The following is a 57,671-nucleotide window of genomic DNA, read 5'->3' as shown; positions in this document are numbered from 1 at the left end:
TGGTATTTTCTGTTATGATCGGGCTTGCGGCTGCGTGGACGAAAGCAAAAGTGATTACACAAGTACTGGATGAATTCCAGAAAATCGTGCTGGAGATCGTGACCAAAGTCGTGATCCCGGTGCTTCCAATTTTTATCGCCTTTACATTCTGTGCATTGTCCTATGAAGGTACAATCACAAAACAGCTGCCGGTATTTATTAAAGTCGTACTGATCGTAATGGCAGGGCACTATATCTGGCTGGCTGTGCTCTATGCGGCAGGCGGCGCTTATTCGAAGAGCAACCCGCTGGATGTCATCAAGAATTATGGCCCGGCATATATTACCGCGGTCGGAACGATGTCTTCTGCAGCAACGCTGGCGGTTGCCCTGCGGTGCGCGAAAAAATCAGAGCCGCCTCTCAGAGAGGATATGGTTGATTTTGGGATTCCGCTGTTTGCAAATATCCATCTCTGCGGTTCGGTACTGACAGAAGTATTTTTTGTCATGACCGTATCCAAAATTCTCTATGGCAGCATTCCTTCCCCGGGAACAATGGTACTGTTCTGTGTGCTGCTGGGAATCTTTGCAATCGGAGCGCCGGGGGTTCCGGGAGGAACCGTAATGGCTTCACTGGGGCTGATTACCGGGGTGCTTGGATTTGATGAGACCGGAACCGCGCTGATGCTTACTATATTTGCCCTGCAGGACAGTTTTGGAACCGCATGCAATGTGACCGGGGACGGAGCGCTGACCATGATCCTGACCGGCTATGCCAAGAAGCATAATATAGAAAAGCAGGAAATCAGCATAGATTTATAAAATATCTGGCTGTACAAACGTGTCTGGCAGCAAGGCAGCACGAGGGTACAGCCGTATTTTATCTTAGAGCGTGTCTGAAAATTCATTGCCGCAATATGCCGCCCCACTTCACGGTCTATTTACTGCCAAATCCAGAGGGCGTAGCCCGCTACGCCTCCTGTATTTGGCAGTAAATACCCCGCAAACTGGGAGAACATCTTGCAACAAGCAATTTTCAGACACACTCTAGCAGGAAAATCCGGTTATAGATAGAAAAGACCGATACAAAAAAAGAGGAAGGCAGCGATGCTGCAGAAGAGATAAATGGGAAAGAATAAGACAAATGATATGACCACAGGAAACCCGGTAAAGCTGATGATTTGGTTTATGATCCCGATGTGCCTGGGAAATATATTTCAGCAGTTCTATAATATAGCGGATTCGATTATAGCGGGGCAGTTCCTAGGGGTGAATGCCCTTGCTGCCATAGGGAGCACAGGTTCACTCATGTTCATGGTGACCGGCTGGATCACCGGGATCAGCAGTGGTTTCTCTATTTTAGTGGCACAGTGGTTTGGCGCCCGCAAATACGACCGGATGCGGCATTATACAGCAATGTCGGTCTATCTGACATTCGCCATTATCGTAGCCATGACGGTGGGGCTTCTGGCAGCAAATGAGCCGATTCTGAGGCTCATGAATACACCGGAGGAACTGATGCCGGATGTGAAAGGGTATATGACAGTTATCTATGCAGGCCTGATCGTGACGGCCGCTTATAATTCTTTGGCTGCCGTGCTCAGAGCACTGGGGGATTCAAAATCGCCGCTGTATTTTTTGATCATTTCCGCAGTGATAAATATCTTTCTGGATATTGTATTTATCACCTGGTTTCATATGGGGGTAACAGGGTGCGGTTACGCAACAGTGATTGCGCAGGGAATCTCAGCGCTGCTGTGCTTCCTGTATATCAAAAAGAAATTTTTAATTCTGCATCTGAAAAAAGAAGATTTCCATATTTCCTGGAACAGTATAAAAAAACTTCTGGCGCTCGGAACACCGATGGGCCTTCAGTTTTCCATCACCGGGATTGGAACCATCATTGTACAGGGAGCGGTTAATATCTACGGAGCAGTCTATATTGCAGGCTTTTCCGCCGGAGCCAAGATCCAGAACCTGATCGCATGCGTCTTTATAGCATTTGGAGCGACCATTGCAACCTATGTAGGGCAGAACTGGGGTGCAGGCAGGTTAGACAGGGTGAAAAAAGGCGTCTGGTATACACAGGCAATGATATTAATCTGCAGCGCGGTATTGATGGTTTTGATATTTTTCTTTGGAAAATACATGGTGCTTATGTTTGTTTCTCCTGCGGAGAAAGGCGTAATCGATGCTGCTGTGGTCTATTTCCTGGCGGTATTCTGGTGCTATCCGTTCCTTGGAAGCATCTTTTTGTACCGCAACGCACTGCAGGGAATGGAATACGGCCTGGTGCCCATGCTGGGCGGAGTATTTGAACTGGCGGCGCGCGCCCTGGTTGTGGCAGCGGTTGCCGGAAAGACAAGTTTTTTCGGGGTCTGCCTTTCAGATCCGGCGGCCTGGCTTGCGGCTTTAATCCCTTTGGTTCCGTATTATTTTTATAAAATAAATAAGGTGGGGAAACAGTAAAGATTGTTATTATTCACGACCATAGTGTGCGCAAAGTAACGAAAGATTCTCCACTTTTTTGTTGAAATTTTATCTTTGGTTATATATAATAAAAATATTGACAGAATAGAAAAAATAGTAGTTCTGCAGGCAGGAGGGAATTATGGCCGGACAGTATGAAGGTATGGCAATAGGCGTATTCGAGCTTGACAGCGAGTGCGCATGTTTTGTAGCATTAGATGCGGCAGCGAAAGCTGCGGATGTAAAGATCCAGGCAGTAGAGAGAAACCGTCTGGGAGCGGGTGCATGTGTTAAGATGAGAGGCAATGTCTCCAACGTCAATGCAGCCATGGAAGTCGCGCTCAGAGTGGCGGAACCAATCTCCAAGATTGTTTCCCATACGATAATAGCGGCACCGTTAGCTGAGACTGAACCAGCAATTACAATGACAATCAACAAGTAAGGAAGAGGTATATTTTTATGGCATATGGAGCATTCGGACTTGTAGAAGTCCTTGGGGAAGCAAACGCCGTACTGGTCACGGATCAGATGCTGAAAGCGGCAGAAGTAACCTATGAGACACAGGACACAAAATGCGGAGGACATGCCCTCATATTTATCAGTGGCAGCGTTTCTGCAGTAACTGCGGCAGTTGAGAGCGCAGCTGTAAATTCACCTTGTAAGATACTTAACTCAGCAGTTATATCCAATCCATCAGAGGAAATGATACATATTGTGGAGGAATTTAAGTCCCGTTAGGATGTGGAGATTCTGTTTTTATAGCATCAATGTAACAGAGGTAATAAAAACTCTGATATATTGATGCTATTTTTTGTTGAAAAATTTATTTTTAGTTTAATAAGAGCAACTGGTATTAACTTCAAATTCGCTCTTGAGCAATTTTCAAATATATTCCAATGTATTTTATAAATATCCAAGTCTTGAATTCTTATAAATACTGTCTTTAAAATCAGCATAGCATAAAAGTAAAATTAAAAATCGAAAAAATAAAAGAAGAAAACTTATTAACCGATAGATTGGAGAATTATCCAATTTTATATTTATAAGTCCTGTTTTATCAGAAAATATGTTGACAATATTTTCACTGTATGATACTATACAATTAATTAATAAAGATTACTAAGTAATGTGAATGGAAAGTTTAGTAAATGAGAAGGTTCATTTAAAAATGTAAAGAAGGAGGTGAGAGTCAAAATGATAAATCAAAAAGGAAAGATACTATATTCTAAATCAAAAAAAATGTTACCGTGGAAATTGCTGTTCCCTTGTGTGTTAATTGTTTTAGTTGTTTTCCTTTTCCCTGTTTTATATTCATTAGCAATGAGTTTTAATCAAGTGGATATATCAAACCAGGAGTGGACCTTTGTTGGATTACAGAATTTCGCTAATCTTTTAAAAGACTCATATTTTCTGAAATCCGTAGTAATCACAGGGAAATTCACTTTATTAACTGTTTTCTTTGAGATGGTTATGGGAACTTTAATAGCCGTCTTTTTGAACAAATCATTTAGAGGCAGAGGATTTGTCAGAGGGATTATGATTTTACCGTGGGCACTTCCAACAGTTGTTAATGCTTTGATGTGGAAATGGATATTTAATGCAAATTACGGAGTGTTAAATGCATTACTTTCACAGATCGGAATTATAGACTCCTATAAAGCATGGCTTGCCGATCCGACCAGTGCATTGTATTGTATGCTTTTTGCTAATATCTGGAAAGAAACACCGTATGTAGTGCTACTGGTTCTTGCTGGTTTGCAGAGCATTCCGGCAGATATGTATGAATCCGCCAGAGTAGATGGCTGCAGCGGCGTAAAAGCATTTTTTAAAATCACGATACCAATGATCAAACATATTCTGCTTATTTTGATCATTACAAAAACAATTTGGTCTATTCAGACCTATGACCTTGTGGCGATTATGACGTGGGGTGGACCTGCAAATGCTACGCAGCTTATCTCTTACTATGTACAAAAAATGACATTCAAATTCTTTGATTTTGGAACCGGTGCAGCAATGTCATATGTCATCATGCTGATAACATTTATTTTGTCGATATTGTACATAAAGACAATGTCAAAGGATGGGGAAGTTATTTGACAGGAGGGAATAAAATGTTGCAAAAAAGAAAAATGAAAAAAAATTGTGGGAAAATCATAATTTATATACTGGCTTTACTGCTATGCATTTATGTTTTGGCCCCATATGCCTGGCTGATCATTTCGAGTATATCAACTAAAGCGGATCTTCTGAAAAAACCTTTGAATTGGTGGCCTTCCCATCCAAGCTTGCAGAGCTATGCTGATATTCTGTTTGGTACTTCAGGAGGCACAACCGCTGTAGTAAATCAGTTTAAATACGCTTTGCGAAACAGTCTGATTGTTTCCGTAATTGTTACGATGATTGCTCTCGCGGCTGGTGTTCTTGCGGCTTATGCATTTGCAAGATTTCGATTCAGGATGAAAAAGTCTCTTTTTTATTCTGTGATCATTACGCAGATGATTCCCCCGGTAGCGCTGTTAATACCTATGTATGTGATTTATCTGAAATTAGGTCTGGTTGATTCAAAGGCCGGTTTGATCCTGATTCATTTGTCATTGGCTTTACCTTTTGTCATATGGATTATGAAGGGATATTTGACAAATTTGCCAATGGATTTAGAAGATGCGGCAAGAGTAGATGGATGTTCCCAGATGCAGGCATTTCTGCGCATTATACTTCCGTTATCAGCACCTGGATTGGCCTCAACAGCAATTTTTATTTTTATTATTTCGTGGAACGAATTTTTTTATGCGGTAAATCTGACATCATCTACAGCAGCAAAAACAGTGCCTGTTATGATCACTGAGTTTTCCAGCAAGGCAGGCTATGATTTTGTTATGGCTTCCACGGCCGGAGTCATTGCAAGCCTTCCGCCGTTATTGCTGTCCCTGATCTTTCAAAAGTTTATAATTTCAGGTTTAACCGCTGGTGCAGTGAAAGGCTAGCAGGAACTACAACAGGTGCAGTTAAAGATTAAAAGCAAAAGAAAAGGAGGAGAAGTTATGAAAAGAGAAAAAGTAAAACGGGCAGGACAGTCGATTCTGGTCATAGGCATGACTCTTGCCTTGTTAGCCGGATGTGGAAACAAGGCGGGGGATTCGGGCAAAGAGCAGGATGGGGCAGCAGAATCAATTTCTGTGATATGTCCCCGGCAGGAGCTGGATACGGATGGAGTTGTAGAAAAAAAAGTCCGGCAATTTGAGGAGGAAACAGGGATTAAAGTCGATTTGATTAATTCGGCATGGGATGTCTGCACGGACAAAATACGTACAGAATTGTCGGTTGGCGGCTCCTCATATGATGTTGTTGATTTTGATAACTCATTGGTTGCTATGTATACAGAGAATGATTGGCTGGAGCCGTTAAATGATTATGATGGCGTAGAAGAAATTAAGAAAGGAATGTTTGCCGGCCTGGTTGAAAAATTTTCTGTAGACGACACGCTGTATGGTGTGACATGGAACAATGATACACATGTATTTTTATATAACGAAGTTATGTTGGAAAAAGCCGGTATAACAGAACCGCCTAAAACGTGGGACGAGTTGATTGAACAGAGCCGGATCCTGATTGAAAAGGGATTATGCCAATATGGAATGCCAATGTGTTTTAACGGAAATGGAGCTGTCAATGAAATGACGAACGTGATTTATTCATTTGGTGGAAATGCGTTCGATGGCCAGGAGATCATCATTGGTGAAAATGAGGGAGCATTAAAAGCATTTGAGGTGATTAATAGTATGATGTCTGATGGAACGATTGATCCGGCCTCCTTATCCTATGATTACGAGACGGCAGCGAATGTATTTTTAAATGGAGACAGTGCCTTTTTCCTGCAGGCTATGCCGGGGCTGTATACGACGGCAAATGATCCGGAACAGTCTCAGGTAGCAGGACAGATTAAAGTAGCGCCATATACCGTTACGGACAGTAAAGATACAAATGTAGTCCTTACAGTTCCCGAGGCATATGCAATACCTAAGAATAGCGAACACAAGGAAGCGGCATGGGAATTTATAAAATATATGTCTTCTGTTGAATTTGATAAAGAAAAGGTTATGAAGATAGGAATGCTGCCTATTTATGAATCCGTATTTGAAGATGAAGAGGTATTATCTGCATATCCTCAGTTCGCTGAATTGGGAGAGCAGGTCAAATATGCAAGAGGATTAGATGACATTCTTTGGTATGATGAATACTCTAATGTATTCCAATCAGAACTGCAAAGTATGCTTTTGGGAGATATATCACCTGAAGAGTGTGTAAAAAGCATTCAGTCTCAATGCGAACAATATGAAAAATAAATATGGCATCAAAACCTTTTCCAGAAAATATCTGGATAAGAGATAAAAACAAAAACAGGAGGAAACTTAAAATGATTAAACCTAAGATTGGATTCATTATTTTCGGACAGCACAAAGACGGGACACATGACCACATGGGAACTCCGCATATGGATTTTCAATTGTATGACAAATGTAAAGATGCTTTAAGAAAACACGGCATCGAACTGATCTGTGAAGATGTGGTGGTTCGGGATAAAGCGGAGGCAAAAGAAGCATTAAGAAAATTCCGGATCGACGACGAGATTGATGGTATTATTCTCTTTTCAGGCACATGGGTGTGGTCTGCAAATCTGATAGCAGCGGTGAGAGAATATGCGAAAACAGATAAAGGTATTGTTCTGTGGACCATTCCGGGAGCTACTGGGTGGCGTACAGTCGGCGGCCTGGTCATGCATGGGGCAATGAATGAAATTGGCATTGAACACAAATGCGTATACGGGAATTATGATGATGAAACAGAAATCAAGAAAATTGTCAGTTACTGTCGTGCGGCAGCATTAAAAAATAAACTTAATATGAGTACAGTTGGATCCTTTGGCGGAAGAGGCATGGGCCAGACAGTTGGAGTGGCAGATCCTTCACAGGTTATGAAGATGTTTGGGATAGATATTGATTCCCGGGATACAACACAGCTTATCGAGTGTGCGAAAGCATTTTCAGATGAGGAAGTAAAAGCATTATATCCAAGACTGGAAAAGTTATTTGGAAGTTTACCAAAGGAAGATGCAGTGACAGACCGATCCCTGCGGATTTACCTGGCGCTCAAGAAAAAGATGGCAGAATGGGATTTTGATTATTATACGATCCAATCCTTCCCGGGAATCGGGGACGATTATACAGCTACGTGCTTCGCACAAAGCTTAATGCTTGATGATGGAATAGGTACTTCAACATTGGGCGATTTCAATACATTGCTGACGACAATCGCATTGACAGAATTAAGTGGACAACCAGTTTATTATGGTGACTTACAGGTTCTTGTCCGCGAAGAGAATGAGATAAGGATCATCGGTGACGGTGCTTGCCCGCCTTCACTGGCCGGTGATTTAGATCCAGCTGCATATGCACATCACGGAGTTGCGTACGAAGGGAAAATGGACGGATTATCCGTTCAGCTTACCTGCAAGCCGGGAGAAGGCGTTGTTGCAAGATTGGCACGTATGGACGGCGAGTACGCAATGACTATCGCACGCTGTACGGTATATGAGCCAGAACCGGAAGAACTGCAGAGCAAAAAGCTGGAATGTGGTTCTCCGATGTGGCCGCATGCATTTTGCCGTATTCATGGAGATCTTGATGTATTCATCGAAAACTGGAACAATGAATATGCTTGCCTGGGTTATGGCGGCGATGAACTTTACGATCAAATGACAGCTTTTTGCGATATTACGGGAATCCGAAAGATACTTATTTAAAGATAAGAAAGGCAGCATATGGTGGTCTGCCAGGAGGCTGTCATCACATGCAGGCTCAGGAGGTTATAAATGAAGGCAAAAGCAGAAGAATATGCAAAGTATTATAAAAATCATCTTATCAATGAATGCTTACCATTCTGGGACAGATGTATAGATCAAGAGTGTGGTGGTTATTTTACTTGTTTTGACAGAGAAGGGAACTTGACAGATAGTAATAAATATGTTTGGTTTCAGGGCCGACAGGTATACACATACTCTTTATTATATAACCGTATAGAAAAAAGACAAGAGTGGCTGGATAAGGCATATCACGGATATCAATTCTTAGTAGAGCATTGCTATGCCGGAAATGGAAGATGGAATCTAAGACTGGACCGGGCAGGAAACGTGCTGGTGGGAACGATAGCAATATATGCGGATTTGCATTGTATCCAGGGAATGGCAGAATTTATGACAGCGACCCAGGGGGTTTTAGAAGAAGGAATGCAGATACTTAGAGACAGCTATGATGTTCTTGAGAAAAATATGTTTGACCCATTTTTTAAAGAAATTTTTGAAAACACATGGAGTGAAAAATTTATCTGGCATGATATGTATCTGACAACTTTAAGCGTTGCGGAAGTTTGTACACCTATACTGGGGGAGAATCGGACTAAGAGATTGATTGATGAGAGCATTGAAAAGATTTTATATTGGTTTACAAGAGATGAGTATCAAGTGGTTCTTGAAGCAGTCCAAAGAGACAATACTCCTGATTTATCGGATCCGCAGGGAAGATTTGTAAATCCAGGACATATGGTTGAAAGCATGTGGTTTTGTCTCGACACAAACCGTAGATTGAAAAATTCTGAATATCAAAAGAAAATTTTAAATGTAATTGACTGGGCATACGAAATTGGGTATGATATGGAATATAATGGAATTTACGCATTTGTGGATGTAGAGGGTGGGAAACCACTACAGCCTCTTGATTGGTATGAAGAATGTAATTGTGCCTGGAATGATAAGGTTTGGTGGCCAAATTCAGAAGCATTATGTGCATTTGCGATGGCTTATGCAGATACAGGAGAAGAAAGATTTGGTGAAATGTTTGAAAAGCAGCACCGTTTCTGCCGGGATCATTTTTATGATCCGGAGTATGGGGAATGGTATAGTTTTCTGAACCGGGACGGATCCGTAAAATCACCGGAAAAGGGTTCAAAATGGAAGTGTGCGTTCCATGTTCTGCGGGCATTAGTCTTTACATATGAAGCTATGCAGCGGGCAGATCAGAGAGAGAAGGCAATAGAACATTATACAAAACAATGAAGATTACGTTTTATACGTGATAATGAATTTCAGGCAATTTACAGTACGATTCATGATTAAATATATATTAAGAAAAGAGAGCAGGAAGTTTATGGAGACAGGTAAACCAGAGGTTCTGTCGCAGATAAATAGAGCGGCAATTGTAAAACTATTAAAACAGCAGGGAAATCTTTCCCGTGCAGATCTGACAAGAATGTTAAATATGAGTTTCCCTTCTGTATCCTCTAATGTGAAACAATTATTAGAGGAAGAATATATCATAGAGATTGGGGAATCTGCAGGAAAAAACGGCCTGGGACGCCGTTCTGTTTTACTTGGCTTCAATGAAAAGCGTGGATATGTAGTAGGTGTGTGTTTTAATATAAGTACCATCATTGCTGCTAGTGCAGATTTGCTTGGGAATCCAATTGATATAGTAGAAAAGAGAATGGATTTAACAAAAGATGGAGAACATGCATATGCTCTCATCCGCGACTCTGTTAAGGAGGTACTTTTAAAAAGCCATATCCCCCTGGAACAATTAGAGTGTATCAGTATTGGAATTCCGGGAATATTTGACGAAAATAGCAGAAAAAACAGATTCGTTCCTTACCTGACTTCATGGGAAGATATACAGATTGAAGACAGACTGAAGAAAGACTTTATCGATAATGTGATCATAGATAATGTGGTAAACTTCGGGGTTATTGGGGAACGCTGGAGGGGTAACGCTCAGAACTATAGAAATATTATGTACGTAGAATATGATGTGGGAATGTCAGCAGGCCTGATCATTAACGGAGAGCTATATCAAGGCGCACGTCATCTGGCTGGAGAAATTGGTTATATGGTTTTAGAACCGAGCCAGATGGCACGTTCGTTTTCAAACGAAGGGGCTCTTGAGGAATTGATTTCGGGAATTGTTCTTAAAAAGGCAATGCAGGATACGGGCTGTCCGGGTGAAGAACTATTCGATATCGGAGTTTTGATTGCATTAGGTAAAGAGGGTAATCAAAAAGCAATGGAGGTATTGGATAAGGTAATAGACAGTTTCACGGCGATGCTGATCAATTCGATCGTAGTGATCAATCCAGAGATTGTAATTTTATCGGGAACGAATGGAATGCACATCGGAATAAACTACATGGAGCGTATCAGAAAAAACGTAGAAGCGCATGTACCTTTTCTGCCGGAAATCAATATATCCAAATTTTCAGGGAATAAGGCTGGACTTTATGGGGCATTGAACATGTCAGCAATGCATGCCATATCAAATATCGACAATGAAATAATATAAACCTCTTGCCCTTTAATTTCATATATGATCATATTGTATAATAATAGGTGCCTGAACCGCACTGGGAGTTCATTATCATGCTTTTAAAGCATCAAGCTTTAAGTTGGATGATAACCCGATTAAATCTAAATTTAATCGGCAGAGTTCTCATGTGGTAAAGGCATCTTTTATTTTTGTACATATGCTTGCCTGGGATCATTTTGTGGAGAGAGTAAATGAAATACTATTTATGTTTAGATTTAGGAGGAACTAAGACATCCGTTGCATTATTTCATCAAAATGGGATGATGGCAGATGAATTTGTGCATGTCGTTGCATCCACGACATTTAAAGGAGAAAGTGCGGTTTATGACAATACAAAAGCAGCGGTAAATTATATTCTCGATAAATACAAACTGACATTTCATGATTTGATAGGGATTGGGGTAGGATGTCCGGGACCGCTGGATGCAGAAAGCGGGATTATTATTAGCGCACCGCTCATGGGATGGCATAACTTTCCGCTTAAGAAGAAACTTACAGAGGATTTTCACGTTCCGGTTATGATTGATAATGATGGAAATTTGGGCGCTCTGGCCGAACAGAGATGCGGACTTGCAAAAGGGCTGAAGCAGGTTATCTATGTAACGGTCAGTACAGGTGTGGGCGCGGGAATCATAATTGATGGAGAGATTTATCACGGAAAATCTGATGGGGCAGGTGAATTTGGCCATTTATCAATTGATCAAAATGGGAGAGAGTGCCCATGTGGAAGCAGAGGATGTCTGGAACTTTATTGTTCAGGAACGGCGATTAAAGATACATTAAGGCAGGATGAAAAAAAAGGTGTAAAAAGTCCGGTCTTTCAGGCAGCCAGAGAAGAAGGAAAACAGCTTGATGCAAAGCTTTTGGCCAGGTTTGCAGCGCAGAATGACACTTATGCAGTAACATTATTTGAAAAAACCGGGTGGACTTTGGGATATGGATTATCATACTTATTTAATTTATTTGATCCGGAGGTCGTTGTGATTGGCGGCGGAGTGTCGAAAAGCCACCAGTTCTTTGATCAAGCGGTAATGAAGGCGTTGAAGCAATATACAATTATTGATGTTAAGGATAGTCAGGTCGTATATTCGCAGATGTGTGATACAGTGGTACTTTTTGGAGCCTATTATTTAATAAAAGAATCGATTGAAAGAGGTGAATAGATATGGCATATGTAACATTAAAAGAAATTCTGAGAGGGGCAAGAGAAAACGGATATGGTGTTGGGGCTTTTAATTTTAACAGCTATGAGGACGCGCAGGGGATAATTAATGGGGCAGCAGAAAAGAAAGCTCCCGTTATCTTAATGGCGAGTGCAGGAGCAGTAAAGTATATAGGGGTAAAACAGACGGCATATATGGTGAAAGGTATGGCAGAATCCGTAGATATACCGGTATGCCTGCATTTAGATCATGCAACTAGTATGGACTTGATCAAAGCATGTATTGATGCTGGGTTTACGTCAGTAATGATTGATGCATCTAAAAAAGCTTATGAAGAAAATATCAGAGAGTCTGCATTAGTAGCCAGGTATGCCGGCAAAACAGGATGTTCTGTAGAGGCAGAGCTTGGCAGGGTGGGCGGAAAAGAAGAAGATGTCATAGTGAAAGAGGGAAAGGATACTTATACAAACCCGAATGATGTTCCTCGATTTGTAAAGGAGACCGGAATTGATGCTCTTGCGATCGCCTTCGGGACGGCCCATGGTTTTTATAAGAAAGAACCAAACCTAGATTTTGAGCTGATAAAAACAGTAGCAGGTATCACCGACATTCCGCTTGTTATGCATGGAGGCACCGGTGTGCCACCAGAGGGTTTTAAAAAGGCAATAGCAAGTGGAATCAGCAAAGTTAATGTCGGGACGGAGTTAAAAGCGACTTATGTAAATACACTGCGTGATGTGGTTAAAAAGAATCCGAACGAGGCAGATCCCAGAAATTATCTAAAAGCCGTAAAAGAGCAGTGTGCGGAAGTGGTAAAGGGTAAAATTGATATTTTTGGCTGTGCAGATAAAATTGTATAAATGTTCGAACAATATGGAATTCAAAATAACTAAAGTGATGAGGAGATGTTTATATGACACAAAAAGAGCTGATGCTGTCAGGCCAGCTTTATCATGGGAATGATGCAGAATTAAAAAACGCTGCCGCGAGATCCCGGCAGCTGGCCAGGCTGATCAATAGTACAACAGAGGAACAAAGGGAATATAGAATTGAACTCTTTAAGAAGCTGTTCAAGAAAACGGGAGATAATTTTTGGGTCGAACCGCCTTTCCGGTGTGATTACGGCTGCAATATTCAAATTGGCAATAATTTTTATGCTAATTTTGACTGTATTATTCTGGATGATGGTGAAGTAGTGATTGGGGATAATGTTTTTTTGGGGCCGCGCGTGTGCATTTATACCGCGGGACATCCAATTGATGCAGAAGTAAGGAATACGAATTTAGAGTATGGAAAAAAGATAATCATAGGAGATCATGTTTGGGTAGGAGGATGTACCATCATTAACCCGGGAATAGTTATCGGCGATAATGTTGTGATTGGTTCCGGATCCGTAGTAACCAAAGATATTCCTTCCAATGTTGTGGCGGCGGGTAATCCATGCAAAGTGATCCGCAAGATTACTTTGGAGGATCATCTTTATTGGAAAGAGCAGGAACGGCTGTATAGGAGTAACAGAAAGAAAAACAGTGGGGAAATGGAATGAATTATTATGGAATGAATCTATCAAGAAAGGAAATTGAGGAGAAAGCGCCTGACATTCGTCAGATTGGAGGAACTAGAGCTTACGAGTTGTGTGAAGGAGCAACGCGGGGAACACGGGTGATTGATGTAAACGCTGGGGAGCTGCGTTACAGTGTAGTGGTGGATCGAGGCATGGACATCTCTCTTGCCAATTACAAGGGTATTAATTTAACACATTTAACAGAAAATGGTGAAGTACATCCATCTTTTTATGAATCAAGAGGCAGGGAGTGGGCTAGAATCTTTTTTGGCGGGCTGTTGACAACTTGTGGACTTACATATCTGGGACCGCCAGGGATGGATCAGGGCGAAGACCTGGGGCTTCATGGACGGTACTCTGCAATACCTGCAAGACGTGTTAATGATTTTTCCGGCTGGAAGGGAGATGAATATGAAATTTGCTTAGAAGGGCAAGTGGACGAAAGCGTGCAGATGGGGGCTAAGATTCGTTTAAACAGAAAGATCACCAGCCGTGTGGGAGTACCAAAGATCTGTATTCACGATAAAGTAGTAAATACGGGAACTAAGAATACTCCATTTACTATTCTTTATCATATTAACTTTGGATTTCCATTGTTGGACAATGGAGCTAGAATTCTTATCCAAAACTATAAAATAGAACCTTTTGATGAGCATTCGAAAGAACAGATGGATGAGAGGCTGTATATAGATGATCCGAGCAGCGGTTTTCAGGAGGTTAATTATTTATATTATGCAAAAGCGGATAATAATGGAGATAGCTTTGCGATGATCATGAATGATAGTCTGCTATCTGGCTTGGCAGTCTACATAAAAACATCAGCAGAAACGCTGCCGTTTTTCTGCGAATGGAAACTGCTCGAGAAAAGGGACTATGTGTTGGCAATAGAACCAAGCAACGTAGTATGTGAAAATCGAAAAGTATTACGTCAAAAAGGGATACTTCCGTTATTAAGGCCAGGCGAGATAAGAGAAATGGATATAGAAATAGGGGTAGTAGAGGGAAAAGAGGCAATCAAAATAATGGAAGAGAAGATAAAGGAGGCGTGAGATAATTGTATATTATTGTGATATCGGGTCTGCCTGGTTCAGGAAAATCTCATTTAGCAGAATATATAGCAGAAAAGTTAAATCTTCCGATGATCTGTAAAGACTCAATTAAAGAAATTCTGTTTGATACAATCGGATTTCGGAATAGGGAAGAAAAAACAAAGTTAAATGAGGCGTCTCTTCAAATTATGTTTTCTATCAGTAAAGAATTATTAAAAACAAATCAAAACCTGATATTGGAGAATAATTTTGAGAATAATGCGTATCCGTTTTTTGAGGAATTGAAAACAAAGTTTGATGTACAATTACTGACGGTTTTGATTTATGGTGATACAAAAGTTCTTTATGATCGTTATGCACTTAGAAATAAGGATCCTAATAGACATAGAGGCCATATATTATTCACAGAATATCCAGAAAGGGTAAAAACCAATTATATTCCTGAACCGATCACATATGAAACGTATTATCGGGATTTTAAAGAAAGAGGAATGTCGGATTTTTGCGTAGGTGAAAATACGATTAGAGTGGATGTTACTGATTTTTCAAGAATAAACTATGATAATATTGTAGAGGAAATTTATTGTATCGTTAATCAGAATATATGAAACTAAGGAAGGGGCTGTCGTGAGTATGATTTTTGTCATTTAACTGGTGCGACGGCCCCGCCTTAATAGTTTTGAAGTCATACAAGGTCAGCATAAGTGGCAGTAAATGATTATACGATGCACTAATATAATCTGCCCTTGATTTGTATCAGGCATTGCTTTCTTGATTTTAAATTGTTCCCTTTTAAATTTCTGACAGCGGTTTAAATGTATACCCCATTTCCTCCCATTTTGTCAGCAGTTCATCGAGTATTTCCCCGTTTGTTTTTGAAGTGCTGTGAAGCAGTACGATTGCGCCGGGGTGGATCCTGCCAAGCAGCTTTTCAAAAGCTGCCTCTTTCGTGGGCTGGTCATTTTCATACCAGTCTACATAGGCCAGGCTCCAGAAAAAGGTTTTATACCCCATTTCTTTTGCCATCTTCAGGTTTGTTTCACTGTATTTTCCTTGCGGAGGACGATAGTATTTTGTCATCTCCTGACCGGTAATTTTCTTATATTCCTCTTCAACATCCCCTAGTTCTTTTTGGAAGGCTTCCTGGGTTGATATCTGTGACATATCGGGATGGTGATATGTATGGTTGCCCACCGTATGGCCCTCTTCCACCATCCTTTTAATCAGATCCGGATTGGACGATATGAAGGTGCCTACCACAAAAAATGTCGCAGGTACATTGTGCTTTTTCAGCGCATCTAGAATCGCAGGGGTGTTGCCATTTTCGAATCCCGCGTCAAAGGTCAGGTATATAACCTTTTCATCCGTATTTCCGGAATAGTATGCGTCAAATTGTTTCAGCTCTTCGGCGGTTGCGTTAGCGACCGGCGGCTGGCCTTCATCCTGGAAGCTTAATCCCCAGTTCCCTTCTGCGGAGGTGGCAACAGCCTCGGGGGCAAAATAATCCTGAGCCCTTCCGGCGGCGCGTCCGGCCAAAAATGCAGCGGCAAAGAGCAGCACAAGTCTGGCAGTATTTTTTAGTAGAGATTTCTTTTTCGTATCGGGTTTCAGATTGATTTTCATTACATCTCCTGTATCTTATTTCCTATAGTATATGATGAAAATGCAGAAATATTTTCATCGTATGGCAAATCAGCGGAAGCTGCGGGGCGAAATCCTCTTTTTTTGTGAGGTATAGAAATGGATTTTTTGGGGAAAGAGTGATAAAGTGATAGAAGAAAATCTGAAACGTTAGGAGAACAAGATGGAAAGAGCAGCACTGTTTTTGGATATTGACGGCACCATACTGAGTGAGATTACGAAGGAGATCCCGCAGAGCGCACTGGATGCCATGCGTGCGGCAAAGCGTGCGGGACACCTGCTTTTTATAAATACAGGGAGGACATTCTGCAGTATACCGCCGAAGATCAGCCAGTTTGAATTTGATGGATTCCTGTGTGGATGCGGGACATATCTCACTTATCATGACGAGGTTTTATTTTCCAGATCAATTCCCGAAAAACGGGGAAGAGAGATTATTGATAAAATGATAGAATGCAGGCTGGATGGGATAATGGAGGGGACTCAGGACATATATCTGCCAAGTCGAATGTCGCGTTTTGACAGGCTGGAGAGCTCCAGACGATATTTTCAAAACGCCGGGCTGGGCCTGGAGGAGTATATTGAAAAGGGAAGCTTTGTGTATGACAAATTGTTTGTTTATGCGGATGAACTCAGCGACAAAGACACTTTTTTCAAGTTTGTGGAGAAAGATATCGAGCCGATCAACCGGGGCGGCGATACTTATGAGTGCATTCAGAAGGGCTATTCTAAAGCAACCGCGTGTGAGTATATTTTAAAGAAGTTTGCAATGGAGACGGAGCAGGCATATGTATTTGGGGACAGCTCGAATGATTTATCGATGTTCGAATATGCGGGGCATGCGATTGCTATGGGAGATCATGCAAAAGAACTTGACCCGTACACCGAATATGTAACTGCTAAGGTTGAGGAGGACGGGATAGCCTGTGCATTCAGCCACTATGGCCTGATGTAAAGTAAGCTCTGACAGGGAGGGTTAGTGATGAAGATATTTGTTTATAATTACCGGGAGTTCGATGAGGCTGTGTATTTTCAGAGATTTTCCAAAGAATACGGCGTGGAGCTGGGGATTTGTTATGATGACCCCTGCATGGAAAATGCCGGTCTTGCTGCGGGGTATGAATATATCAGTATTATTACCACTAAGATGGATGCACAGCTTATCGGGCGCTTCCACGAGCTGGGGGTAAAGATGATATCAACCAGGACGATAGGGTATGACCATGTGGATCTGGAGGCAGCGCAGAAACTTGGAATCAAAGTCAGCAATGTAACGTACTCGCCTGAGTGTGTGGCGGATTACACGGTGATGCTCATGCTTATGGCAATCCGTAAAATGAAACGGATCATGCAGAGAGAGGAGATCAATGACTTTTCCCTTCCGGGCATACAGGGGCGAGAGATGCACAATTTTACCGTGGGTGTGATAGGCACCGGAAAGATTGGGCAGGCCGTAATCCGCGATTTAAGTGGATTTGGATGCCGGATTTATGCTTATGATCTGTTTCCATCCCAGAAGGTCCATGCATATGCAGAATACGCGGAACTTGATACGATCTTTGCAACATGTGATATGATAACACTCCATATGCCCCTTGGGGATGATAATTACCATATGATCAACGCAGATGCCATTGCTAAAATGAAACAGGGGGTAGTCCTGATTAACACGGCCCGGGGTGGTCTGATTGATACAAAAGCGCTGCTGGACGGTCTGGAGTCAGAGAAGATTGGTGCGGCTGCAATGGATGTGATTGAAGATGAATTTGGGATGTATTATTATGACCGAAAATCCGATATTATAAGTAAGAGGGAGTTATATATACTGCGGGGATTCCCTAATGTGATCGTAACTCCTCACATGGCGTTTTATACGGATCAGGCAGTGAGTGATATGGTGAGACATTCCATAGAAAGCTGCTGTCTGAATGAGGCAGGGGAAGAAAATCCATGGGAAATTGTGTAAAAGGGTCAGACCCCTCTGCAGAGGGGTCTGACCCTTTTGAACACCATTGTCAGAATTTTCTGGCTAATTCATCGTGTATCCGATTGCCCATATTATAATCCAGCTTTTTACCCAGCCAGATTTCTTCAGATCCGATTGCCTGGTCTACCAGCATCATGAGTCCGGTTACGATCTGCAGTCCTTCTTCCTTTGCAATTCTTAGAAATTCCGTGATCAAAGGATTGTAGACGATGTCGGAAGCCGCTTTAAACTGCCGGATCACGGATGCATCTACCGGACTTTCGCCAACGTGGGGATGCATGCCCAGGGGGGTGGTGTTGACCAGAATATCACCGGCAGGAACATTTGTCAGTTTACAGGTATTTATATAAGGAAAACGCTCTTGCAGAGAATCGAGCGCTTTTTCGTTGCGCGCTGCGACTGTGATTTTAGCAGCGCCGTCCGTATGGAATCCATAGATCAGCCCCCGGGCGGCCCCGCCCGAACCGAGAATGACAATCTCTTTCCCAGCCAGTGTGATACCGGCTTTATGGAACATGCTGACGGCTCCGATATAATCTGTATTGTAACCGTAAAATTTACCGTCTTTCATTAAAACAGTATTGACAGCGCCTATTTTTTCTGCATGTGGATCAATGACATCCATGAGCTGATAAACGACTTCTTTATATGGCATAGTCACATTCATGCCAAGAATATGTTCATCCCTCATTACTTCCAGTATACGGAGGACTTCGTTTTCGTCCATTTCATATTTTTTATACGTACCGGAGATCTTCTGCTGCCGGAGCAGATCTTCGTGGATCTCGGGAGAAAGGCTGTGCCCAAGATGGTTGCCAAGTACACCAAAATGCAGTGGTTCCTTCTTTTCTGTATTCATGGCTAAATCACTCCTGCTGTTTTGAAAAAATCAAGATTGGTAGGGTAAATGAAGCTGTCACCAATAGCGTGTAAAAGAATTACATTCAGATGATTATCCAGATTCTTTTTGTCCAGCCTGACAGCATCCAGGAGTGCAGACACCGGAAGTCCGCATTCACAGGGGAGACCGTAGGTATCCAGCACCTGCTTGATTCGTTCTGCTTCGCCGGGGACAGTAAGCCCGGCCTTTTCGGAAATCTTTGTCATCTGGTACATACCAATTGCAACGGCTTCCCCATGGCTTTCGCGTTCATAGTGATAATACTGTTCGATGGTATGTGCCAGGGTATGGCCGAAATTCAGCAGCATCCGCTCACCGGTGTCAAACTGGTCGTCTTCCACAACGATTCTTTTGATATCTACACAGCGGTATATGATTGAGGACAGCCGGTCTTTTAATCCATCAAACGAAGGAGAGGAACTTAAGATTTCAAAGAGGCTGGCATCCTTGATGCAGCCATACTTGATTACTTCTCCCATGCCGTCGGTGATATACCGTTTGGGAAGTGTATCCAGCACGTCGGGGTCTATCAATACCAGCTTGGGATGGAAAAATGCACCTACCAGATTTTTTCCCTGTGGAAGATCAACCGCTACCTTCCCACCTACAGAGGAGTCCACCTGAGCCAGAAGAGAAGTTGGTATCTGAACCAGATTAACACCGCGCAGATAACTTGCCGCAGCAAAACCGGCCAGATCACCAATGACACCGCCCCCCAGTGCTATAACGAGATCACTGCGGGTAATATTATTTTCCAACAAAGCGGCATAAATCCGGGGGAGAGACTGAAAACTCTTCGTCAGCTCCCCGTGTGGAAGTATGAGGCTGCGGCATTCATAAGACGGAAGCGCCTTTACCAGTTTTTGGCCGTAAATAGGAAAAACATGATCATCTGAGATAATCATAATGCGTTTCCCATGAAAAACTTGTGCTACAAAAGTTTCTGCATTTGCCAGAATTCCGGATTTTATATAGATTGGATAACTGTTTTCACCTAAGTTTACTGTTAATTCCACGAGCTTTCTCCTTTTTAGACAAAATGGTATGCAAGGGGGTCAGACCCCTCTGCAGAGGGGTCTGACCCCCTTGCGCTCCTATACTTCTTTTCCGACTACCAGAGCTATTTCTTTAATTTGTTTTAACAAATCATTATATTTTTTCGGTTTCAGTGACTGGGCCCCGTCACACAAAGCGGATTCGGGATCGTTATGGACCTCGATCATTAGTCCGTCAGCACCCGCAGCAACCGATGCTTTTGCCATTGGCTCTACCAGCCACCATTTTCCGCCTGCGTGGCTCGGGTCTACGATGACAGGCAGATGTGTTTTTTTCTTCAGAACAGGTATGCTCTGCAGATCGAGCGTATTTCTTGTGAAGGTCTCAAAGGTTCGGATTCCACGTTCGCAGAGAATAACGTTCTCGTTACCGGATGCCATAATGTATTCGGCGGACATGATCCATTCCTCGTATGTTGCATTGAGGCCCCGCTTTAGAAGAATCGGGCGGTCCAGCTGTCCGAGCTGCTTAAGCAGATCGAAATTCTGCATATTTCTGGCGCCGATTTGGATTAAATCTACTTTCTCGTTAAAAATCTCCAGGTATTCCGGGGACATTAATTCCGTTACAATAGGGAGCCCTGTTTCTTTCTTGACCTCACAGAGGATATCCAGGCCCTCCATACCGAGTCCCTGGAAAGAATATGGACTTGTACGGGGCTTAAATGCGCCGCCGCGCAGCAGGTTGGCGCCGGAGGCCTTTGCGGATTTGGCAATGTCCAGCACCTGAGCAAAAGATTCCACGGAGCAGGGGCCGGCTATGAGGGCCAGGTGGTTCCCGCCGATCTTCACGCCGGAGACATCAATGATGGAATCCTCCGGATGGAATGCCCGGTTTGCAAGTTTGTAAGGTTCCTGGACGTGCATGACTTTATCCACGCAGTCATCGACTTCAAATAATTTGGGATCAATCGCTGTAGTATCCCCAATACAGCCAATGATTGTCATTTCCTGTCCTCTGACAATGTGGGTATCCAGTCCGCGCTTTTTGACAAGGCCTTCTACCCGGTCGATATTACCTTCCGATGTGTGTGGTTTTAATACAATAATCATTCTATTACCTCCCATTTACAATGACTTCGCACTGTAAAATTTTAACTGTTTAAAGTGTGAAAACATAAGTATCATAAAACATCCCGGGCTTAATGTCAATAAGTTTGGGGAAAATTGTAGGAGAGATTAACCAGTATGAAAAAGTCTAAAATATTGCAGCTGCTCACAGAACGCAGGAAATTAATCGTAATAAATCCCGGCCCGTTCCGTTGACAACAGAAACCAGCGGGTGTATTTTGTAAGATAGCCATAAAAATCTGCATATGAAAACATAAAAGAATTGAGGGATGAATTATGAAAATAATCAGGCAAATCGGAATCATCTTTACCGTCTGCTGGCTGAGCCAGGTGATTGCAGAGTTTCTGCCCTTTGATTTTCCTGCAAGCGTCATAGGAATGATATTCTTATTCATCTGTCTGGTGACAGGCTTGCTGAAGATAGAACATATCCAGGAAAAGTCGGACTTTCTTCTTGGGAATATGGCCTTTTTCTTTGTGCCGGCAGGGGTGAGCATCATGAATTATTTTGACATTCTCAAAAGCAGTGCGGTACAGCTGCTGATTATCTGTATCGTATCCACAGTCATCACGTTTGCGGTGACGGCATACAGTGTGAAGCTGACCATGAAATTAATGGATCGGAGGAAAAAATAATGGAAGCTTTGTATACATCTCCCTACTTTGGAGTGGCTCTCAGCGTAATCGCTTTCGGCGCAGGAGTCAGGATTCAGCAAAAAACAAAATCGGCTCTCTGTAATCCTCTTATTATTGCAATCGTTCTTATTATAGGCGTGCTCCTTGTTTTTAAAATACCATATGATTCTTATAACAACGGCGGGGAAATCATTAATATGTTCCTGGCTCCGGCAACGGCCTGCCTTGCAGTATCTATCTATACGAAGCTTTCCATCTTGAAAAAATACTGGCTTCCTATTATAGTAGGATGTATAGCAGGTTCTCTGGCGTCCATGGCCAGCGTGTACGGCATGTGCAGGCTGTTCAGACTGGATCAGAGCCTGACCATGTCCATGCTTCCCAAATCCGTTACCACACCGATCGCCGTGAGCGTTGCGCAGGCACACGGCGGCGTCGTTCCCGTAACGGTCGTGGCGGTGATTTTTACAGGGATATTGGGGAGCATCGCCGCGCCGCTGTTTATACGGATTTTTAAAGTATCGGATTCCGTAGCGGCAGGCCTTGCCATCGGCGCCTGCAGCCATGCGGTGGGGACATCCAAGGCAATTGAGATCGGGGAAGTAGAAGGGGCTATGAGTGGTCTTGCCATTGGAATTTGCGGAGTGGTAACGGTTTTGTTTTCCATGTTCATTTAGAGGTTTAGAAAGCGGGTGCTGCGGGGGCGCACCCGAATGAGAGGAAAAGAGGGAAAAACATTGAAAAAGGATACTTCACATACCATTAAACGGGCACAGCGCTTTCCGGTCATCCTGATCGGAGAGGGCCTTCTTGTAGGTGCAGTGGGAGGGCTGCTGGTGCTGTTGTACCGGGTTGCACTGACGTATGCGGGAAAATGGCTGGATATTGTGCTGAAATATATCAGGGGCAACCCCGTACGGATCGCAGGTTGGTTCGTGATTCTGCTTCTCATGGCATATGTGGTTGGCAGACTGGTAAAATGGGCTCCGATGATATCCGGGAGCGGTATCCCCCAGGTGGAGGGAGAAGTAACCGGAAAACTGACGCAGAATTGGAAAAAGGTGCTGCCTGCCAAGTTTGCCGGCGGTTTTCTCTGCCTGTTCGGCGGATTGTCGCTGGGAAGAGAAGGCCCCTCCATCCAGCTCGGGGCGATGGCAGGTCAGGGACTGTCCAGAATGCTCGACCGGGGGAAGACGGAGGAAAGGTTCCTTATGACATGCGGGGCCAGCGCAGGCCTTGCCGCGGCTTTTCATGCACCCCTCGCGGGCATGATGTTCGCACTGGAGGAGATACATAAAGGCTTTTCCATGTCCATACTGATCTCCGTCATGACAGCATCCGTGACAGCTGACTACATATCCTCCCATATACTTGGCCTGGATCCGGTTTTTAAGTTCCAGCTGGAACATTACCTTCCGCAGAATTATTACTGGATGCTGATTCTTCTGGGAGCGGTCTGCGGCGTGATGGGAGTCTTCTATAACTGGGCTATGCTGAAAGCGCAGGATTTGTATAAAAAGCCAAAGTTTTTGAATGAGACTTCCAGGCTGATGATTGCCTTTCTGGCAGCAGGAGTCCTGGGGCTTGTAATGCCCTCCGTGCTGGGCAGCGGCCACAAACTGATCATCACATTAACAAACGGGGAAATGGCGCTCAGTCTGGTCATCGTGACCTTTGCTGTAAAATTTCTTTTCTCTGCAGTCAGTTTCGGATCCGGGGCCCCGGGAGGGATATTCTTTCCGCTGCTGATACTGGGCGCCATGATCGGCGGCATTTTCGCCATGACAGGAGTTGAGTTCTTCGGGCTGGAGGAAATGTATATCAATAATTTTGTCCTGCTGGCCATGGCTGGATATTTTACGGCGATTGTGCGGGCGCCGATTACCGGAATTATCCTTCTGTTTGAAATGTCCGGTTCCGTGAGCCAGATGCTTTCCCTGGCAATTGTTTCGGTTACTGCATATATCGTCGCTACGCTGATGAAGTCGGAACCAATCTATGAAAGTATGCTGGATCGTATTCTGAAAAATTCCGGAAAAAATCAGACTCAGAATATGAAGAGCCCCGGACAAAAGGTGCTTAGCACCTTTGTGATCATGAACGGTTCCGTGCTGGAAGGCAAAAGCGTGGAGGAGATTACCTGGCCCGACAACTGCCTTCTCGTTGCTCTGGAAAGGGGCGGAAAAGAGCGGATTCCCAAGGGGAGGACCATGTTAATGGCAGGGGATACACTGACTACGATGACAGATGAAAGAGATGCCGGATATGTGCATGACAAAATGGAAAAGTTATGTTATACTTCATTTTAGAGTAATCAACAGAATTTGAAGGAGCTAAAGACGTATGAAAAGAGTATTGTTAAAGCTGAGTGGTGAAGCACTTGCAGGAGATAAGAAGACCGGGTTTGACGAGGCTACCTGCATTGGTGTGGCAGAACAGGTCAGACAGCTTGTGGACGAAGGAATTCAGGTCGCGGTAGTGACCGGAGGAGGTAATTTCTGGAGGGGCCGCACCAGCGAGACAATAGACCGGACAAAGGCAGATCAGATTGGGATGCTGGCAACGGTTATGAACTGTATTTATGTATCCGATATATTCAGACATGTGGGAATGAAGACAGAGATTTTTACCCCGTTTGTATGTGGGGCATTTACCACATTATTTTCCAAGGATGCGGCAGTCGCAGCCCTGGAAGAAGGTAAGGTTATCTTTTTTGCCGGCGGTACAGGCCATCCGTATTTTTCCACGGATACAGGGGCGGTACTTCGGGCAATCGAGATAGAAGCAGATGCCATGCTTTTAGCTAAGGCAATCGACGGGATCTATGACAGCGATCCGAAGGTGAATCCGGAGGCAAAGAAGTATGAAGAGATTTCGATTCAGGAGGTTATTGACCAGAAGCTTGCGGCGGTAGACCTTACAGCATCCATCCTGTGTATGGAGAATAAGATGCCCATGCTTGTATTCGGACTGAATGAAGAGAACAGTATCGCAGAGACGATGAGCGGGACATTTACCGGGACAAAAGTAACAGTATAAGGAGGACAATTGACATGGATGAAAAATTAAAAAAATATGAAGAAAAGATGACGAAGACCGTAGACAACCTGAACAGCGAACTGGCAACAATCAGGGCAGGACGTGCCAATCCGCATGTACTGGACAAGCTGACCGTAGACTATTATGGCTCACCTACACCAATTCAGCAGGTTGCGAATATCTCTGTACCTGAGGCGCGCCTAATCCAGATTCAGCCCTGGGAAAAGAGCCTGCTCAAAGAGGTAGAGAAAGCAATCAATATGTCAGATATCGGTATCAATCCGACGAACGACGGCAGCACCATCCGTCTGGTATTCCCGGAACTGACGGAAGAGCGCAGAAAAGAACTGGTTAAGGATGTTAAGAAAAAGGGTGAGGCGGCGAAAGTTGCAGTCCGCAATATCCGACGCGACGGAAACGAAGCTTTTAAGAAACTCAAAGGCGGAGAGATTTCTGAGGACGGTATCAAAGATCTGGAAGCAAACCTTCAGAAGATGACAGATAAATTCATTGCAAAAGTGGACAGCTGTGTGGAAGCAAAATCCAAAGAAGTGCTTACAGTTTAACGGGGATTTATCACTTGAAAACAAGAGGGGCTCGTATTATACAGCCTCTCTTTTGCTGATATAAGGCAGGCGGATTTAATGGGCTGGATGCATAAGAGTTCAGGCCTGTCTGAACTGCTACGGTATTAGGAGGATATATAGAATGAACGTACCACAGCATGTAGCAATCATACTCGACGGCAACGGCCGGTGGGCAAAGTCAAAAGGAATGCCGAGAAATTACGGACATGCGCAGGGCAGCAAAAATGTGGAAAGAATTTGCGAGGAGGCATGGCGGATGGGAATAAAATACCTGACCGTATATGCATTTTCCACGGAAAACTGGAACCGGCCGAAGAGCGAAGTAGATGCGCTGATGAAGCTGCTTCGCAATTACATGAAGACCTGTCTGAAGACGGCTGAGAAAAATGATATGAAAATCCGTGTAATCGGGGATATAAAAGCGCTGGATGAAGATATTAAGAAGAGGATAATAGAATTGGAGGAGGCCAGCAAAAACAACAACGGCCTGAACTTCACAATTGCTATTAATTATGGCAGCAGGGATGAGATGATAAGGGCAGTCAAACGCCTGGCGCAGGATTGCGTGGATGGGAAGATACGTGTGGAGGAGATTAGTGACCCGGTCTATGAGTCGTATCTGGATACACATGGTATTCCGGATCCGGATCTTTTGATCCGGACGAGCGGTGAGCAGAGGCTTTCAAATTATCTTCTCTGGCAGATGGCCTATACGGAATTTTATTTTACAGACGTTTTATGGCCGGATTTTACAAAAGAGGAATTGGTAAAAGCTGTCGAGCAGTATAATAGAAGAGACAGACGTTACGGGGGCGTAAAGGAGGAACAGGATGTTTAAGACACGGCTACTCAGTGGAATACTATTAGTACTCATTGCACTATTTACAGTGATTTCCGGCGGAAGCATTCTGTTTGCAGTGCTATTTATCATCAGCATGATCGGCCTGAGCGAACTTTACAAAGTCTTTGATATCCGTAACAAGGCTCCGGGAATCTGCGGCTATCTCTTTGCGGCTGCCTATTATGCCCTGATTTATTTGAAGCCGGTTCTGCCGTCCGGGACAGACTGGTTTATGCTTTTGTTCATGGTATTTTTAATCTGTATGATGGGAGTGCTTGTATTCTCCTTTCCAAAATACAGGACAGAGCAGATACTGGCAGCATTTTTCGGTGTATTTTATGTGGCTGTGATGCTGTCCTATATTTATCAGATCCGCATCCTTCCGGGCGGGGTATTTACCGTATGGCTGGTATTCATCTGCTCCTGGGGATGCGATACCTGTGCCTATTGCGTGGGCATGCTGATCGGAAAACATAAGATGGCTCCGAAGCTGAGCCCCAAAAAGTCAGTGGAGGGCGGTATAGGCGGGATCGCAGGAGCCGCACTTTTGGGCGTGCTGTATGCCCTTGCTATCAACAAGTGGGGGGATGCGGGCGCAGGCATTGTCAGGTTTGCAATCATCGGCGCAGCGGGAGGCGCGATCTCACAGGTGGGCGATCTGGCGGCTTCTGCAATCAAGCGTAACCACAATATCAAAGATTATGGAAAGCTGATACCGGGGCATGGCGGGATACTTGACAGATTCGACAGTGTAATATTTACGGCGCCTATCATATATTACCTGTCTGTTCTTCTTTAGGTGATAGAGTACAAAGGAAGGAACTGCATATGAAGAAAATTGCAATACTGGGCTCCACAGGTTCTATCGGAACCCAGACATTGGAAGTCGTGCGTGAGAACGGCGATATAGAAGTAACCGCACTGGCAGCGGGCAGCAACATTGCACTGCTGGAGAAGCAGATCCGGGAGTTTCATCCTAAGATGGCGGCAGTGTGGTCAGAGGAAAAGGCGAAGGAACTGAAAGCGCATATCCGGGACCTGGATGTAAAAGTAATGGCGGGAATGGATGGAATCCTGGAAACAGCCGCAGAGCCCGAATCGGAGATTCTGGTAACGGCCATTGTCGGTATGATCGGGATTCTGCCTACGATTGAGGCGATACGTGCGAAGAAGGATATTGCGCTTGCCAATAAGGAAACACTTGTCACGGCAGGTCATATCATTATGCCGCTGGCCAGGGAACATGGGGTGTCAATCCTGCCCGTGGACAGCGAGCACAGCGCCATTTTTCAGTCCCTGCAGGGCGGACAGAGGGCCGCTCTCCACAAGATACTGCTGACGGCCTCCGGAGGGCCCTTCAGGGGCCGTTCAAAAGCGGAGCTTGGGAACATTCAGGTGGAAGACGCCCTGAAGCATCCGAACTGGGAGATGGGGCGCAAGATCACGATCGATTCCTCTACAATGGTCAACAAAGGCCTGGAGGTTATCGAGGCGAAGTGGCTTTTTGACGTGACGGTAGACCAGGTTGAAGTAGTCGTGCAGCCACAGAGCATTATCCACTCTATGGTTGAGTACGAGGACGGGGCTGTTATCGCTGAACTTGGGACTCCGGATATGAAGCTTCCGATTCAGTACGCCCTGTATTATCCGGAGAGAAGATATCTTCCGGGCGGCAGGCTGGATTTTGGAGCCCTCTCACAGATTACATTTGAGAAACCAGATATGGAAACATTTTATGGCCTGAAGCTGGCATACGAGGCCGGAAGGCGGGGGGGATCCCTGCCGACAGTCCTCAACGCAGCCAATGAAAAGGCCGTAGCCCTCTTTCTGGAAAGGAAGATCCGTTACCTGCAGATTCCGGAGATGATACAGGCCTGTATGGAGAAACATAAAATAATTGAACATCCTACAGTGGAAGAGATACTAAATACGGAGCAGGCAACATATGAATTTATAAAAAACAGGTGGTAGTATATGGGGATAATTTTAGCAATACTTCTGTTCAGCGTGGTCATTATATTTCATGAGCTGGGACATTTTACCCTGGCGAAGCTTAATGGCATACGCGTGGACGAATTTTCGTTGGGACTTGGTCCTACAATCATAGGAAAAGAATTCAGAGGGACAAAGTTTTCCCTGAAGCTTCTGCCATTTGGCGGGGCATGCATGATGGGGGAAGATGATGCGGATGATCTGACGGAGGGCAGCTTTAACAGCAAGTCTGTCTGGGCAAGGATTTCTGTAATTGCGGCAGGCCCGGTGTTCAACTTCATTATGGCTTTGATATTTTCTGTCATTCTGGTGGCCTGGATCGGGTATGATGCTCCGGTAGTCCAGGGTGTGGATGCGGGATACTCAGCCATGGAGCAGGGGCTTCAGGAGGGCGATGTCATTACGGGTTTGAATGGAAAGGATATTCATCTATGGAGAGAGGTCAGTCTCTTTAATATGATGAACAGAGATGCAGATTCCGTGGAGGTCACATACGAAAGAGACGGGCAGGAGTATACGGCCACGATTGTACCCAGGCAGCTAGAGGGGGACAGCATGAAACGGATGGGAATCCGTGGCAGCACAGCAAATACAAAGGCCGGTCTGGTTGATTCTGTCAAGTACGGAGCGTACACGCTGCGGTACTGGGTAAATTATACGTTTGACTGCCTCAGGATGCTTGTTACCGGGCAGATCGGAATCAAGCAGATGTCGGGGCCTGTGGGGATTGTGAATTTTGTGGATGACACATACAAGCAGGCGGCTCCTTCGGGTGCGGCAACGGTTATCTTGAATCTGCTGAACATTGCTATTTTGCTGTCGGCCAACCTGGGAGTGATGAACCTGCTGCCGATTCCGGCTCTGGACGGCGGCAGACTGGTATTTTTGATCGTTGAGGCCGTACGGCGCAAACGTGTGCCCCCGGAGAAGGAAGGTATGGTGCACATTGCAGGCTTTGCACTGCTGATGGTTCTTATGGTCGTAGTCCTGTTCAATGATATACGGAATATTTTTTGACGAGATAAGCGTGAACGCCTCGGAAAAGATACGCGCGGTAAACAGCGGGTGTCTTTTCCGGGGCGTATTTTTATTGACGGCAATTTCCCTGTTTTGCCCGCAGGCACATTTTAAATTCCGGCGCATATATATAATAGAGATGAATTTTTTGCGAGGGAATATATGACTTCTTTAAGAGCAATGCAGAATAATGCTGTAGACAAAGGGCAGCTGCAGATTAACGTTACATCAGAGATTACGGCACTTCCTGTTACCGGGGCGACAATATCGATATCTTATACCGGAGTTCCGGAGAGTACACTGGAGCAGGTGAATACGGATGCGTCCGGGCAGACCGATGTACTGGATCTGGATGCGCCTCCCCTGGAGTACAGCCTGAATCCGACGGTTGAGTACCAGCCCTACTCCGAATACACACTGGATATCAGCGCACCGGGGTTTGAACCCATGAGCATTGCGGGGACAGAGATTCTGCCGGATGTAAGAGCAATACAGAACGTGGCGCTCAGGCCAAATGACCAGACCCGGGAGAATGAACAGGTTTTTGTAATACCCGCACATACATTATACGGCGAATATCCCCCAAAGATAGCGGAGGAGGAAATAAAACCGATTAACGAGACCGGTGAAATCGTACTGAGCAGAGTGGTAGTGCCGGAATTTATTATCGTCCATGACGGTTCTCCACGGGACACTACCGCACAGAATTATTATGTAAAATATAAAGATTACATCAAAAATGTAGCATCCAGTGAAATCTACGCCACATGGCCGGCAGATACGATCCGGGCAAATGTCCTGGCTATTATGTCCTTTACTCTGAACCGTGTGTACACAGAATGGTACCGTAATAAAGGATATGATTTCACGATCACATCCTCCACAGCATTTGACCACAAATGGATTCCGGAGAGAAATTTTTATGATACAATCTCTGTGATCGTAGATGAGTTATTTGCGGATTATCTGTCCAGACCTAATGTAAGGCAGCCGATCCTGACACAGTACTGCGACGGGCGCAGGGTAACCTGTCCAAACTGGATGACACAGTGGGGGTCAATGGCGCTCGGGGAGCAGGGCTACAGCCCGATCGAGATTCTGCGTTATTATTACGGAGACGACATGTATATCAACACCGCCCAGGAAATATCCGGAGTCCCCTCCTCCTGGCCGGGCTACACTCTGGAGATCGGCTCCAGCGGCGATAAAGTCAGGCAGATGCAGGAACAGCTTAACGTCATAGCCGGGGCATATCCCGCCATCCCTAAAATCGATGCAGACGGAATATACGGGCCGGCAACGGCTGCAACCGTAGAAAAATTCCAGTCCGTGTTCGGCCTTCCGCAGACGGGAACCGTGGACTATAGAACCTGGTACAAAATATCAGAAATCTACGTAGGAGTATCACGTATTGCGGAATTGGGGTGAATTCTTGCGGGAGGGAGAAGTGCATAGTCCGCCGCCGGAACCGGACATAGGTGTGGCTGGAGACGGGGCTGCGGCTGTAAGCTGGAGTAAAGTAAAATAGAAGGAAAACCGGAGCAGCCTGGGCACATCACCCGAACCCTTGATGGGTTCGCGCGCTGGGCCCAGGAAAAAATGTAATTTGGTGATTACATTTTTTGCCCCGGTTTTCCTTCTATTTTACTTAACTCCAGCTAACAACCGCAGCTACGCCTCCAGCCACACCTATGTCCGGTTCCGGCGGCTGCTTGCATCCGGCCGGGGGTATGAATTTACCGGCGGGGATTCCGGTCGGGGGAGGCGGATTGAATTGGTTGGGTGTGGTGTTTCCGGGCGCATAGAGTGCGCGCTAGAAGCCGTTGCAGAAGAAAAGAGGCTGCTGATGGATAGAATTTGATGTCTCATATTAAATTCTAAAGCCGTATTTGGCGCGAAATTCATCAGAATTTCGTGCCAAATACGGCTGGTTCCATCAGCAGCCTCTTTTTTTCTGCTACGGATTCTAAGTAAACGGACAGTGCCCGGAAATACCACACCCTGCCCCGGGGCAATTCTGCCTCCTGCTTTACTTAGCGTCCCCCTTACTTAATCCCCGTCGCGCCGCGGAACTTCATCGGGGATGATGTTTCCTACGCTTGCTTTTCCCGGCAGATCGATTTCGGGAATGTTATGGTCATCGTATTCATTTTCTTCAGCTGTCTTTGAGGGCATTTTGATTTCTCTCATATTACAACCTCCTTGCACTTTTTATGATAGTGTGTGCAGAATTAAGGTAAATATGCAGAAATACAGCCTTATTCTGCAAGAGAATAAAGCTGTAAGAAGCTTGCACGTTCTTCACGGTTCATTCTGACAAATTCAGTGAAATCCACGTCTACATAATACATTTGTTCTCCACAGCAGTTTGCGTGCGACTGATTGTTTGTATAATGGTATCTTTTGCATTTTATACAATAAAATACATGCATCATTTGTATCACTCCTTTCTGCTATCATACCATAAAATATGGGCTGTGAGAATTAAAATGTTGTTAAGGGTGAGAGTTATGTGTGACGGAAAGAAACACATAACTTGATCAGAATATATTTATTGGATGATTTATGATACAACAACCTTGAAGTTTAGGGGATCCTAAACTATAATTTATATAGAGGTGAAAAGCATGGATAATGGGGATAGGACGAAACAAAAGTTCGTGACAGCCATGACAGAACTGATGGGCGCGAAACCGTTGGATAAGATAACGGTGAAAGAGATTGTAGAAAAGAGCGGTATGACAAGACAGACTTTTTACCGCTGCTTTTTGGATAAATATGATCTGGTGAATTGGCATTTTGAACGTCTTGCTAAGAAGTCTTTTCTGCAGATGGGTGTCAGCATGACCTTAAGGGAGGGGCTTGAGAAAAAGTTTTGGTTTATCAAAAACGAACAGACATTCTTTGCAGCAGCTTTTCAGTCGGAGGATTACAATTCCCTGGTTGCTTATGACTATGAATGCATATTGCAGTTTTATAAGAATATCATAGAAAAGAAGACGAAAAAACCGCTGGATGAGGATATCTGCTTTCTGCTGGAGATGTACTGCAGAGGTTCCATCTATATGACTGCCCGGTGGGCCAGGAGAAATATGGATCTGGCTCCGGAGAAGATGGCAGATCTGCTCATACAGGCGCTCCCGCAGCCGTTGGAAGAACTGCTCTCTGAACTGCAGCCTGATTTGCAGGATGAATAGGATCTGGTATTGTAAGAATAAATGTTACATAGACGCCATTTTGTAACTTGTCTCTGTATGTTTCAGGTTGTTATAATTATAACAATAAATGATGCTGCAAGGCAATCTATAAAATGTAAAGGGGATATGTGCTATGTCAAACAGATTTATTTTGAATGAAACATCTTACCATGGAGCAGGGGCGGTCAATAATATTGCGGCTGAAGTTCAGGCCAGGGGATTTCAGAAGGCATTTGTGTGTTCTGATCCGGATCTGGTGAAGTTTGGGGTTACACAGAAGGTGCTGGATGTGCTGGAGTCAAATGATCTGGCGTATGAACTTTATTCAGATATTAAGCCCAATCCGACCATTGAGAATGTGCAGACGGGAGTCGCTGCGTACCGGTCCTCCGGTGCGGACTATATCATTGCAATTGGCGGCGGATCTTCTATGGATACAGCCAAAGCGGTAGGTATCATCATCAACAACCCGGAATTTGAGGATGTCAGAAGCCTGGAAGGCACCGCACCCACGAAAAATAAGTGTGTGCCGATTATTGCGGTTCCGACGACAGCCGGTACGGCAGCGGAAGTTACGATTAACTATGTGATAACAGATGTTGAAAAGAACAGAAAGTTTGTATGTGTTGACCCCCACGATATCCCGATCGTGGCAGTGATTGATCCGGACATGATGTCCAGCATGCCGAAGGGGCTGACAGCATCCACGGGCATGGATGCGCTGACACATGCAATTGAGGGGTATATTACGGCCGGAGCATGGGAATTATCAGATATGTTCCACTTAAAATCTATTGAGATTATCGCCCGCTCCCTGAGAGGCGCAGTCGACAATACGCCGGAGGGAAGAGCGGACATGGCGCTTGGACAGTATGTGGCAGGGATGGGATTCTCCAATGTAGGGCTGGGAATTGTGCATTCTATGGCACATACGCTGGGCGCACTTTATGACACACCGCATGGAGTTGCGAATGCGATTCTGCTCCCAACGGTTATGGAGTACAATGCAGACGCCACAGGAGAGAAGTACAGGGAGATCGCAAAAGCCATGGGTGTGGAAGGAACCGAAAATATGACACAGGAAGAGTACCGCAGGGCGGCAGTGGATGCAGTGAAAAAGCTATCTGCAGATGTCGGAATCCCGGCAGACCTCAAAGGCATTGCCAAAGAGGAGGACATTGCGTTTTTGTCTGAATCGGCATATGCGGATGCCTGCAGGCCGGGGAATCCGAAGGAGACTTCCGTAGAGGACATTGCAGCTCTGTTCAGGTCTCTTCTTTAAGCTGCTCTCCCGCCGCACCGGCGGAGCCAGGGCTCCCTCTGTAAGAACGGCGGGCAGCTCTGTTCAGGTCTCTTCTTTAAGCTGCTCTCCCGCCGCACCGGCGGAGCCAGGGCTCCCTCTGTAAGAACGGCGGGGATCGCACAGGTGTGGGGAAGCGGCAGAACGGGGAAGGATTATGGCAGGAAGAAGGAAAAAAAGAAGAAAATGGCCGGTCGTAGCCGGAATATTCATTCTGACAGGCATTTTTACAGGTTTGGGAGCGGTGGCTTTTCAGCAGCTCCCAGGCCTTTTTGCGTCCACAAAAGAAGTGATTGAGACGGTGAAGGTCCAGGTGGAGAAAAGCACAAGTGTTCCCTTTGAGGAAGTTAGAATACCGGAAGACGATGTGGCACAGGGCTACTATTACCGGCAGCTTCCGGATACGGAACAGAACCTGTATAAGGAGCTTTATCAGGGGATGATGGACTTTAACGAAGCCATCTATATGCATTCACCCGATGTGGAGGTGCTCAAAAAGGTGTGCCAGTTTATTTTCAGCGACAGGCCGGAGATATTTTGGTGTACCGGGGAGATGCAGGTGACCAGCTATGCGGACTATTCTGAAGTACAGCCTGTATATACCTGCACACAGGAGGAGCGGACACAGAAGCAGGCACAGATTGATGAGGCTGTCTCTGCATGCTTTGAAGGGATTGACGGGAACGCTTCGGAATATGATAAGATCAAATACATTTTCGAATATCTGGTAAATACTGTGGACTATAATATGGAGGCCCCTGACAATCAGAACATATACAGTGCCCTGGCGGGGAAGGCATCCGTATGTGCGGGATATTCCCGCGCCGCTCAGTATCTTCTGCAGAAGACAGGCATCGAGTGTATCTATGTAACCGGAACGATTCCCGGACAGGGAGCGCATGCATGGAATATCGTGAAGTGTGACGGGCAATACTATCAAATGGATGTTACTTTCGGGGATCCGGTATTCCTGGAGACCGAGAGCGGGGAAAATTTGCCGGAGCAAAGTATTAATTATGATTATCTTTGCTGCAGCGATGCGGAAATCATGAAAAACCATACCATGGATACGACAGTGGGCTATCCGCCCTGCAGTTCCATGGATTTGAACTATTATAAACTCAACGGCATGTACTACGAGGAATATCAGCCGGACCAGCTGCTGAAGGATATGAATGACACCATCTACAGCAGGGCGGATTCTTTTACCTGTAAGTTTGCAAATGATACACTCTATCAGGAGGCACATGACAGTATCCTGAACGACCTGGTTCAGAGAGCGGCCCAGAATCTGCTGGAATACTACGGACTTGAATCTGTGCAGTATACCTATATAGAGGATGAGACGATGAATAAGATCACGATTTTCTGGAACTATCAATAATTTTCCGGAAAATTGTTACAGAATGTTGTTTAAAAATTTTGTTGAAATCTGTTTTTAAATGTAGTATAATCTTTACAATTTGAGAACGAGGGCGCTCTGGATTGAAAGACTCCAAGAGTGCCTTTGTCATGTAAAATAAATGAGATTCTGTTTGTTGCTTTTACGGGCGCTGTTTACAGGGCTTACGGGGCGGCGAAATACAGGAAGGGAATAGGTGAACAGATGAAAGCGTTTCTGATATTGGAAGACGGAACCGTGTTTTCAGGAAAAAGCATTGGTTCGAAAAAAGAGATGATAAGTGAAATCGTATTTAATACCTCCATGACAGGGTATTTGGAAGTATTGACTGACCCTTCTTACGCGGGACAGGCCGTCGTTATGACATACCCGTTAATCGGGAATTACGGCATAACACCGGATATGGAATCCCAAAAGGCATGGCCGGACGGATACATCGTGAGGGAACTGTCCAGGATGCCAAGCAACTTCAGGTGTGAAGGAACGATCCAGGATTTTCTTGAAAAGCAGGATATTCCGGGGATTGCGGATGTGGATACCCGTGCCCTTACGAAGATATTAAGGGAAAAAGGCACCATGAACGGGATGATTACCACGAATGAAAATTACTGCCTGGAAGAGATTCTTCCAAAACTAAAGGCCTACAGGGTGGGAGATGTTGTTTCTAAAGTGACATGCAGTAAAAAGTATGTGCTGGAAGGAAGCGGGAAGAAAGTAGCACTCCTCGATCTGGGCGCCAAAAATAATATAGCCAATTCTTTAAATAAACGTGGTTGTGAAGTGACTGTTTATCCGTCCAGCACAACTGCAGAGGAAATCATTTCAGCAAATCCTGACGGCATCATGCTTTCTAACGGCCCTGGTGACCCTGCAGACTGCACTTCTATTATCGAAGAAATCAAAAAATTATACCATACCGATATTCCTATTTTTGCGATTTGCCTGGGGCATCAACTGATGGCTCTTGCTACTGGTGCGGCCACACATAAGCTGAAGTACGGCCACCGCGGCGGCAACCATCCTGTCAAGGACCTTCGGACGGGGCGCGTGTATATTTCTTCACAAAACCATGGCTATGTGGTGGATGATAAAAGCGTGGATCCGGAGATCGCTGCGCCCGCATTTGTCAACGTCAATGATGAAACGAATGAAGGTCTGCAATATCAGGGGAAAAATATCTTTACCGTGCAGTTTCATCCGGAAGCCTGCCCGGGACCGCAGGACTCGGGTTACCTGTTTGACAGATTTATGGAAATGATGGGAGGAGCGAAATAATGCCAAAGGATAACAGTATCAAAAAAGTATTAGTCATCGGTTCGGGGCCTATTATTATCGGACAGGCCGCAGAGTTCGATTATGCGGGGACACAGGCATGCCGCTCCTTAAAGGAAGAAGGGGTTGAAGTTGTGCTGCTGAACTCCAATCCGGCAACAATCATGACCGATAAAGATATAGCCGATAAGGTGTATATTGAACCGCTTACCGTAGAAGTTGTGGAACAGCTGATCAGGAAGGAACGGCCTGACAGTGTACTTCCGACGCTGGGAGGGCAGGCAGGCCTGAATCTGGCAATGGAGCTGGACGAGGCCGGATTCTTTAAAGAGAATAACGTGCGCCTGATCGGAACTACATCAGAGACGATTAAAAAGGCGGAGGACCGCCTGGAATTCAAGGCCACAATGGAAAAGATCGGCGAGCCCGTGGCTGCGTCCCTTGTTGTGGAGAATGTTGCGGACGGCCTTGCATTTGCCAATGAGATCGGATACCCTGTCGTACTCCGCCCCGCATACACACTGGGAGGAAGCGGCGGCGGAATTGCCCGGAATTCGGAGCAGCTGGTGGAAATCCTGGAAAACGGCCTGCGCCTCTCCCGTGTGGGACAGGTTCTGGTAGAGCGCTGCATCGCAGGCTGGAAGGAAATCGAGTACGAGGTGATGCGGGATTCCAAGGGGAATTGTATCACGGTCTGCAACATGGAGAATATTGATCCGGTGGGTGTGCATACAGGTGACAGTATCGTGGTTGCCCCATCCCAGACACTGGGGGATAAAGAGTATCAGATGCTGCGTACATCTGCCCTGAATATCATCAGCGAGCTGAATATCACGGGGGGATGCAACGTACAGTATGCACTCAATCCGGAAAGCTTTGAATACTGTGTAATCGAGGTGAATCCGCGTGTCAGCCGTTCCTCTGCTCTGGCATCCAAAGCGACCGGCTATCCGATTGCCAAAGTTGCGGCGAAGATCGCGCTGGGTTATACATTGGATGAGATTAAAAATGCTATAACCGGTAAAACTTATGCAAGCTTCGAGCCGATGCTGGATTACTGTGTGGTAAAGATTCCAAGGCTTCCCTTCGATAAATTCATCAGCGCCAAGAGGACGCTGACAACGCAGATGAAGGCGACCGGAGAAGTTATGAGCATCTGTGACAACTTTGAGGGCGCCTTGATGAAAGCGATCCGCTCTCTGGAACAGCACGTTGACAGCCTGATGTCCTATGATTTCACAGGACTTTCAGATGACAAGCTCAGGGAGCAGCTTGCGATTGTAGACGATATGCGTATCTGGCGAATTGCAGAGGCGATCCGCCGAAACATGACTTATGAGCAGATCCATGAGATCACGATGATTGATTTCTGGTTTATTGATAAACTGGCCATTCTTGTTGAGATGGAGGAGTCACTGAAGTCAGAGAAACTTACCCCGGAACTTCTCAGAGAGGCAAAAAGGATAGAATTTCCGGATCAGGTGATCGCAGCCCTGACAGGCAGGAGCGAAGAGGAAATCCACGATATGCGCCATGCAAACGGCATTGTAGCTTCCTATAAGATGGTAGATACTTGTGCCGCAGAGTTTGCTGCCGCGACGCCGTACTACTACTCTGTGTATGGAAGAGAAAATGAGGTGGAAGAGACCAGAGGCAGAAAGAAAGTCCTGGTGCTTGGATCCGGCCCGATCCGCATCGGACAGGGAATCGAATTCGACTTCTGTTCCGTGCATTGTACCTGGGCATTCTCAAAAGAAGGTTACGAGACGATTATTGTAAATAACAATCCGGAAACTGTCAGCACAGACTTTGATATTGCGGATAAGCTGTATTTTGAGCCGCTGACCCCAGAGGATGTAAAAAGCATCGTAGATATAGAAAAGCCGGACGGTGCGGTCGTGCAGTTCGGCGGCCAGACAGCCATCAAGCTGACGGAAAGCCTGATGAAGATGGGGGTGCCGATCCTGGGAACCTCCGCCGAGAATGTAGACAAGGCTGAGGACAGGGAGCTGTTCGACGAGATTCTGGAACAGTGTCAGATCCCGCGCCCAACCGGAGGTACCGTATATACGGCGCAAGAGGCAAAAGAAGTGGCAAACAGGCTGGGCTATCCGGTTCTGGTGAGACCCTCCTATGTATTGGGCGGCCAGGGAATGCAGATTGCCATCAACGATCACGACATCGACGAATTTATCGGAATCATCAACAGAATCGCACAGGACCACCCGATTCTTGTAGATAAATATCTGCAGGGCAAGGAAATAGAGGTTGATGCCGTATGTGACGGGGAAGATATTCTGATACCTGGGATCATGGAGCATATTGAGCGCGCGGGAATCCATTCCGGAGACAGCATCTCCGTATATCCTGCACAGAGCCTGAGCCAGGCGGCAAAAGACAAGATTGCCGAGTACACAAAAAGATTAGCCAAATCCCTCCATGTCATCGGCCTGATAAATATTCAGTTTATCGTATGCGGGGATGAGGACGTCTATGTAATCGAAGTCAATCCACGCTCCAGCCGGACAGTACCATATATAAGCAAGGTAACCGGAATCCCGATCGTACCCCTGGCGACAAAAGTAATCATCGGCGGGAAGATCAGAGAAATGGGATACACCCCCGGACTCCAGAAAGAGGCCGAGTACATTGCCATCAAGATGCCTGTATTTTCATTTGAAAAAATCCGGGGAGCCGACATCAGCCTGGGCCCGGAGATGAAGTCCACCGGAGAATGCCTGGGAATCGCGAAGACATTTGGAGAGGCGCTTTACAAAGCATTTATCGGAGCCGGAATCAAACTGCCGAAGTTCAAAAATATGATCATGACCGTCCGTGACGAAGACCATCAGGATGCAGTAGAGATCGGAAGAAGATTTGCCGCCATCGGATACCGCATCTTTGCCACCGCCGGAACAGCCAGGGCGCTGAATGAAGCGGGAGTCAAGGCGATACCGGTCCGCAAGATCGAGCAGGAGTCCCCAAACCTCCTGGATCTGATCCTGGGACACGAGATCGACCTGGTCATCGATATCCCCGCTCAGGGAGCTGACCACTCCCGGGATGGATTCATCATCCGGAGAAATGCAATCGAGACAGGAGTGAACGTGCTGACAGCCATGGATACGGCGCAGGCGCTTATCACAAGCCTGGAAAATACAGACATACAAAAACTTACCTTAATCGATATCGCGACAGTACAATAAGGATTAGCGAACGAGTTTTGGACTCGGGCGCGGATGGAGGGGCGGTCGCTTACCGTGAGCCGGGACGTGCTGTGAAAAGCACCTGTCCTGTTGGAAATACAGCCGCTGCGCCAAGCAGCAGTAAGAGGAAATCCGCAAAATCAGCCGGAACCGAACACATTCACCGCTTAATCTGGTGATTAAGCGGCTCAGGTGTTCTGAAAAGTTGCTTCGGGAGCAACTTTTCTCCGGCTGATTTTGCGGATTTCCTCTAACTGATGCTAGGCTCGCTAAAAGCATTTCCAACAGGACAGGTGCTTTTCACAGCACGTCCCGGCTCACGGTAAGCTAGGTGCATCCGGTCGGTAGGAAAAGATGCGTTTCCGGTGGGGATCCTGACGGGAGAGGCGGATGTGGGCTGGCTGGGCGTTGGGGTTCATCTGAATTGGTGCTTGTTTGTAAGAACAGAGTTTGTACGATTTATGAAAAAATTAATGTTTCGAATAGGCAGAAAGCCATATACAAGTCACTGCATAAATAGTTTCAATACGTCTAAGCAAGATACAAGACACGAATAGCCGAATCAATCCGTTTCCCCCGTATGGGATACTAACCGGGAAACGTGTTTTTTCCTGCCGGCCGGATGAGCCAGCCTGCCGTGGAGCGGGACGGGGGAGGGACTTCATCCTGTCTCTGTCCGGAATGCCTAGAGTGAGTTTAGCAGCAGTTAGAGGGAACACACCAAATCAGCCGGAGAAAAGTTAATTTCCAAATTAACTTTTCAGTACGCCTGAGCCGTCCAATCATCAGATTGGGCGGTGAATGCGTACGGTGCCGGCTGCTTTGGTGTGTTCCCTCTTACTGCTGCTAAACTCACTCTAGGCATTCCGGACAGAGACAGGATGAAGTCCCTCCCCCGTCCCGCTCCACGGCAGGCGTCCCCCCGTCCGCAAGCCTATAACGTGTTCCCAAATCCGCCTACCAGACACCCATAAGGTGCTGCATACCTAAGCTGACGAGTGCGATTCCAACCCAGCAGCAGAAGCCGGTAAAGATTGGCTTGCCGCCGGTTTTTACGAGATCTACGATATTCGTGTTCAGGCCGATTGCTGCCATTGCCATGATGATGAGGAATTTGCTCAGTTCTTTTAATGGCGCGGTGACTGCCGGGGGCAGCTGGAATACTGTAGTAATGACCGACGCAAGAACGAAGAACAGTACAAAATATGGAAATGTTTTTTTCAGGCTGAAGGAAGATCCTTCGGTCTTTTTTTCTTTTCTGCCTCTGTAGAGGGCCAGGAACAGGGTGATTGGGATAATCGCCAGTGTTCTTGTCATTTTGACGATGGCTGCCGCCTCCAGCGTATGGCTGGCGTGAATTCCATCCCATGCGGCTGCAGCTGCCGTTACAGAAGATGTATCATTGATGGCAGTGCCTGCAAACAGGCCGAACCCTTCATTACTCAGGTGCAGGATTCCTCCCAGTGCCGGGAAAATCAGTGCGGCGATGACGTTGAAGAGGAAGATGACTGAGATGGACTGTGCAACTTCTTCATCGTTTGCATTGATAACCGGGGCTGTAGCTGCGATCGCGGAGCCTCCGCATATGGAAGAGCCGACTCCGACCAGTATGGCGTTGTTTGGCTGCAGTTTCATTGCTTTATACAGGATAAAAGCAATGATTAGGGAAGTGCTGATTGTGGAAATAATGATAGGAAGGGACTGACGGCCCTTGGCAAGGATCTCTGTCAGGTTCATTCCAAAACCGAGAAATACAACAGCTGCCTGCAGAATCTTTTTGGATGTATAGGCTATGCCGGGTTGTACGGTATCTTTCCGCTTGATGATTAATGTTAATACCATTCCAATGAGTATTGCGAAAACAGGGCCGCCGATCACCGGGAGCGCCCGGCCCAAAAACCATGACGGAATTGCAATAATCAGGCAGAACAATAATCCAGGTCCTTTTTGTTTTATAAAATCCATGTTACAAATCCTCCGTTCTTATTCCATTAGATTTAGATAATTGATCAGACAAGACAGGCGTAACTTTTCCATATTTTGTCTGTCATATTTATCATAACATAAAAAAACTATAAAATAAAATTATATATCTTTATTTTATGATAATAATATGTTATAGTAAATGCAGGGAGTAATTAAAATATAAAGGCGGAGCTTTTGAGGAGAGGAAGCTCCGCCTGGATTCATTTAAAGAGGGATGAATATGTTGGATTTTCGGATGGAGACATTCCTGACGGTATGTCAATGCATGAATTTCACTAGGGCAGCTGAAGAACTCAATATTACACAGCCTGCGGTTTCGCAGCATGTGCGTTATCTGGAGAAGCACTACGGGATAAAACTTTTCCAGTATGAGGGGAAGAAGCTGAAACTGACAGAGGCAGGAGAGATGCTCCGCAATGCATCGCTAACCATGATGCACGACGAACTTTCTCTGCAGAGTAATATGCAGCATCTGACTGATGGATATCAGAATATCCGGTTTGGAGCGACTATGACAGTTGGGGAGATCGTTATGGCGCGGATTCTGGAGCGGTATCTTGTAAAGTACCCGGATGTGAAGTTACATATGGAAGTGGCGAATACCCAGGAGCTGCTTGCAAGGCTGGATAACGGAGAGATAGATTTTGCCCTTGTTGAGGGATTTTATAAAAAGAATGAATACGATTATCTGCATTATTCCACAGAGCGCTATGTGGCTGTTTGCAGCCCTTTTTACCCGTTTAGCAAGAAGCCGGAGAAGCTGGAAGATTTGTTTGGCGAGCGCCTTCTTCTCAGGGAACCGGGGTCGGGAACCAGGGAAGTGCTGGAGCGTTATCTGGATTCACAGAATTATGGGACCGAAGATTTCGTCAGAACTGCGGAAATAGGCAGTTTACATGCGATTAAAGAGTTGACAAAAGCCGGCTGTGGTATTACATTTTTATATGAGGTCGCAGTTAGGGAAGAACTGGAAAAGAGAGAACTCAAAGTAATTTCACTGAGGAATTTCGGTATTACCCATGATTTTACCTTTATATGGAGACGGGGGAGCATCTATGCAGATACTTACAGAGGATTATTCCGCCAGTTTTCCGGTGAATAAAGCGTGCGGCTAGCATAAGAAAAGGAAGTGACAGAGATGTTACAGGTAGAGCATTTATCATATGATGTATCTGAGGAAGGGAAGCAGTCGGAAATACTTTCCGATATCAACTTTACGGTGGAGGACGGAGAGATGCTGGTCATCACCGGACCTAACGGGGGCGGAAAGTCCACACTGGCAAAGATTCTGATGGGAATTAATAAGGAAACGGCGGGCCGGATTATTCTGAACGGTGAGGATATCACAGGCTTATCTATCAATGAAAGGGCACAGGCAGGCATCGGATTTGCATTCCAGCAGCCTCCCCGTTTTAAGGGAATGACTGTGAGACGTCTGCTGTCACTGGCAGCGGGCGAGGAACTGACCGAGGAAAAGTGCTGCGGATTGTTGAGCAGTGTTGGTCTGTGTGCCATGGAATATATAGACAGAGAGGCGGATTCGACCCTGTCAGGCGGGGAGATGAAGCGGATTGAGATTGCTACTGTGTTGGCGAAAAAGCACAATATCTGTATCTTTGATGAGCCGGAGGCCGGTATTGATCTCTGGAGCTTCTCCATGCTGATCAAGCGGTTTGAGAAGATCCATAAAGAGAAAAAAGAAAGCCTGATCCTCATCTCTCATCAGGAGAAGATTATCCAGATGGCGGACCGGATCATGGTAATATCCGACGGGAAGTTAGATTCAATCGGGCCCACAGCGGAGATCATGCCGCAGCTGCTCGGAGAAGATATCGATTCCTGTGCGTGTATGAAGGAAAAGGGAGGTGACATCTGTGAAGCTTAATGAAGTAACGGAAAATGTGCTAAAGGTAATAGATTCTCTGGGATTTAAGCAGGAGGGCGCCTATAATCTGCGCCTGAACGGTATGGCAGTCTGTCACGGTGACAGCCGCCATATCCGGATTGAAAAAAAGGAAGACAAGCCCGGCATTAATATTTATATCAGCGGAGAAGCTCAGCAGGAACAGGTCCATATTCCGGTTGTAATGTCTGAATCGGGCATGAAGGATGTAGTATACAATGATTTTTATATAGAGGACGGTGCAGATGTCGTAATCGTAGCAGGCTGCGGTATACACAATGACGGCTGCAGCGAGAGCCGCCACGACGGCATTCACGCCTTCCATGTGGGGAAAGATGCGAATGTGAAGTATGTAGAGAATCATTACGCAGAGGGCGAAGGAACCGGTGGTAAAGTATTAAATCCTGTGACAAAGATTTATGTCGGAGAGAATTCGGTATTTACACTGGAGACCACCCAGATCAAGGGTGTCGATTCCACAGAGCGTGAAACATTTGTAGAACTGTCCCGTGGGGCAAAACTTTTCGTTACAGAAAAGCTCATGACCCATGCGGAGCAGACTGCAATATCCAACATGGACGTCCAGCTGAGCGGAGAGAATAGTTCCGCCAGGATCATCTCCCGTTCCGTGGCAAAAGGAACCTCAAGGCAGGTCTTCCATCCAAGGGCAATCGGAAACAATCTGTGCCATGCACATGTTCAGTGTGATTCCATCATTATGGATCAGGCCGAGATCAGCTCCATACCGGAGATCAATGCGAAACATGTAGATGCACAGATCGTGCATGAGGCCGCGATTGGAAGGATCAATGACGAGCAGCTGGTTAAGCTGCGGACATTTGGGATGTCGGAGGAAGAGGCGGAATCAGTTATCATCGAGAACTTCCTAAACTAAATCGGGAGTTAGTGACGCGCTTTAGTCGCGGTACGGATGGGGACGCTCCATGAAGGGATAGCCGAAAACCTCCCGGAGAACATCCATGTCCTTTCAAAAACGCGGCCGCGGACCTAAGAAATTCTAGGCGGGAAACAGCCCTGAAAATGGAGCACCACTGACACATCACGAGAAATCCGATGATTTCTCGCGCTGGGTCAGCTGATTTTTGGATTCGGAATCCAAAAATCTCTCCATTTTCAGGGCTGTTTCCCACCAAGAATTTCTAAGGCCCGCTTTGAGCGTTTTTGAAAGGACATGGATGTTCTCCGGGAGGTTTTCGGCTATCCCTTCATGGAGCTGGCGCATCCAACCGGTAGGAAAAAGCTCGTTTCTAAGGAGGGGCCTCAAACGGGGGCAGCGTATGGATATAGAATTGGCGGGACTTTTATGTCCCCATTAGGTGTACATAAGCAAGGGGATACGCTTCCGGTATCAAAATAATTCAATACGCATCTTGAAGATGAAAAGACACGCATAGCCAATCCACATCCGCTGCTCTGGTCCGGGATCCCACCCGGTTGGCGAGCTTACCTGCCGATTGGATGAGCCAGCTTTATGACAGGGAGGCCGGGGAGGTGCTGGGGCTGTATATGCCGTTGCGAAATGCTGGAGTGCGCTTAGTGATTCTTGAACAGCCGATGCCGGATAGGCGGGGAACAACTTGATCTCCAAATCAAGTTGTTGCTGAACCCAGCGCGGGAAATCATCAGATTTCCCGTGATGTGTTCAGCGTACCCGCCTATCCGGCATCGGGTGTTCTAGAATCACTTAGCAGCATGGGTGCATATCGCAACGGCATATACAGCCCCAGCACCTCCCCGGCCTCCCTGTCATGAAGCGTCCCCATCCGTCGACCAGGCTAAAGCTAGCCGACTAAATCCCGATTTTGTTTGTAAAATCCTTGAACGTATGAGATAATTATTCGAATGATGTGATATGATTCTTATAGTTATACTATTTTTGACAAGATAAATGAGGATTCTGCCCCCCTATAGGCGGAGGGATGAATCAATAAAAACTAGGTTAACGGCAGTGGCGGGCGAAGAAAAATCGGTATCCCCCACTGAGGTCAGGTCGGGGGTAAAAGTATGGAACTGATTCAGGAGATTAATGAATATCTTCAATTAGGAAAGGCTAAGATGGTCAAGGCTCTGATCCGGCAGGCTCTGGCCGAGGATATAGATCCCAAAGTGATATTGGACGAAGGGCTTCTTGCGGGAATGATGGAGCTTGGGCTGAAGTTTAAGCATAATAAAGTCTTTGTTGCTGAGGTTCTGGTTGCGGCAAGCGCGATGCATGCGGGGTTGAAGGAGCTTGAACCCAGATTGGCTGCCGCGGGGGCGGAACCAGTGGGGAAGGCTGTTGTTGGCACGGTCTTTGGAGATCTGCATGATATCGGAAAGAATCTGGTCATTATGATGCTCAAAGGCGCCGGATTTGAAACTTATGATCTGGGCGTTGATGTGGAAACTTCAGTATTCATTGATAAGGCTGAGGAAATTGGCGCGGATATTATATGTATGTCAGCACTGCTTACCACGACGATGATCCGGATGGAAGAGTGTACGGCTGAACTGGAGAGAAGGGGGCTGCGGGATAAATATATACTGATGGTTGGGGGAGCTCCTGTTACGGAATCCTTTGCCGGAAAAATCGGAGCAGATTTTTATACATCGAATGCAATGAATGCAGCAGAAGTGGCAAGAGAAGCGGTTTTTCATAAAAGGAAAGGGCAGCGCTAACAACGCTGCCTTTATTAATCACGTATTGACTTTATACTGTTTTCTTTCCGGTATTTCATCTTGCTTTTATACATGTCATCGTCTGCCTGCCGGAATACCCTGTCTATTTCATTTCCTATAATTGTATCAGAAGCATTCCAGCCAATTGAAAGAGAAAAGTTATACTCACAGGAACTGTCCGCACTCTCGATTTCTTTCTCCAGCATAGAGACGTAATCGGGCAGTTCATGGAACGGGGCCTGAATGAAAGCGGCGAATTCATCGCCTCCGATCCGGAAGACTTTTCCGGAATCCTGGAAGATTTTTGACATGCAGCGGGCAGCTTCTTTTAGTATAATATCGCCTGCCTTGTGGCCGTAAGTATCATTGGTCACTTTTAGATTGTTCAGGTCACAGACATAAAATACTCCGGGAAACGGGGTTGTGCGGCTTCGGAGTTCATTCATGAATTCTTCAAATGCCAGCCTGCTGCCCACGTTTGTGAGGATATCTGTGTAAGCCAGCTTTTTCAGTATTTTATGCTCGGTATAGTCATTGACAAAACCCAGCATGGCTTTAACGCTTACGTAGATCAGGATCGAAATAAATAAAATAAAGCCATAGCGGTAGAACCGGCTGTTATCTGCCTGCGGGTTGATATAAAATTGTATCAGCGCCAGTACTGCGGAGAGGATCAGCAGAATCAGGGAAAGCAGCATAGGTTTTGCAAAATGGGAAGAACTGCCTTTGAGCCTGTGCAGTAAAAATAGAAGCAGTACAATGCCGTTCAGCACGATCAGGCTATGTGTAATCGGAAGCATCAGGACCAGGCTGACATTTCCCAAAGAGTATAAAATGCCCTGGACTGTAGCATTTAATATCAGAACACATTTCATACGTGCGAGAACTCTCCGGCTGTCCTGGCATAGTGTGCTGGTGATAGAAAGCATAGGCAGTGGCAGCACCATAAAACTGAAGAAAGAGAGGACACAGACGGCGACAGTATTCCCCCAAAACAGCTGAGGAAGCTGGGAATCGGTAAATATCCATAAAGCCGAAATTAGTGTCAGAAGCGAAAGTTCACCAAATACGGAATAATTGTAATCCAGCTTTCTGTACTTCTGCCAGAGAAAGGCAGAAAACAGGCACAGGCTGGCAAGAAGCATTATGAATAGACTGATGATTAGTTCGGCATGAGAATAAAGATATTTTGTAATATAGGAGCTTGCCGTGCCTATTGAGATATCTTTAATTCCGACACTGAGAAACGTATGGGGCTGAGTAATCTCAACAGATAAGGTTCTTCCGGAAAAGTCACGGTCAAGCGGAATCTGGCAGATGAAATGTCCCGACATATTGGCAGGCAGGTCTACGGTATCGTCAGAATAATCATAGATACAGGTGCCGTCAACAAAGACCTTTATGTAGTTAAAGTTATTCTCAATGAACAGGTAATCCTTATCGGACAGCGGGGGCAGTTCCCTGCGGATTGTTACAGGAGCATCACTTTTCATACTCCAGGTATTGAGCTCAGGCAGAGTAGTTTTTCCGCCCGAAGCATCAAGGGTATACCAGCCTTCGGATAAACTGACAGGCGGATCTGGTATAAAACGGCTGTCCGGCATATGTTCTATATGAAAGATGATGTAGAACACATACAGAAAAACCAGTACAGAACAGAGAAGCAAAACTTTATATAAATAATCAACTTTAACGTTCGTTTTTTTATTCACAGGATATCCTTTCTTTTCAGTGAAAGAGAGTACATTTATTATACTATAACATAATTAGCAACTCATAGAAAGTGTATAATGTGAGATGAAATGCTCCCATGCTAAACGTATGTAATGGCTCGCAGCACCCTTCAGCGCAGGTGAATTTCAAGGGAATAGATGTTGTAACAGAAGAAAATGGATGCCATATGTTGATATTCAACTATGGTATTCCTTTTTGTGCGTGTTTACTTGGCGATACTGTGAGAAAATGAAGATTAATCACTATCACCTGCTTTGAGTCATAGAATAGTTGCACAAAAAATATGGAGAATAATTAAAAAAATTATCATGATAGTAAAAAAATGAAAGAATCATAAAAAAACGAAAGAATCCAAAAATAATATTGATTTACATTCAAATTAACAATTGCTATATTTTAATACATAAAATTACAGGAGGAACATAAAGGATGAAAACAGATATGATTTTACTAAGTGAAAACATATTTACCGCAGGTTCACTGGGGATGGTTTCAGGAGGGGTAGCCATTGCAGATAATAAAATTCTTTGCATAGGCTCAAAAGAGGAAGTGCTTGCACTGGCAGATGAGGACACGGATGTCAGAGATTTTGGCACCAAATTAATAACACCGGGGATATGCGATTCACATGTCCATTTGTTTGCAGGGGCGTATATGATGTCAGCTCCTTATGTTGGAGGGTATTCGAGTGCAGAAGAATGTGCAAAATCGCTGTACGAGTACTATCAGGCACATGAAGACGAGTATGAAGAAGGAGAATGGCTGAGTTCCTGTGGTTTTGTGATTGCGGAGTGGGATGACCCGAAGCCGCCGACAAAGGAAATTCTAGATCAATATTTCCCGGAGCGTCCGGTATATATTTACGACAGCGACCTTCATGCTGCATGGGTAAATTCTAAAGCTTTGGAATTAGCCGGACTGGCACCGGATACTCCGGATCCGCGGTTTGGCCGTTTTGAACGGGATGAGCAGGGGCGTATCACGGGATATCTGGTTGAGGAAGCGCAGAACCCGGTTGTGCGGCTTGCATTTAATATTCCTTATGCAAAGGAACGCAAGCTGATGGAAGAAAAGAGTGAGGACATTTGTAAGTATGGTGTCACTTCTTTGATTGATATGCGTGCACTGAATAATTACAATATGGGAAACCTGGACGTGTTAAATGACATGGCTGATGAGGGTGCACTGAAGTTTCGGTATAATTATGCTACATGCCTGACTGGTACGATTGAGGAAGCATTGGAGCACACCGAGAAATACGGCGATCCGGAGCAAATGATTTACTATTCAGGGGTCAAAGAATTTGTGGATGGTATTGTTGTTGCACATACTGGTTTGCTGCTGGAGCCTTATACAGACGATGCAGACGCAGACTATAACTTCTGGGCAACAGATTTGGAATATGATGCGCAGCGCGTGAAGGAATATCATAAAAATGGTATCAACCTGCAGTTCCATGCAGTAGGCGATGGCGCAGTGCGTAAAACCATCGAGATGTATGAGGATGCCATTGCAGAAAATGGTGAGACGGCTTCCAGGATGTCCATTGAGCATCTGGATATGTCTTCGCCAAAAGACTGGGAACGTATGTCAAAGGCAGGCATTATCTGTTCTGTACAGCCGCAGCATCTGGCGCTCTTTCCAACATATGAGGACGAGCAGTATGCAGATTGTGTGGGACCGGTACGGACAAAGAGCCTTTGGGCATTTAAGAGTATGCTTGACAATGGGATTCATCTGGCTTTTGGAACTGATTTTCCGGTTGTTTCCTATGATCCCCGTATCAGCCTGCATAGGGCAGTGACACGTACATTCCCAGACGGGCAGCCTGCTTCTGGCTGGAATCCGGAACAGAAACTCACCCTGTGGGATGCATTATATGCATATACATGGGGCGGCGCATACAAAGCAGGGAAAGAAGCGGTACTTGGAAGCCTGGAAAATGGAAAACTTGCCGATATTGCTGTCTGGGATTGCAATCTCTTTGAGATTCCTGTGGATGACATTTTGAACTGCAATGTGGAACTCACTGTTTGCGATGGACGTATTGTGTACGAGGTATAGTGCATGTCTCGTATGTGATGATAGAAAGGACGAAAACTGATTATGGAATTATTGATTTTTATTGCACCGCTTTTGCTGAATGTGTTTGGCAATACGATCTATAATGTGGCAGGAAAAGGTACGCCTGAAAAAGTAAATTCGTTTGCCAGCCTATCCTTAAGCTACATGGTTGGTATGGTATTATGTGTGATTTTATTCTTTGTAACCAATCCTGGAGGGGATATACTTGCAGCTGTTTCCAAAGCGAACTGGGCTTCTTATGTACTGGGCCTGACGATTGTATTCATTGATCTGGCACTTATTTTGTTATACCGGGTAGGCTGGGATGTCAGCATCGGTTCCTTGATTGCAAATATCGGTGTATCACTGATGTCTGTAGTTGTGGGTGTTGCCTGCTTTGGTGAAGCAATGACTATGATTAAGGGCGGCGGTATCGTTGTTTGTATCCTGGGACTTTACGTGGTTAATTCTCCGGAGAAGAAGAACAAGACTGCTGTGTTGGAAGGTGAGGAAACAAAGAGCAATGCTGCAGGGAAAAAGAAGAGTCTGCTTATGTGGATGCCGGTTCTGCTGATGATTGTAGCAAATCTTGCTTATAGTATAACTGCAAAGGTAACTCCTTCTGATGTAGATACTTTCGCTTCCGTTTCTCTGACATACCTGGTCTGCATTGTTTATGCGCTTTTAATGTTCTTTATCACAAGTAAAAATAAAAACTATTTCAAAGAGATTAAGAAAGCGAACTGGACGGCTCCGGTGTTGGGCGCCTGCCTTGTATGCCTGGAAGTTTCAACGATTTTACTTTTCCGCGTAGGCTGGGATTTGAGCGTGGGACTGCTGTTGGCTTATGTGTTACTGGCAATTGTACTGGTAATTCTTGGACGTGTTGCCTACAAGGAAAAACTGACTACAAAACGTCTGATAGGTATTGGAATTGCACTTGTCGGAGTTATACTCGTCAGTCTTGCATAAAAATGCGGGGACATCTTCGGGGAGAAGAGGCCGTCGGAAAATGCATGATTCATACTGTATATTGCTGCCTGATTTCATAGTCGCCTCAATTTATAGTTTGTGAATTTCATTTCCCGGCAGCCCCAAAGCCTCCGGGAATCTCTGAGAAAGTCAAGGGGAGGTGCTGAACGGCAGCCGAAAGGTGCTGTTCGCAGCACTTCCTTTTCCGTACACATTTTAAGGGAGGAGAGATGTTACTGGCAATATTTATCGTATCGGGAATAGGAGGAGTAAAAAAACAATGATAAACGTGGAAGAACTCGGCGCCCGGATTATATTGGGCTTCGGAGAGGGAAAGCTGTTTATCACAGAGAGTACATTGTTTGGACTCGTGATTGCCGTGATACTGGCGGTACTGGGGATCTGGCTCGGAAGCGGGCTGAAGACGGTGCCGAAAGGAAAACAGGTGGCGGCGGAATTCATCGTGGGCTGGGTGTATAAGTTTACGGAGAACAACATGGGGAAGGAGAACAAGTCCTATGCGCCCTATGTGGGGAGCATCCTTGGGTTCGTATTCTGTGCGAGCTGCCTGGGGCTGTTTGGGATCCGTCCGATTACGGCGGACTTAAACGTGGCGTTTGCACTGTCAGGACTGACGTTCCTGATGATCCTGGCCAACTCACTGAGAGTGCACGGGGTAAAGGGGAAACTCAAAGAGATGTGCGACCCGTACCCGTTCATGTTCCCGCTGAAGATCCTGGAGGAGTGTACATTACCGATCTCCCTGGGCCTTCGACTTTTCGGGAATATCCTGGGAGGGTTCATCGTAATCGAACTGTGGCTGCATCTGATGACGCACCTAAGCAGCATGATTACGACGGTCCCGTTTCTGCGTGCGGTTACGGTACTGCCGCTGAATGCGATCTTTGACATAGCGGAACCGTTAATCCAAACGTACATATTTACCACGCTGACCGTGATCAATCTGGGATCGGCAGTAAAAATAATGTCTGTGGGACACAGCGAGTAAAGGGAAAAGAAAGACAGCAGATCAGTACAGGACGGTGTATTTACAGGATTGTCTGTACGAAAATATCAAATATGCGGGAGCAGGCCCCGCTGCTAAAGGCGGCTTATATGGGCTTGCAGCGTATCTGCTGATGGTTTAGAACAGATTCGGAGAAAAAAATAAGAGGAATTGATTACAGGAGGAAATAGATATGGGAATGGTTGCACTGGGAATCGGGATGTGTATGGGATTAGCAGCACTGGGCATCGGCCTGGGGCAGGGGCTGGCACTGAGCAAGGGGCTGGAAGGCATGTCAAGGCAGCCGGAAGTAGCAGGCAAGATCCAGACAGGTATGATTGTAGGTATGGCAATTATGGAGACCATCGGTGTCCTGACCTTCGTTATCGCCATTATGCTGTCGGGAAAGGTATAAGAGAGAAGGGAGGCAGCCGGATTTGAAAGTACAATTATATCAGGATCTGCTTACAATCAACTGGAACCTGCTTTTTTCGCTGATCACCGTGGTTGTGTTAGTGTTAATCTTGAAAAAGTTCTTTTTTGAGAAAGTACACCAGTTTATGGAGGCAAGGCAGCAGCAGGTGGTGAACACGCTGCAGGAAGCCCAGACGACGCGCGAGGAGGCACAGCAGAAGCTGGAAGAGTATGAGGCGCAGATGGCGTTTGCAGAGTCCGAGAAACGGGAGATCATAAAGAAGGCAATGCAGGAGGCCCAGGCCCAGGCAGGGGCAGTGCTTGAGACCGCAAGCAAAGAAGCGGGGCAGGTGCGGGAACAGACGCGCCGGGAAATCGAGCGGGACAAGATGATTGCGAAGAAAGAGCTACAAAGAGAGATTGGAGACATGGCTGTCCTTGCAGCAGGGAAAATCATAGGAGAAGAACTGAACCCGAAAAGACAGGCAGAAGTAGTAGAAAAGATTATAGAAGAAGCTGAGGATTCATCATGGAAAGAATAACAGAACAGACTGAGGTAAAGAAACTGTGCGGGCAAATAGATACAGTGACTGAAGAACTGGCTGTGCTGAAAAGACTCCTTATGGAGGAAGAGAACTTTTTCCAGATGCTGACGCTGGGTGAAATCGGGAAGGAAACAAGACTGGAGTGGATGCGGGATATATTCGGGAGCCATATCAGCGATGAGACGCTGGCGTTCTTCTGCATCCTGCTGGACCACCAGGGCCTGTATCATTTCAGCCAGGTGCTGGCCGAAGGGCTGGAGCTTCTGGGAGAAGAAAGACAGGGGATCCGTGGGATCGTATATTCGGTGGTGCCGCTGGAGAAAGAAATGGTGAAGCGTCTGGAAGAGCAGACGGCGGAACTGATCGGCAAGCCGGTGACCCTGGTGAACATGATCGATGAAGGCCTCATCGGCGGGGTATTGATTTCCGCAGACGGGAAACTCATTGATGCTTCCCTGAAGAAAAGAATGGAAGATTTAAGCTTGAGGCTTCGCAGCAGGCCGGAAGGGGGGAGTCCTCTATGATGTGGAATACAGAGGAGATCAGCAGCCAGATCAAAAAGCAGATAGAAACCTATACAAGCCAGATGGAGATTACGGATTTTGGCACCGTGCAGGAAGTGGGGGACGGGGTAGCCCGTGTGACAGGCCTGCGCCACTGTGTGGCGGGGGAACTGCTGGAGTTTTCCGGCGGGGTCTACGGGATGGCCATGAACCTGGAGGAAAAGAATGTAGGGGCGGTTATCATCGGAGCGGACCGTGGGATCAAGGAAGGGGACATTGTCCGTCCCACAGGCAGGGTAGCGGAAGTGCCTGTAGGGGAAGAACTCCTTGGGCGGGTTGTGAACCCGCTGGGTGAGCCCATTGACGGGAAGGGGCCGGTAGAGACGGATAAGACACGGCCCATCGAGAGCCCGGCGCCGGGGGTGCTGCAGAGGAAGTCGGTACACCAGCCGCTGCAGACGGGCATCAAGGCGATTGACGCCATGATCCCCATCGGAAAGGGCCAGCGGGAACTGATCATCGGGGACCGCCAGACCGGAAAGACGGCCATCGCCATTGACACCATCATTAACCAGAAGGGCAAGGACGTGATCTGCATCTATGTGGCCATCGGCCAGAGAAAGTCCACCATTGCGCAGCTGGTGAAGACGCTGGAAGACCGGGATGCGATGCGCTATACCATCATCGTGTCGGCAACGGCCAGCGACGTGGCGCCGCTGCAGTACATAGCGCCCTATGCAGGGTGTGCGATGGGGGAGGAGTTCATGTATGAAGGGAAAGATGTCCTGATCGTATATGACGACCTGTCCAAACATGCGGTGGCATACCGTGCCATGTCCCTGCTGCTGAGGCGTCCGCCAGGACGTGAGGCGTACCCAGGGGATGTCTTTTACCTGCACAGCCGTCTGCTGGAGCGCTCCGCAAAGCTCTCCGATGAGCTGGGGGGCGGGTCCATTACGGCGCTGCCGATTATAGAGACCCAGGCAGGGGACGTGTCGGCGTATATCCCGACCAACGTCATCTCCATCACGGACGGCCAGATCTTTCTGGAGTCGGAACTGTTCTTCTCGGGCCAGAGACCCGCGGTAAACGCCGGGATCTCGGTGTCACGAGTAGGAGGCAGCGCCCAGATCAAGGCCATGAAGAAGGTGGCGGGAACGATCAAGCTGATGCTGGCCCAGTACCGGGAGCTGAAAGGGTTCTCGCAGTTCGGGTCAGACATTGACAAGGATACCAAAGAGCGGCTGGAGAACGGCATGCTCCTGATGGAGATCCTGAAGCAGGGGCAGTACCAGCCGGTTGCAGTGGAACACCAGGTCATGATCATTTATGCGGCAGTAAAAGGACATCTGGCGGGCATCGCGCCGAGCCAGGTGAAACGGTTTGAAAAGGAACTGTACCAGTACATGGATACGAATTACCCCCATGTGGGGAAAGCCATTGCGGATACGGGGAAACTGGAAGCGGAGACAGAGGAACAGCTTTTGAAGGGCATAGAAGAATGCAGGAAGGCGGGTAGATTCGATGGCTGACCAGATGCAGGCGATTAAGCGCAGGATGAAAAGCGTCAGCAGCACGGAGAGGATCACCAATGCCATGAAACTGGTTTCCGCAGCGAAACTGAAGCAGGCGACGAACCGGTTCGATTATATCCGGAAACACCTGGAGGCGGAAAAGCGGCTTTACGGCCAGGTCCTCCGAACAGAGGAGGGCGTGCCGGAAGTGTACCTGGAACCAAGGGAAGGGGAAACGCTGTACCTCCTGCTCACCAGCAGCAAAGGGCTGTGCGGGAGCTACAATACCTCCATCACGAAGGCGGCGGGGCAGATTGCAGAGGAAGAAAAAGGCAGCTGCTGTTTCGCGGCCCTGGGGACAAAGGGAAAAGAGTTCTGCCTCCGGGAAGGCCTGGAGATGCTGGAGACGGAGCGGGAGCAGATGGACGAGATGGGGTATGAGGAAGCATACCGGCTCGCGGGGGAAGTACTGGAGCTGTACCGGGAAGGCCGGTTTACAAGCATCCGGGTGCTGTATGCCTCCTACCTGAACTCGATTTCCCATGAGGTGAAGGCGGCCCCGGTGTTCCCGCTGGAGGCGGGGGGGCAGGCCGGGGACTGTGACCTGACCCTGATGGAATACGAACCGGCCGGGCGGGAGCTGTTTGACAGCCTGGCCCAGGAGTACCTGGCTTTGTACCTGTACAGTGCAATCGCGGAGGCGACCCTGTGCGAGCATTCGGCGCGCAGGATTGCGATGAAGAATGCCAGCGACAGTGCCAACGAGATGCTGACAGAATTATCTATTTACTATAACAGAGCGAGACAGGCGGCGATTACCAGTGAGATCATTGAGATCATCGCCGGCTCGGAGGCTCAGAAATTAAGAGGTGAGGCAATTGAATAAAGGAATCATTCAACAGATTATCGGACCGGTTATTGATATTAAGTTTGATGAGGAACAGATGCCGAATCTTCTTAATGCAATACATATCGAGCAAAACGGAAAGACCATTGTAGCAGAGGTGGAACAGCACATTGGTGCGGATCAGGCCCGGTGTATTGCCCTTTCATCCACGGACGGGATGTACCGGGGGATGGAAGCGACCGACACGGGGGAGCCGATCAAGGTCCCGGTCGGGAAAGAAGTATTAGGGCGCCTGTTCAATGTGCTGGGCGAGACGATTGACGAGAAGGGCCCCGTGGAGGCGGAGCGTTACGATGCGATCCACCGTCCGGCGCCGGACTATAAGGACCAGGACACGTCTTCGGTCATCTTTGAGACGGGGATCAAGGTCATTGACCTGCTGGCCCCCTACACAAAGGGCGGGAAGGTCGGCCTGTTCGGGGGCGCGGGGGTAGGCAAGACCGTGCTGATCCAGGAACTGATCAACAACATCGCCAAGGAGCACGGCGGGATCTCTGTGTTTGCAGGGGTAGGCGAGCGTACCAGGGAAGGGAACGACCTGTATTATGAGATGCAGGAATCCGGGGTTATCGATAAGACGGCCATGGTATTCGGGCAGATGAATGAGCCGCCGGGAGCCAGGATGCGAGTGGCGCTGACGGGGCTGACCATGGCGGAGCATTTCCGGGACAGGGAGCACCAGGACGTGCTGCTGTTCATTGACAACATTTTCCGTTTCACCCAGGCGGGGTCGGAAGTATCGGCGCTTTTGGGGCGTGTGCCCTCTGCGGTAGGCTACCAGCCCACCCTGGCAACGGAGATGGGTGCGCTGCAGGAGCGGATCACGTCCACGAGGGACGGTTCCATCACTTCGGTGCAGGCCGTGTACGTGCCGGCGGATGACCTGACAGACCCGGCGCCTGCGACGACCTTTGCACATCTGGATGCGACCACGGTGCTCAGCCGTGCGATCACGGAGCTTGGGATTTACCCGGCGGTGGACCCGCTGGAGTCCACGTCCCGGATCATGGACCCGTTAATCCTGGGGGAGGAGCATTACCAGACCGCCCGGGAGGTGCAGGAGGTGCTGCAGAAATATAAGGACCTGCAGGACATCATCGCGATCCTGGGGATGGAGGAGCTGTCGGAGGAGGATAAGCTGACGGTAGCCCGTGCAAGGAAGCTGCAGCGGTTCCTGTCCCAGCCGTTCTATGTGGCGGAGCAGTTTACGGGGATGGCCGGGAAGTACGTGCCGCTGAAAGAAACCATCCGGGGCTTTCAGGAGATCCTGGAAGGCAAGCACGATGAGATCCCGGAATCCATGTTCCTGTTTGCAGGTGGGATTGACGACGTGACGGAGAAGTACGCCCAGGGGCAGACCGCATAAGGGAGGCCCGGAAGCGGACCGTGTGCAGAAGGAGGCTAAGGGCGGATGGCAGCAAAAAGTTTTTTATTAAAGATTGTAACTCCGCAGCAGTTATTCTATTCCGGGGAAGTGGAGATGGTCGTGGTAGAGCAAGGCTCGGGACAGGAGGGCTACATGGCAGGGCACAGCCCGGCCCTGAAGCGCCTGGAAAAGGGCGAGGTAAAGATCCGGGAGGCAGAGGGGAAAGAGCCCCGCATCGTGCAGATCCCGGGGGGCCATATCCACGTGGGAAAGACGATGGCAGTCTATACCAGATATGCC

The 57,671-nt window shown here is 46.6% G+C and carries 54 protein-coding genes (1 of these 54 running past the window's edge); 46 read left to right on the top strand and 8 right to left on the bottom strand.

Annotation, left to right across the window (positions count from 1 at the left end):
- From BN1938_RS00325 to BN1938_RS00255, 15 genes are all read left to right on the top strand, one after another.
- Positions 1 to 800 carry the 3' portion of a dicarboxylate/amino acid:cation symporter gene (locus BN1938_RS00325; RefSeq protein WP_050638688.1) on the top strand. The gene continues 394 nt to the left of window position 1, outside the view, so 800 of the gene's 1,194 nt are visible here — the last part of the coding sequence; the start codon falls outside the window, past its left edge; its stop codon occupies positions 798 to 800.
- A 303-nt stretch (positions 801 to 1,103) separates the two neighbouring features.
- A complete protein-coding gene (locus BN1938_RS00320) occupies positions 1,104 to 2,447 on the top strand; it encodes an MATE family efflux transporter (protein ID WP_050638687.1) in 1,344 nt (447 codons plus the stop codon).
- Between the two features lie 142 nt (positions 2,448 to 2,589).
- Positions 2,590 to 2,889: a BMC domain-containing protein gene (locus BN1938_RS00315; protein WP_050638686.1), complete on the top strand. Its 300-nt coding sequence runs from the start codon at positions 2,590 to 2,592 to the stop codon at positions 2,887 to 2,889.
- 17 nt (positions 2,890 to 2,906) lie between these two features.
- Entirely contained in the window at positions 2,907 to 3,185 is a 279-nt protein-coding gene (locus BN1938_RS00310; RefSeq protein ID WP_050638685.1) for a BMC domain-containing protein, read from the top strand.
- Between the two features lie 456 nt (positions 3,186 to 3,641).
- Positions 3,642 to 4,547, top strand: coding sequence for a carbohydrate ABC transporter permease (locus tag BN1938_RS00305; RefSeq protein ID WP_050638684.1), 906 nt, complete (start codon positions 3,642 to 3,644; stop codon positions 4,545 to 4,547).
- A gap of 14 nt (positions 4,548 to 4,561) precedes the next feature.
- On the top strand, positions 4,562 to 5,434 hold the full coding sequence (locus BN1938_RS00300; RefSeq protein ID WP_050638683.1) for a carbohydrate ABC transporter permease: 873 nt from the start codon (positions 4,562 to 4,564) through the stop codon (positions 5,432 to 5,434).
- A gap of 57 nt (positions 5,435 to 5,491) precedes the next feature.
- Complete coding sequence (locus BN1938_RS00295) at positions 5,492 to 6,793, top strand: ABC transporter substrate-binding protein (protein ID WP_050638682.1); 1,302 nt, start codon at positions 5,492 to 5,494, stop codon at positions 6,791 to 6,793.
- A 71-nt stretch (positions 6,794 to 6,864) separates the two neighbouring features.
- Positions 6,865 to 8,250, top strand: a complete 1,386-nt coding sequence (locus tag BN1938_RS00290; RefSeq protein ID WP_187376272.1) for a hypothetical protein — start codon at positions 6,865 to 6,867, stop codon at positions 8,248 to 8,250.
- Between the two features lie 69 nt (positions 8,251 to 8,319).
- Entirely contained in the window at positions 8,320 to 9,558 is a 1,239-nt protein-coding gene (locus BN1938_RS00285) for an AGE family epimerase/isomerase (RefSeq protein WP_050638680.1), read from the top strand.
- A gap of 91 nt (positions 9,559 to 9,649) precedes the next feature.
- A complete protein-coding gene (locus tag BN1938_RS00280) occupies positions 9,650 to 10,834 on the top strand; it encodes an ROK family protein (protein ID WP_050638679.1) in 1,185 nt (394 codons plus the stop codon).
- A gap of 215 nt (positions 10,835 to 11,049) precedes the next feature.
- Entirely contained in the window at positions 11,050 to 12,021 is a 972-nt protein-coding gene (locus BN1938_RS00275) for an ROK family protein (protein WP_050638678.1), read from the top strand.
- 2 nt (positions 12,022 to 12,023) lie between these two features.
- Positions 12,024 to 12,881 (top strand): class II fructose-bisphosphate aldolase, encoded by an 858-nt coding sequence (locus tag BN1938_RS00270; protein ID WP_050638677.1) that lies wholly within the window; start codon positions 12,024 to 12,026, stop codon positions 12,879 to 12,881.
- A gap of 53 nt (positions 12,882 to 12,934) precedes the next feature.
- Positions 12,935 to 13,567 carry a sugar O-acetyltransferase gene (locus BN1938_RS00265; protein ID WP_050638676.1) on the top strand — a complete coding sequence of 211 codons (633 nt, stop codon included), beginning with the start codon at positions 12,935 to 12,937 and terminating at the stop codon, positions 13,565 to 13,567.
- Positions 13,564 to 14,634: an aldose 1-epimerase family protein gene (locus BN1938_RS00260; RefSeq protein ID WP_050638675.1), complete on the top strand. Its 1,071-nt coding sequence runs from the start codon at positions 13,564 to 13,566 to the stop codon at positions 14,632 to 14,634. The genes BN1938_RS00265 and BN1938_RS00260 overlap by 4 nt, the downstream gene beginning before the upstream one ends.
- A gap of 5 nt (positions 14,635 to 14,639) precedes the next feature.
- Positions 14,640 to 15,242, top strand: a complete 603-nt coding sequence (locus BN1938_RS00255; RefSeq protein WP_050638674.1) for a P-loop nucleotide/nucleoside kinase family protein — start codon at positions 14,640 to 14,642, stop codon at positions 15,240 to 15,242.
- A gap of 184 nt (positions 15,243 to 15,426) precedes the next feature.
- Here the strand turns inward: BN1938_RS00255 and pdaA are convergent, their stop codons facing one another.
- On the bottom strand, positions 15,427 to 16,257 hold the full coding sequence (gene pdaA / locus BN1938_RS00250) for a delta-lactam-biosynthetic de-N-acetylase (protein ID WP_050638673.1): 831 nt from the start codon (positions 16,255 to 16,257) through the stop codon (positions 15,427 to 15,429).
- Positions 16,258 to 16,438: 181 nt separating this feature from the next.
- Here pdaA and BN1938_RS00245 point away from each other — a divergent pair, with 181 nt between their 5' ends.
- Positions 16,439 to 17,230, top strand: a complete 792-nt coding sequence (locus tag BN1938_RS00245) for a Cof-type HAD-IIB family hydrolase (protein ID WP_050638672.1) — start codon at positions 16,439 to 16,441, stop codon at positions 17,228 to 17,230.
- A gap of 27 nt (positions 17,231 to 17,257) precedes the next feature.
- Positions 17,258 to 18,241, top strand: a complete 984-nt coding sequence (locus tag BN1938_RS00240) for a D-isomer specific 2-hydroxyacid dehydrogenase family protein (RefSeq protein ID WP_050638671.1) — start codon at positions 17,258 to 17,260, stop codon at positions 18,239 to 18,241.
- A 49-nt stretch (positions 18,242 to 18,290) separates the two neighbouring features.
- Here the strand turns inward: BN1938_RS00240 and aroE are convergent, their stop codons facing one another.
- The 3 genes from aroE to aroF form a co-directional block, all read right to left on the bottom strand.
- Complete coding sequence (gene aroE, locus BN1938_RS00235; RefSeq protein WP_050638670.1) at positions 18,291 to 19,121, bottom strand: shikimate dehydrogenase; 831 nt, start codon at positions 19,119 to 19,121, stop codon at positions 18,291 to 18,293.
- A 2-nt stretch (positions 19,122 to 19,123) separates the two neighbouring features.
- Complete coding sequence (gene aroB / locus BN1938_RS00230; RefSeq protein WP_050638669.1) at positions 19,124 to 20,179, bottom strand: 3-dehydroquinate synthase; 1,056 nt, start codon at positions 20,177 to 20,179, stop codon at positions 19,124 to 19,126.
- Positions 20,180 to 20,257: 78 nt separating this feature from the next.
- Positions 20,258 to 21,271: a 3-deoxy-7-phosphoheptulonate synthase gene (gene aroF, locus BN1938_RS00225; protein ID WP_050638668.1), complete on the bottom strand. Its 1,014-nt coding sequence runs from the start codon at positions 21,269 to 21,271 to the stop codon at positions 20,258 to 20,260.
- A gap of 294 nt (positions 21,272 to 21,565) precedes the next feature.
- Here aroF and BN1938_RS00220 point away from each other — a divergent pair, with 294 nt between their 5' ends.
- From BN1938_RS00220 to BN1938_RS00175, 10 genes are all read left to right on the top strand, one after another.
- The gene (locus BN1938_RS00220; protein WP_050638667.1) at positions 21,566 to 21,925 is read left to right on the top strand and encodes a CidA/LrgA family protein; all 360 of its coding nucleotides are present in this window, start codon (positions 21,566 to 21,568) and stop codon (positions 21,923 to 21,925) included.
- Positions 21,925 to 22,602, top strand: coding sequence for an LrgB family protein (locus BN1938_RS00215; protein WP_050638666.1), 678 nt, complete (start codon positions 21,925 to 21,927; stop codon positions 22,600 to 22,602). The genes BN1938_RS00220 and BN1938_RS00215 overlap by 1 nt, the downstream gene beginning before the upstream one ends.
- Positions 22,603 to 22,638: 36 nt before the next feature.
- Positions 22,639 to 24,234, top strand: a complete 1,596-nt coding sequence (locus tag BN1938_RS00210; protein WP_330377739.1) for a ClC family H(+)/Cl(-) exchange transporter — start codon at positions 22,639 to 22,641, stop codon at positions 24,232 to 24,234.
- A 34-nt stretch (positions 24,235 to 24,268) separates the two neighbouring features.
- Entirely contained in the window at positions 24,269 to 24,964 is a 696-nt protein-coding gene (pyrH, locus tag BN1938_RS00205; protein ID WP_025656828.1) for a UMP kinase, read from the top strand.
- A 14-nt stretch (positions 24,965 to 24,978) separates the two neighbouring features.
- A complete protein-coding gene (gene frr, locus BN1938_RS00200) occupies positions 24,979 to 25,530 on the top strand; it encodes a ribosome recycling factor (protein WP_050638665.1) in 552 nt (183 codons plus the stop codon).
- Positions 25,531 to 25,672: 142 nt separating this feature from the next.
- On the top strand, positions 25,673 to 26,389 hold the full coding sequence (locus BN1938_RS00195) for an isoprenyl transferase (protein ID WP_050638664.1): 717 nt from the start codon (positions 25,673 to 25,675) through the stop codon (positions 26,387 to 26,389).
- Positions 26,382 to 27,191, top strand: coding sequence for a phosphatidate cytidylyltransferase (locus tag BN1938_RS00190; RefSeq protein WP_050638663.1), 810 nt, complete (start codon positions 26,382 to 26,384; stop codon positions 27,189 to 27,191). The genes BN1938_RS00195 and BN1938_RS00190 overlap by 8 nt, the downstream gene beginning before the upstream one ends.
- A gap of 29 nt (positions 27,192 to 27,220) precedes the next feature.
- Positions 27,221 to 28,363: a 1-deoxy-D-xylulose-5-phosphate reductoisomerase gene (dxr, locus tag BN1938_RS00185; protein WP_050638662.1), complete on the top strand. Its 1,143-nt coding sequence runs from the start codon at positions 27,221 to 27,223 to the stop codon at positions 28,361 to 28,363.
- 3 nt (positions 28,364 to 28,366) lie between these two features.
- Positions 28,367 to 29,401 carry an RIP metalloprotease RseP gene (rseP, locus tag BN1938_RS00180; protein WP_050638661.1) on the top strand — a complete coding sequence of 345 codons (1,035 nt, stop codon included), beginning with the start codon at positions 28,367 to 28,369 and terminating at the stop codon, positions 29,399 to 29,401.
- Between the two features lie 162 nt (positions 29,402 to 29,563).
- The gene (locus BN1938_RS00175) at positions 29,564 to 30,829 is read left to right on the top strand and encodes a peptidoglycan-binding protein (protein WP_050638660.1); all 1,266 of its coding nucleotides are present in this window, start codon (positions 29,564 to 29,566) and stop codon (positions 30,827 to 30,829) included.
- 621 nt (positions 30,830 to 31,450) lie between these two features.
- Here the strand turns inward: BN1938_RS00175 and BN1938_RS23235 are convergent.
- Both BN1938_RS23235 and BN1938_RS23570 read right to left on the bottom strand, forming a co-directional pair.
- On the bottom strand, positions 31,451 to 31,591 hold the full coding sequence (locus tag BN1938_RS23235; protein ID WP_153918368.1) for a hypothetical protein: 141 nt from the start codon (positions 31,589 to 31,591) through the stop codon (positions 31,451 to 31,453).
- Between the two features lie 68 nt (positions 31,592 to 31,659).
- A complete protein-coding gene (locus tag BN1938_RS23570) occupies positions 31,660 to 31,836 on the bottom strand; it encodes a hypothetical protein (RefSeq protein WP_167702518.1) in 177 nt (58 codons plus the stop codon).
- Between the two features lie 192 nt (positions 31,837 to 32,028).
- On the opposite strand from BN1938_RS23570, the gene BN1938_RS00165 reads away from it, so the two are divergent.
- The 5 genes from BN1938_RS00165 to carB all read left to right on the top strand — a co-directional run bounded on the left by BN1938_RS00165 (position 32,029) and on the right by carB (position 39,778).
- Complete coding sequence (locus BN1938_RS00165; RefSeq protein ID WP_050638658.1) at positions 32,029 to 32,598, top strand: TetR/AcrR family transcriptional regulator C-terminal domain-containing protein; 570 nt, start codon at positions 32,029 to 32,031, stop codon at positions 32,596 to 32,598.
- Between the two features lie 133 nt (positions 32,599 to 32,731).
- Positions 32,732 to 33,880 (top strand): lactaldehyde reductase, encoded by a 1,149-nt coding sequence (gene fucO, locus BN1938_RS00160; RefSeq protein ID WP_050638657.1) that lies wholly within the window; start codon positions 32,732 to 32,734, stop codon positions 33,878 to 33,880.
- Positions 33,881 to 34,055: 175 nt separating this feature from the next.
- A complete protein-coding gene (locus BN1938_RS00155) occupies positions 34,056 to 35,282 on the top strand; it encodes a transglutaminase domain-containing protein (protein ID WP_050638656.1) in 1,227 nt (408 codons plus the stop codon).
- A gap of 222 nt (positions 35,283 to 35,504) precedes the next feature.
- Positions 35,505 to 36,575 carry a carbamoyl phosphate synthase small subunit gene (locus BN1938_RS00150; protein WP_050638957.1) on the top strand — a complete coding sequence of 357 codons (1,071 nt, stop codon included), beginning with the start codon at positions 35,505 to 35,507 and terminating at the stop codon, positions 36,573 to 36,575.
- Positions 36,575 to 39,778 (top strand): carbamoyl-phosphate synthase large subunit, encoded by a 3,204-nt coding sequence (gene carB, locus BN1938_RS00145; RefSeq protein ID WP_050638655.1) that lies wholly within the window; start codon positions 36,575 to 36,577, stop codon positions 39,776 to 39,778. Before BN1938_RS00150 ends, carB begins: the two co-directional genes overlap by 1 nt.
- Before the next feature lie 957 nt (positions 39,779 to 40,735).
- On the opposite strand, the gene BN1938_RS00140 is transcribed toward carB, so the two are convergent.
- Entirely contained in the window at positions 40,736 to 41,743 is a 1,008-nt protein-coding gene (locus tag BN1938_RS00140) for a YeiH family protein (protein ID WP_050638654.1), read from the bottom strand.
- A gap of 241 nt (positions 41,744 to 41,984) precedes the next feature.
- On the opposite strand from BN1938_RS00140, the gene BN1938_RS00135 reads away from it, so the two are divergent.
- The 4 genes from BN1938_RS00135 to BN1938_RS00120 all read left to right on the top strand — a co-directional run bounded on the left by BN1938_RS00135 (position 41,985) and on the right by BN1938_RS00120 (position 46,346).
- Positions 41,985 to 42,866, top strand: coding sequence for a LysR family transcriptional regulator (locus BN1938_RS00135; protein ID WP_050638653.1), 882 nt, complete (start codon positions 41,985 to 41,987; stop codon positions 42,864 to 42,866).
- Positions 42,867 to 42,902: 36 nt separating this feature from the next.
- Entirely contained in the window at positions 42,903 to 43,649 is a 747-nt protein-coding gene (locus BN1938_RS00130; protein ID WP_050638652.1) for an ABC transporter ATP-binding protein, read from the top strand.
- Complete coding sequence (locus BN1938_RS00125) at positions 43,630 to 44,562, top strand: SufB/SufD family protein (protein WP_347562167.1); 933 nt, start codon at positions 43,630 to 43,632, stop codon at positions 44,560 to 44,562. The genes BN1938_RS00130 and BN1938_RS00125 overlap by 20 nt, the downstream gene beginning before the upstream one ends.
- 1,130 nt (positions 44,563 to 45,692) lie before the next feature.
- Complete coding sequence (locus BN1938_RS00120; RefSeq protein ID WP_050638650.1) at positions 45,693 to 46,346, top strand: cobalamin B12-binding domain-containing protein; 654 nt, start codon at positions 45,693 to 45,695, stop codon at positions 46,344 to 46,346.
- Between the two features lie 14 nt (positions 46,347 to 46,360).
- Here BN1938_RS00120 and BN1938_RS00115 read toward each other — a convergent pair whose 3' ends face one another.
- The gene (locus BN1938_RS00115; RefSeq protein ID WP_050638649.1) at positions 46,361 to 48,058 is read right to left on the bottom strand and encodes a GGDEF domain-containing protein; all 1,698 of its coding nucleotides are present in this window, start codon (positions 48,056 to 48,058) and stop codon (positions 46,361 to 46,363) included.
- Between the two features lie 451 nt (positions 48,059 to 48,509).
- Here BN1938_RS00115 and BN1938_RS00110 point away from each other — a divergent pair, with 451 nt between their 5' ends.
- From BN1938_RS00110 to BN1938_RS00065, 10 genes are all read left to right on the top strand, one after another.
- Complete coding sequence (locus BN1938_RS00110) at positions 48,510 to 50,144, top strand: amidohydrolase (protein ID WP_050638648.1); 1,635 nt, start codon at positions 48,510 to 48,512, stop codon at positions 50,142 to 50,144.
- Between the two features lie 42 nt (positions 50,145 to 50,186).
- Positions 50,187 to 51,116 (top strand): EamA family transporter, encoded by a 930-nt coding sequence (locus tag BN1938_RS00105; RefSeq protein ID WP_050638647.1) that lies wholly within the window; start codon positions 50,187 to 50,189, stop codon positions 51,114 to 51,116.
- 280 nt (positions 51,117 to 51,396) lie between these two features.
- Entirely contained in the window at positions 51,397 to 52,125 is a 729-nt protein-coding gene (locus BN1938_RS00100) for a F0F1 ATP synthase subunit A (RefSeq protein ID WP_050638646.1), read from the top strand.
- A 190-nt stretch (positions 52,126 to 52,315) separates the two neighbouring features.
- On the top strand, positions 52,316 to 52,537 hold the full coding sequence (gene atpE / locus BN1938_RS00095; protein ID WP_025657872.1) for an ATP synthase F0 subunit C: 222 nt from the start codon (positions 52,316 to 52,318) through the stop codon (positions 52,535 to 52,537).
- A gap of 22 nt (positions 52,538 to 52,559) precedes the next feature.
- Complete coding sequence (gene atpF, locus BN1938_RS00090) at positions 52,560 to 53,078, top strand: F0F1 ATP synthase subunit B (protein ID WP_025657871.1); 519 nt, start codon at positions 52,560 to 52,562, stop codon at positions 53,076 to 53,078.
- A complete protein-coding gene (atpH, locus tag BN1938_RS00085) occupies positions 53,066 to 53,605 on the top strand; it encodes an ATP synthase F1 subunit delta (protein WP_050638645.1) in 540 nt (179 codons plus the stop codon). The genes atpF and atpH overlap by 13 nt, the downstream gene beginning before the upstream one ends.
- A complete protein-coding gene (atpA, locus tag BN1938_RS00080) occupies positions 53,605 to 55,116 on the top strand; it encodes a F0F1 ATP synthase subunit alpha (RefSeq protein WP_087148853.1) in 1,512 nt (503 codons plus the stop codon). Before atpH ends, atpA begins: the two co-directional genes overlap by 1 nt.
- Positions 55,109 to 55,984, top strand: a complete 876-nt coding sequence (atpG, locus tag BN1938_RS00075) for an ATP synthase F1 subunit gamma (protein WP_050638643.1) — start codon at positions 55,109 to 55,111, stop codon at positions 55,982 to 55,984. The genes atpA and atpG overlap by 8 nt, the downstream gene beginning before the upstream one ends.
- The gene (gene atpD, locus BN1938_RS00070) at positions 55,977 to 57,371 is read left to right on the top strand and encodes a F0F1 ATP synthase subunit beta (protein WP_330581521.1); all 1,395 of its coding nucleotides are present in this window, start codon (positions 55,977 to 55,979) and stop codon (positions 57,369 to 57,371) included. The genes atpG and atpD overlap by 8 nt, the downstream gene beginning before the upstream one ends.
- A gap of 45 nt (positions 57,372 to 57,416) precedes the next feature.
- Positions 57,417 to 57,671, top strand: a 255-nt coding sequence (locus BN1938_RS00065; protein ID WP_082202705.1) for a F0F1 ATP synthase subunit delta, incomplete at its 3' end; no start/stop codon positions are given.

It is taken from the genome of Eubacterium sp. SB2 (assembly GCF_001244405.1).
In the GTDB taxonomy this organism is placed as follows: Bacteria; Bacillota; Clostridia; order Lachnospirales; family Lachnospiraceae; genus Faecalicatena; species Faecalicatena contortus_B.
The sequence above is the reverse complement of the archived record's forward strand: the minus strand, read 5'-3'. Positions and strand labels throughout refer to the sequence as shown.

Excerpts from the sequence above, each read along its gene's own strand:
- BN1938_RS00320 (WP_050638687.1), top strand. The coding sequence starts at position 1,104 with ATGGGAAAGAATAAGACAAATGATATGACCACAGGAAACCCGGTAAAG.
- BN1938_RS00315 (WP_050638686.1), top strand. The coding sequence starts at position 2,590 with ATGGCCGGACAGTATGAAGGTATGGCAATAGGCGTATTCGAGCTTGAC.
- BN1938_RS00310 (WP_050638685.1), top strand. The coding sequence starts at position 2,907 with ATGGCATATGGAGCATTCGGACTTGTAGAAGTCCTTGGGGAAGCAAAC.
- BN1938_RS00305 (WP_050638684.1), top strand. The coding sequence starts at position 3,642 with ATGATAAATCAAAAAGGAAAGATACTATATTCTAAATCAAAAAAAATG.
- BN1938_RS00300 (WP_050638683.1), top strand. The coding sequence starts at position 4,562 with ATGTTGCAAAAAAGAAAAATGAAAAAAAATTGTGGGAAAATCATAATT.
- BN1938_RS00295 (WP_050638682.1), top strand. The coding sequence starts at position 5,492 with ATGAAAAGAGAAAAAGTAAAACGGGCAGGACAGTCGATTCTGGTCATA.
- BN1938_RS00290 (WP_187376272.1), top strand. The coding sequence starts at position 6,865 with ATGATTAAACCTAAGATTGGATTCATTATTTTCGGACAGCACAAAGAC.
- BN1938_RS00285 (WP_050638680.1), top strand. The coding sequence starts at position 8,320 with ATGAAGGCAAAAGCAGAAGAATATGCAAAGTATTATAAAAATCATCTT.
- BN1938_RS00280 (WP_050638679.1), top strand. The coding sequence starts at position 9,650 with ATGGAGACAGGTAAACCAGAGGTTCTGTCGCAGATAAATAGAGCGGCA.
- BN1938_RS00275 (WP_050638678.1), top strand. The coding sequence starts at position 11,050 with ATGAAATACTATTTATGTTTAGATTTAGGAGGAACTAAGACATCCGTT.
- BN1938_RS00270 (WP_050638677.1), top strand. The coding sequence starts at position 12,024 with ATGGCATATGTAACATTAAAAGAAATTCTGAGAGGGGCAAGAGAAAAC.
- BN1938_RS00265 (WP_050638676.1), top strand. The coding sequence starts at position 12,935 with ATGACACAAAAAGAGCTGATGCTGTCAGGCCAGCTTTATCATGGGAAT.
- BN1938_RS00260 (WP_050638675.1), top strand. The coding sequence starts at position 13,564 with ATGAATTATTATGGAATGAATCTATCAAGAAAGGAAATTGAGGAGAAA.
- pdaA (WP_050638673.1), bottom strand. The coding sequence starts at position 16,257 with ATGAAAATCAATCTGAAACCCGATACGAAAAAGAAATCTCTACTAAAA.
- BN1938_RS00245 (WP_050638672.1), top strand. The coding sequence starts at position 16,439 with ATGGAAAGAGCAGCACTGTTTTTGGATATTGACGGCACCATACTGAGT.
- BN1938_RS00240 (WP_050638671.1), top strand. The coding sequence starts at position 17,258 with ATGAAGATATTTGTTTATAATTACCGGGAGTTCGATGAGGCTGTGTAT.
- aroE (WP_050638670.1), bottom strand. The coding sequence starts at position 19,121 with ATGAATACAGAAAAGAAGGAACCACTGCATTTTGGTGTACTTGGCAAC.
- aroF (WP_050638668.1), bottom strand. The coding sequence starts at position 21,271 with ATGATTATTGTATTAAAACCACACACATCGGAAGGTAATATCGACCGG.
- BN1938_RS00220 (WP_050638667.1), top strand. The coding sequence starts at position 21,566 with ATGAAAATAATCAGGCAAATCGGAATCATCTTTACCGTCTGCTGGCTG.
- BN1938_RS00215 (WP_050638666.1), top strand. The coding sequence starts at position 21,925 with ATGGAAGCTTTGTATACATCTCCCTACTTTGGAGTGGCTCTCAGCGTA.
- BN1938_RS00210 (WP_330377739.1), top strand. The coding sequence starts at position 22,639 with ATGAGAGGAAAAGAGGGAAAAACATTGAAAAAGGATACTTCACATACC.
- pyrH (WP_025656828.1), top strand. The coding sequence starts at position 24,269 with ATGAAAAGAGTATTGTTAAAGCTGAGTGGTGAAGCACTTGCAGGAGAT.
- frr (WP_050638665.1), top strand. The coding sequence starts at position 24,979 with ATGGATGAAAAATTAAAAAAATATGAAGAAAAGATGACGAAGACCGTA.
- BN1938_RS00195 (WP_050638664.1), top strand. The coding sequence starts at position 25,673 with ATGAACGTACCACAGCATGTAGCAATCATACTCGACGGCAACGGCCGG.
- BN1938_RS00190 (WP_050638663.1), top strand. The coding sequence starts at position 26,382 with ATGTTTAAGACACGGCTACTCAGTGGAATACTATTAGTACTCATTGCA.
- dxr (WP_050638662.1), top strand. The coding sequence starts at position 27,221 with ATGAAGAAAATTGCAATACTGGGCTCCACAGGTTCTATCGGAACCCAG.
- rseP (WP_050638661.1), top strand. The coding sequence starts at position 28,367 with ATGGGGATAATTTTAGCAATACTTCTGTTCAGCGTGGTCATTATATTT.
- BN1938_RS00175 (WP_050638660.1), top strand. The coding sequence starts at position 29,564 with ATGACTTCTTTAAGAGCAATGCAGAATAATGCTGTAGACAAAGGGCAG.
- BN1938_RS23235 (WP_153918368.1), bottom strand. The coding sequence starts at position 31,591 with ATGAGAGAAATCAAAATGCCCTCAAAGACAGCTGAAGAAAATGAATAC.
- BN1938_RS23570 (WP_167702518.1), bottom strand. The coding sequence starts at position 31,836 with ATGATGCATGTATTTTATTGTATAAAATGCAAAAGATACCATTATACA.
- BN1938_RS00165 (WP_050638658.1), top strand. The coding sequence starts at position 32,029 with ATGGATAATGGGGATAGGACGAAACAAAAGTTCGTGACAGCCATGACA.
- fucO (WP_050638657.1), top strand. The coding sequence starts at position 32,732 with ATGTCAAACAGATTTATTTTGAATGAAACATCTTACCATGGAGCAGGG.
- BN1938_RS00155 (WP_050638656.1), top strand. The coding sequence starts at position 34,056 with ATGGCAGGAAGAAGGAAAAAAAGAAGAAAATGGCCGGTCGTAGCCGGA.
- BN1938_RS00150 (WP_050638957.1), top strand. The coding sequence starts at position 35,505 with ATGAAAGCGTTTCTGATATTGGAAGACGGAACCGTGTTTTCAGGAAAA.
- carB (WP_050638655.1), top strand. The coding sequence starts at position 36,575 with ATGCCAAAGGATAACAGTATCAAAAAAGTATTAGTCATCGGTTCGGGG.
- BN1938_RS00140 (WP_050638654.1), bottom strand. The coding sequence starts at position 41,743 with ATGGATTTTATAAAACAAAAAGGACCTGGATTATTGTTCTGCCTGATT.
- BN1938_RS00135 (WP_050638653.1), top strand. The coding sequence starts at position 41,985 with ATGTTGGATTTTCGGATGGAGACATTCCTGACGGTATGTCAATGCATG.
- BN1938_RS00130 (WP_050638652.1), top strand. The coding sequence starts at position 42,903 with ATGTTACAGGTAGAGCATTTATCATATGATGTATCTGAGGAAGGGAAG.
- BN1938_RS00120 (WP_050638650.1), top strand. The coding sequence starts at position 45,693 with ATGGAACTGATTCAGGAGATTAATGAATATCTTCAATTAGGAAAGGCT.
- BN1938_RS00110 (WP_050638648.1), top strand. The coding sequence starts at position 48,510 with ATGAAAACAGATATGATTTTACTAAGTGAAAACATATTTACCGCAGGT.
- BN1938_RS00105 (WP_050638647.1), top strand. The coding sequence starts at position 50,187 with ATGGAATTATTGATTTTTATTGCACCGCTTTTGCTGAATGTGTTTGGC.
- BN1938_RS00100 (WP_050638646.1), top strand. The coding sequence starts at position 51,397 with ATGATAAACGTGGAAGAACTCGGCGCCCGGATTATATTGGGCTTCGGA.
- atpE (WP_025657872.1), top strand. The coding sequence starts at position 52,316 with ATGGGAATGGTTGCACTGGGAATCGGGATGTGTATGGGATTAGCAGCA.
- atpH (WP_050638645.1), top strand. The coding sequence starts at position 53,066 with ATGGAAAGAATAACAGAACAGACTGAGGTAAAGAAACTGTGCGGGCAA.
- atpA (WP_087148853.1), top strand. The coding sequence starts at position 53,605 with ATGTGGAATACAGAGGAGATCAGCAGCCAGATCAAAAAGCAGATAGAA.
- atpG (WP_050638643.1), top strand. The coding sequence starts at position 55,109 with ATGGCTGACCAGATGCAGGCGATTAAGCGCAGGATGAAAAGCGTCAGC.